Origin of the sequence: Pseudomonas salomonii, from assembly GCF_900107155.1 — a bacterium.
GTDB lineage: Bacteria > Pseudomonadota > Gammaproteobacteria > Pseudomonadales > Pseudomonadaceae > Aquipseudomonas > Aquipseudomonas salomonii.
In genome coordinates this window covers 111,599-165,305 of the sequence record NZ_FNOX01000003.1, presented here as the reverse complement: position 1 = coordinate 165,305, position 53,707 = coordinate 111,599, and the positions used below count along the sequence as shown (strand labels likewise).

The 53,707-nt window shown below is 60.7% G+C and carries 60 protein-coding genes (2 of these 60 cut by a window edge); 34 read left to right on the top strand and 26 right to left on the bottom strand.

The features are described 5' to 3' along the window. From BLV67_RS08045 to cysB, 4 genes are all read left to right on the top strand, one after another. Positions 1 to 456 carry the 3' end of a putative 2-dehydropantoate 2-reductase gene (locus tag BLV67_RS08045; protein WP_069788693.1) on the top strand. Its footprint begins 498 nt before the window's first position, so only the last 456 of its 954 coding nucleotides appear in the window; its start codon lies off the left edge, out of view; its stop codon occupies positions 454 to 456. 16 nt (positions 457 to 472) lie between these two features. After that, a complete protein-coding gene (locus BLV67_RS08040) occupies positions 473 to 1,390 on the top strand; it encodes a 5'-nucleotidase (protein WP_065929724.1) in 918 nt (305 codons plus the stop codon). Between the two features lie 48 nt (positions 1,391 to 1,438). Then, complete coding sequence (locus BLV67_RS08035; protein WP_065929725.1) at positions 1,439 to 1,939, top strand: universal stress protein; 501 nt, start codon at positions 1,439 to 1,441, stop codon at positions 1,937 to 1,939. Between the two features lie 103 nt (positions 1,940 to 2,042). Then, entirely contained in the window at positions 2,043 to 3,017 is a 975-nt protein-coding gene (gene cysB / locus BLV67_RS08030) for an HTH-type transcriptional regulator CysB (protein WP_003189876.1), read from the top strand. Between the two features lie 22 nt (positions 3,018 to 3,039). Here the strand turns inward: cysB and BLV67_RS08025 are convergent, their stop codons facing one another. Then, positions 3,040 to 3,522, bottom strand: a complete 483-nt coding sequence (locus tag BLV67_RS08025) for a GreA/GreB family elongation factor (RefSeq protein ID WP_069788694.1) — start codon at positions 3,520 to 3,522, stop codon at positions 3,040 to 3,042. Positions 3,523 to 3,534: 12 nt separating this feature from the next. After that, the gene (locus BLV67_RS08020) at positions 3,535 to 3,915 is read right to left on the bottom strand and encodes a hypothetical protein (protein WP_069788695.1); all 381 of its coding nucleotides are present in this window, start codon (positions 3,913 to 3,915) and stop codon (positions 3,535 to 3,537) included. A 132-nt stretch (positions 3,916 to 4,047) separates the two neighbouring features. Here BLV67_RS08020 and earP point away from each other — a divergent pair, with 132 nt between their 5' ends. Then, on the top strand, positions 4,048 to 5,181 hold the full coding sequence (gene earP, locus BLV67_RS08015; protein WP_069788696.1) for an elongation factor P maturation arginine rhamnosyltransferase EarP: 1,134 nt from the start codon (positions 4,048 to 4,050) through the stop codon (positions 5,179 to 5,181). Between the two features lie 49 nt (positions 5,182 to 5,230). Continuing rightward, the gene (locus tag BLV67_RS08010) at positions 5,231 to 5,803 is read left to right on the top strand and encodes an elongation factor P (protein ID WP_003218698.1); all 573 of its coding nucleotides are present in this window, start codon (positions 5,231 to 5,233) and stop codon (positions 5,801 to 5,803) included. A gap of 67 nt (positions 5,804 to 5,870) precedes the next feature. On the opposite strand, the gene BLV67_RS08005 is transcribed toward BLV67_RS08010, so the two are convergent. The 3 genes from BLV67_RS08005 to BLV67_RS07995 all read right to left on the bottom strand — a co-directional run bounded on the left by BLV67_RS08005 (position 5,871) and on the right by BLV67_RS07995 (position 8,010). Next, positions 5,871 to 6,290 (bottom strand): organic hydroperoxide resistance protein, encoded by a 420-nt coding sequence (locus BLV67_RS08005; protein WP_056857183.1) that lies wholly within the window; start codon positions 6,288 to 6,290, stop codon positions 5,871 to 5,873. Positions 6,291 to 6,527: 237 nt separating this feature from the next. Then, positions 6,528 to 6,980, bottom strand: coding sequence for a MarR family winged helix-turn-helix transcriptional regulator (locus BLV67_RS08000; protein ID WP_065929728.1), 453 nt, complete (start codon positions 6,978 to 6,980; stop codon positions 6,528 to 6,530). Positions 6,981 to 7,059: 79 nt separating this feature from the next. After that, entirely contained in the window at positions 7,060 to 8,010 is a 951-nt protein-coding gene (locus BLV67_RS07995; protein WP_069788697.1) for a LysR family transcriptional regulator, read from the bottom strand. 108 nt (positions 8,011 to 8,118) lie between these two features. Between BLV67_RS07995 and BLV67_RS07990 the strand changes: the two genes are divergently transcribed. Continuing rightward, positions 8,119 to 8,868 carry a sulfite exporter TauE/SafE family protein gene (locus BLV67_RS07990; RefSeq protein ID WP_065929730.1) on the top strand — a complete coding sequence of 250 codons (750 nt, stop codon included), beginning with the start codon at positions 8,119 to 8,121 and terminating at the stop codon, positions 8,866 to 8,868. Here the strand turns inward: BLV67_RS07990 and BLV67_RS07985 are convergent. Then, positions 8,858 to 9,739 (bottom strand): LysR family transcriptional regulator, encoded by an 882-nt coding sequence (locus BLV67_RS07985; protein WP_065929736.1) that lies wholly within the window; start codon positions 9,737 to 9,739, stop codon positions 8,858 to 8,860. The genes BLV67_RS07990 and BLV67_RS07985 overlap by 11 nt on opposite strands. Positions 9,740 to 9,809: 70 nt before the next feature. Between BLV67_RS07985 and BLV67_RS07980 the strand changes: the two genes are divergently transcribed. Continuing rightward, positions 9,810 to 10,016 carry a DUF1127 domain-containing protein gene (locus BLV67_RS07980; RefSeq protein ID WP_069788698.1) on the top strand — a complete coding sequence of 69 codons (207 nt, stop codon included), beginning with the start codon at positions 9,810 to 9,812 and terminating at the stop codon, positions 10,014 to 10,016. Between the two features lie 45 nt (positions 10,017 to 10,061). After that, positions 10,062 to 11,279 carry a winged helix-turn-helix domain-containing protein gene (locus BLV67_RS07975; RefSeq protein WP_069788699.1) on the top strand — a complete coding sequence of 406 codons (1,218 nt, stop codon included), beginning with the start codon at positions 10,062 to 10,064 and terminating at the stop codon, positions 11,277 to 11,279. Between the two features lie 162 nt (positions 11,280 to 11,441). On the opposite strand, the gene BLV67_RS07970 is transcribed toward BLV67_RS07975, so the two are convergent. After that, positions 11,442 to 12,788 (bottom strand): class II 3-deoxy-7-phosphoheptulonate synthase, encoded by a 1,347-nt coding sequence (locus tag BLV67_RS07970; RefSeq protein ID WP_058422845.1) that lies wholly within the window; start codon positions 12,786 to 12,788, stop codon positions 11,442 to 11,444. A 124-nt stretch (positions 12,789 to 12,912) separates the two neighbouring features. Between BLV67_RS07970 and BLV67_RS07965 the strand changes: the two genes are divergently transcribed. Then, positions 12,913 to 13,668 (top strand): spermidine synthase, encoded by a 756-nt coding sequence (locus tag BLV67_RS07965; RefSeq protein WP_069788700.1) that lies wholly within the window; start codon positions 12,913 to 12,915, stop codon positions 13,666 to 13,668. 133 nt (positions 13,669 to 13,801) lie between these two features. On the opposite strand, the gene BLV67_RS07960 is transcribed toward BLV67_RS07965, so the two are convergent. Continuing rightward, positions 13,802 to 14,593 (bottom strand): crotonase/enoyl-CoA hydratase family protein, encoded by a 792-nt coding sequence (locus tag BLV67_RS07960; protein WP_069788701.1) that lies wholly within the window; start codon positions 14,591 to 14,593, stop codon positions 13,802 to 13,804. Positions 14,594 to 15,017: 424 nt separating this feature from the next. On the opposite strand from BLV67_RS07960, the gene BLV67_RS07955 reads away from it, so the two are divergent. Next, positions 15,018 to 16,691 (top strand): DEAD/DEAH box helicase, encoded by a 1,674-nt coding sequence (locus BLV67_RS07955; protein WP_017136163.1) that lies wholly within the window; start codon positions 15,018 to 15,020, stop codon positions 16,689 to 16,691. A 119-nt stretch (positions 16,692 to 16,810) separates the two neighbouring features. Here BLV67_RS07955 and BLV67_RS07950 read toward each other — a convergent pair whose 3' ends face one another. After that, positions 16,811 to 17,578, bottom strand: coding sequence for a DODA-type extradiol aromatic ring-opening family dioxygenase (locus tag BLV67_RS07950; protein ID WP_069788702.1), 768 nt, complete (start codon positions 17,576 to 17,578; stop codon positions 16,811 to 16,813). Positions 17,579 to 17,681: 103 nt separating this feature from the next. Between BLV67_RS07950 and BLV67_RS07945 the strand changes: the two genes are divergently transcribed. Continuing rightward, positions 17,682 to 18,338: a thiopurine S-methyltransferase gene (locus BLV67_RS07945; protein ID WP_069788703.1), complete on the top strand. Its 657-nt coding sequence runs from the start codon at positions 17,682 to 17,684 to the stop codon at positions 18,336 to 18,338. 171 nt (positions 18,339 to 18,509) lie between these two features. Here BLV67_RS07945 and htpX read toward each other — a convergent pair whose 3' ends face one another. Both htpX and BLV67_RS07935 read right to left on the bottom strand, forming a co-directional pair. Then, a complete protein-coding gene (htpX, locus tag BLV67_RS07940) occupies positions 18,510 to 19,397 on the bottom strand; it encodes a protease HtpX (RefSeq protein ID WP_056857171.1) in 888 nt (295 codons plus the stop codon). Between the two features lie 305 nt (positions 19,398 to 19,702). Then, positions 19,703 to 20,914, bottom strand: a complete 1,212-nt coding sequence (locus BLV67_RS07935) for a pyridoxal phosphate-dependent aminotransferase (protein ID WP_012723006.1) — start codon at positions 20,912 to 20,914, stop codon at positions 19,703 to 19,705. Between the two features lie 202 nt (positions 20,915 to 21,116). Here BLV67_RS07935 and msrB point away from each other — a divergent pair, with 202 nt between their 5' ends. The 3 genes from msrB (at position 21,117) to BLV67_RS07920 (ending at position 22,689) form a co-directional block, all read left to right on the top strand. Then, on the top strand, positions 21,117 to 21,509 hold the full coding sequence (msrB, locus tag BLV67_RS07930; RefSeq protein ID WP_069788704.1) for a peptide-methionine (R)-S-oxide reductase MsrB: 393 nt from the start codon (positions 21,117 to 21,119) through the stop codon (positions 21,507 to 21,509). Between the two features lie 206 nt (positions 21,510 to 21,715). Continuing rightward, complete coding sequence (locus BLV67_RS07925; RefSeq protein WP_065912391.1) at positions 21,716 to 22,201, top strand: glutathione peroxidase; 486 nt, start codon at positions 21,716 to 21,718, stop codon at positions 22,199 to 22,201. Further along, entirely contained in the window at positions 22,198 to 22,689 is a 492-nt protein-coding gene (locus BLV67_RS07920; RefSeq protein ID WP_065912393.1) for a MarR family winged helix-turn-helix transcriptional regulator, read from the top strand. Before BLV67_RS07925 ends, BLV67_RS07920 begins: the two co-directional genes overlap by 4 nt. Here the strand turns inward: BLV67_RS07920 and BLV67_RS07915 are convergent. Then, entirely contained in the window at positions 22,643 to 24,952 is a 2,310-nt protein-coding gene (locus tag BLV67_RS07915) for a hybrid sensor histidine kinase/response regulator (RefSeq protein ID WP_069788705.1), read from the bottom strand. The genes BLV67_RS07920 and BLV67_RS07915 overlap by 47 nt on opposite strands. Positions 24,953 to 25,115: 163 nt before the next feature. On the opposite strand from BLV67_RS07915, the gene BLV67_RS07910 reads away from it, so the two are divergent. Next, on the top strand, positions 25,116 to 26,006 hold the full coding sequence (locus tag BLV67_RS07910) for an ATP-binding protein (RefSeq protein WP_069788706.1): 891 nt from the start codon (positions 25,116 to 25,118) through the stop codon (positions 26,004 to 26,006). Next, the gene (locus BLV67_RS07905; protein WP_065912401.1) at positions 26,003 to 26,485 is read left to right on the top strand and encodes a GAF domain-containing protein; all 483 of its coding nucleotides are present in this window, start codon (positions 26,003 to 26,005) and stop codon (positions 26,483 to 26,485) included. The genes BLV67_RS07910 and BLV67_RS07905 overlap by 4 nt, the downstream gene beginning before the upstream one ends. Before the next feature lie 25 nt (positions 26,486 to 26,510). On the opposite strand, the gene BLV67_RS07900 is transcribed toward BLV67_RS07905, so the two are convergent. From BLV67_RS07900 to BLV67_RS07865, 8 genes are all read right to left on the bottom strand, one after another. Continuing rightward, positions 26,511 to 30,146 carry a transporter substrate-binding domain-containing protein gene (locus tag BLV67_RS07900; RefSeq protein ID WP_069788707.1) on the bottom strand — a complete coding sequence of 1,212 codons (3,636 nt, stop codon included), beginning with the start codon at positions 30,144 to 30,146 and terminating at the stop codon, positions 26,511 to 26,513. A gap of 8 nt (positions 30,147 to 30,154) precedes the next feature. Continuing rightward, positions 30,155 to 30,781: a response regulator transcription factor gene (locus BLV67_RS07895; RefSeq protein WP_069788708.1), complete on the bottom strand. Its 627-nt coding sequence runs from the start codon at positions 30,779 to 30,781 to the stop codon at positions 30,155 to 30,157. Positions 30,782 to 31,037: 256 nt separating this feature from the next. Beyond that, on the bottom strand, positions 31,038 to 31,433 hold the full coding sequence (locus BLV67_RS07890) for a response regulator (RefSeq protein ID WP_065912404.1): 396 nt from the start codon (positions 31,431 to 31,433) through the stop codon (positions 31,038 to 31,040). A gap of 165 nt (positions 31,434 to 31,598) precedes the next feature. Next, a complete protein-coding gene (locus tag BLV67_RS07885; RefSeq protein ID WP_065912406.1) occupies positions 31,599 to 32,930 on the bottom strand; it encodes a deoxyguanosinetriphosphate triphosphohydrolase in 1,332 nt (443 codons plus the stop codon). A 71-nt stretch (positions 32,931 to 33,001) separates the two neighbouring features. Next, positions 33,002 to 34,165: an EAL domain-containing protein gene (locus tag BLV67_RS07880; RefSeq protein ID WP_065912410.1), complete on the bottom strand. Its 1,164-nt coding sequence runs from the start codon at positions 34,163 to 34,165 to the stop codon at positions 33,002 to 33,004. A 91-nt stretch (positions 34,166 to 34,256) separates the two neighbouring features. After that, positions 34,257 to 34,589, bottom strand: a complete 333-nt coding sequence (locus BLV67_RS07875; protein WP_017136180.1) for a hypothetical protein — start codon at positions 34,587 to 34,589, stop codon at positions 34,257 to 34,259. Then, positions 34,586 to 34,975, bottom strand: a complete 390-nt coding sequence (locus BLV67_RS07870) for a phage holin family protein (protein ID WP_017136181.1) — start codon at positions 34,973 to 34,975, stop codon at positions 34,586 to 34,588. Before BLV67_RS07870 ends, BLV67_RS07875 begins: the two co-directional genes overlap by 4 nt. Positions 34,976 to 34,980: 5 nt before the next feature. Beyond that, entirely contained in the window at positions 34,981 to 35,295 is a 315-nt protein-coding gene (locus BLV67_RS07865; RefSeq protein ID WP_017136182.1) for an ElaB/YgaM/YqjD family protein, read from the bottom strand. Between the two features lie 373 nt (positions 35,296 to 35,668). Between BLV67_RS07865 and BLV67_RS07860 the strand changes: the two genes are divergently transcribed. After that, positions 35,669 to 36,877 (top strand): ammonium transporter, encoded by a 1,209-nt coding sequence (locus BLV67_RS07860; RefSeq protein ID WP_069788756.1) that lies wholly within the window; start codon positions 35,669 to 35,671, stop codon positions 36,875 to 36,877. 89 nt (positions 36,878 to 36,966) lie between these two features. Further along, positions 36,967 to 37,203 carry a glutaredoxin family protein gene (locus BLV67_RS07855; protein WP_069788709.1) on the top strand — a complete coding sequence of 79 codons (237 nt, stop codon included), beginning with the start codon at positions 36,967 to 36,969 and terminating at the stop codon, positions 37,201 to 37,203. A gap of 49 nt (positions 37,204 to 37,252) precedes the next feature. On the opposite strand, the gene lysA is transcribed toward BLV67_RS07855, so the two are convergent. Beyond that, a complete protein-coding gene (gene lysA / locus BLV67_RS07850; RefSeq protein WP_069788710.1) occupies positions 37,253 to 38,575 on the bottom strand; it encodes a diaminopimelate decarboxylase in 1,323 nt (440 codons plus the stop codon). A gap of 166 nt (positions 38,576 to 38,741) precedes the next feature. Here lysA and BLV67_RS07845 point away from each other — a divergent pair, with 166 nt between their 5' ends. The 3 genes from BLV67_RS07845 to BLV67_RS07835 all read left to right on the top strand — a co-directional run bounded on the left by BLV67_RS07845 (position 38,742) and on the right by BLV67_RS07835 (position 41,068). Then, positions 38,742 to 39,653 (top strand): LysR family transcriptional regulator, encoded by a 912-nt coding sequence (locus tag BLV67_RS07845; protein ID WP_069788711.1) that lies wholly within the window; start codon positions 38,742 to 38,744, stop codon positions 39,651 to 39,653. Between the two features lie 117 nt (positions 39,654 to 39,770). Beyond that, on the top strand, positions 39,771 to 40,106 hold the full coding sequence (locus tag BLV67_RS07840; RefSeq protein ID WP_003189932.1) for a hypothetical protein: 336 nt from the start codon (positions 39,771 to 39,773) through the stop codon (positions 40,104 to 40,106). 71 nt (positions 40,107 to 40,177) lie between these two features. After that, positions 40,178 to 41,068, top strand: coding sequence for a pseudouridine synthase (locus BLV67_RS07835; protein WP_069788712.1), 891 nt, complete (start codon positions 40,178 to 40,180; stop codon positions 41,066 to 41,068). Between the two features lie 56 nt (positions 41,069 to 41,124). Here the strand turns inward: BLV67_RS07835 and BLV67_RS07830 are convergent, their stop codons facing one another. Together BLV67_RS07830 and mobA are read right to left on the bottom strand one after the other, a co-directional pair. After that, complete coding sequence (locus BLV67_RS07830) at positions 41,125 to 41,346, bottom strand: YgdI/YgdR family lipoprotein (RefSeq protein ID WP_017136187.1); 222 nt, start codon at positions 41,344 to 41,346, stop codon at positions 41,125 to 41,127. Positions 41,347 to 41,425: 79 nt separating this feature from the next. Next, positions 41,426 to 42,028 carry a molybdenum cofactor guanylyltransferase MobA gene (gene mobA, locus BLV67_RS07825; RefSeq protein ID WP_069788713.1) on the bottom strand — a complete coding sequence of 201 codons (603 nt, stop codon included), beginning with the start codon at positions 42,026 to 42,028 and terminating at the stop codon, positions 41,426 to 41,428. Between the two features lie 76 nt (positions 42,029 to 42,104). Between mobA and moaB the strand changes: the two genes are divergently transcribed. Together moaB and BLV67_RS07815 are read left to right on the top strand one after the other, a co-directional pair. Continuing rightward, a complete protein-coding gene (gene moaB / locus BLV67_RS07820) occupies positions 42,105 to 42,644 on the top strand; it encodes a molybdenum cofactor biosynthesis protein B (RefSeq protein ID WP_065912422.1) in 540 nt (179 codons plus the stop codon). Between the two features lie 22 nt (positions 42,645 to 42,666). Then, positions 42,667 to 43,854 (top strand): molybdopterin molybdotransferase MoeA, encoded by a 1,188-nt coding sequence (locus BLV67_RS07815; RefSeq protein ID WP_069788757.1) that lies wholly within the window; start codon positions 42,667 to 42,669, stop codon positions 43,852 to 43,854. A 127-nt stretch (positions 43,855 to 43,981) separates the two neighbouring features. On the opposite strand, the gene BLV67_RS07810 is transcribed toward BLV67_RS07815, so the two are convergent. Further along, positions 43,982 to 44,311 carry an EscU/YscU/HrcU family type III secretion system export apparatus switch protein gene (locus tag BLV67_RS07810; RefSeq protein ID WP_069788714.1) on the bottom strand — a complete coding sequence of 110 codons (330 nt, stop codon included), beginning with the start codon at positions 44,309 to 44,311 and terminating at the stop codon, positions 43,982 to 43,984. Further along, a complete protein-coding gene (gene fliK, locus BLV67_RS07805) occupies positions 44,308 to 45,876 on the bottom strand; it encodes a flagellar hook-length control protein FliK (RefSeq protein WP_069788715.1) in 1,569 nt (522 codons plus the stop codon). The genes BLV67_RS07810 and fliK overlap by 4 nt, the downstream gene beginning before the upstream one ends. Positions 45,877 to 46,076: 200 nt before the next feature. Between fliK and ccmA the strand changes: the two genes are divergently transcribed. The 10 genes from ccmA (at position 46,077) to BLV67_RS07755 (ending at position 53,443) form a co-directional block, all read left to right on the top strand. Further along, a complete protein-coding gene (ccmA, locus tag BLV67_RS07800) occupies positions 46,077 to 46,712 on the top strand; it encodes a cytochrome c biogenesis heme-transporting ATPase CcmA (protein WP_056857150.1) in 636 nt (211 codons plus the stop codon). Then, the gene (gene ccmB, locus BLV67_RS07795; RefSeq protein WP_065912482.1) at positions 46,709 to 47,377 is read left to right on the top strand and encodes a heme exporter protein CcmB; all 669 of its coding nucleotides are present in this window, start codon (positions 46,709 to 46,711) and stop codon (positions 47,375 to 47,377) included. The genes ccmA and ccmB overlap by 4 nt, the downstream gene beginning before the upstream one ends. 93 nt (positions 47,378 to 47,470) lie before the next feature. After that, positions 47,471 to 48,226 (top strand): heme ABC transporter permease, encoded by a 756-nt coding sequence (locus BLV67_RS07790; protein ID WP_069788716.1) that lies wholly within the window; start codon positions 47,471 to 47,473, stop codon positions 48,224 to 48,226. Beyond that, entirely contained in the window at positions 48,223 to 48,399 is a 177-nt protein-coding gene (ccmD, locus tag BLV67_RS07785) for a heme exporter protein CcmD (protein WP_065912427.1), read from the top strand. Before BLV67_RS07790 ends, ccmD begins: the two co-directional genes overlap by 4 nt. After that, positions 48,396 to 48,863: a cytochrome c maturation protein CcmE gene (gene ccmE / locus BLV67_RS07780; protein ID WP_069788717.1), complete on the top strand. Its 468-nt coding sequence runs from the start codon at positions 48,396 to 48,398 to the stop codon at positions 48,861 to 48,863. Before ccmD ends, ccmE begins: the two co-directional genes overlap by 4 nt. 3 nt (positions 48,864 to 48,866) lie before the next feature. Continuing rightward, the gene (locus BLV67_RS07775) at positions 48,867 to 50,855 is read left to right on the top strand and encodes a heme lyase CcmF/NrfE family subunit (RefSeq protein WP_065912430.1); all 1,989 of its coding nucleotides are present in this window, start codon (positions 48,867 to 48,869) and stop codon (positions 50,853 to 50,855) included. Next, complete coding sequence (locus BLV67_RS07770; RefSeq protein WP_056857147.1) at positions 50,852 to 51,388, top strand: DsbE family thiol:disulfide interchange protein; 537 nt, start codon at positions 50,852 to 50,854, stop codon at positions 51,386 to 51,388. The genes BLV67_RS07775 and BLV67_RS07770 overlap by 4 nt, the downstream gene beginning before the upstream one ends. After that, complete coding sequence (locus BLV67_RS07765) at positions 51,385 to 51,858, top strand: cytochrome c-type biogenesis protein (RefSeq protein WP_017136200.1); 474 nt, start codon at positions 51,385 to 51,387, stop codon at positions 51,856 to 51,858. Before BLV67_RS07770 ends, BLV67_RS07765 begins: the two co-directional genes overlap by 4 nt. Continuing rightward, a complete protein-coding gene (gene ccmI, locus BLV67_RS07760) occupies positions 51,851 to 53,035 on the top strand; it encodes a c-type cytochrome biogenesis protein CcmI (protein WP_065912432.1) in 1,185 nt (394 codons plus the stop codon). The genes BLV67_RS07765 and ccmI overlap by 8 nt, the downstream gene beginning before the upstream one ends. A 15-nt stretch (positions 53,036 to 53,050) precedes the next feature. Beyond that, positions 53,051 to 53,443 (top strand): hypothetical protein, encoded by a 393-nt coding sequence (locus BLV67_RS07755; RefSeq protein WP_056857144.1) that lies wholly within the window; start codon positions 53,051 to 53,053, stop codon positions 53,441 to 53,443. 178 nt (positions 53,444 to 53,621) lie between these two features. On the opposite strand, the gene BLV67_RS07750 is transcribed toward BLV67_RS07755, so the two are convergent. Continuing rightward, positions 53,622 to 53,707, bottom strand: the 3' portion of a protein-coding gene (locus BLV67_RS07750) for a DUF6124 family protein (RefSeq protein ID WP_065912433.1). 190 nt of this gene lie beyond the right edge of the window; the window shows 86 of its 276 coding nt (coding positions 191-276); the start codon falls outside the window, past its right edge — the gene reads right to left on this strand; its stop codon occupies positions 53,622 to 53,624.

The following is a 53,707-nucleotide window of genomic DNA, read 5'->3' as shown; positions in this document are numbered from 1 at the left end:
CAGAAAGCCATTGTCGAGGAGGGCGCCGCGCTGTTTCATCAGGCCGGCATCGAGTCCCAGGCCATGGCCAATGTGCACCAGGCGCGGTGGCATAAGTTGGTCTGGAATGTGCCGTTCAATGGCCTCTCGGTGTTGCTGGGCACCGGCACCAGCGCGATGATGGCCGATGAGTCCAGCCGCGAACTGATCCAGGCCCTGATGACTGAAGTGGTGAAGGGCGCCCATGCCTGCGGCCATGAAATTCCCGACAGTTACGTCGAGCAAATGCTCACCATGACCGACACTATGGCTGACTACCTGCCCAGCATGTACCACGACCACGTGCACAAACGCCCACTGGAACTGGCAGCGATCTACGCTCGGCCATTGGCCGCTGCCAAAGCGGCGGGCTGCGAATTGCCACGCATGCAGGCGCTCTACCAGGCCTTGAGTTTTATTGATCGGCGCAACCGCTGATTCGGGGAGAAATACCATGGCGAAAGGATTGGGCGACAAACTGGTGCTGGCGATTTCGTCGCGGGCACTGTTCGACCTGAGCGACAGCCACAAGGTCTACCTGACCGAAGGGGTGGAGGCGTATCGCAAATACCAGATCGAACACGAGGAAGAAACCCTCGAACCCGGCGACGCCTTCCCGTTGGTCAAGAAGCTCCTGAGCCTCAACGCCAGCCTCGGGCGTGCCCGCGTCGAAGTGGTGTTGGTGTCACGCAACAGCGCCGACACCGGTTTGCGCGTGTTCAATTCGATCCAGCATTACGAGCTGGATATTTCCCGCGCCGCTTTCGTCGGTGGGCGTAGTCCCTATCCTTATTTGGCCGCGTTTGGTTGCCATCTGTTTCTATCCACCCATGCTGAAGATGTGCGCAGCGCCCTGGACGCAGGTTTCGCTGCGGCGACGATTTTGTCGGGCGGCGCACGCCGGGCATCGAGTGAAGAACTGCGCATTGCATTTGACGGCGATGCGGTACTGTTTTCCGATGAATCCGAGCGGGTGTATCAAACCGGTGGGATAGCGGCGTTTCATGCCAGTGAGCGCGAGTCGGCACGCGAGCCTTTGCACGGCGGCCCGTTCAAGGGCTTCCTGGCAGCGCTCAACCTGTTGCAGCGCGAGTTTGCGGACGACGCCTGCCCGATCCGCACCGCCCTGGTCACTGCGCGTTCGGCGCCGTCCCATGAGCGGGTGATTCGCACCTTGCGCGAATGGGACATCCGCCTGGATGAGTCGCTGTTCCTTGGCGGCCTGGAGAAATCCGCGTTTTTGGAAGCGTTCGCCGCCGATGTGTTTTTTGATGACCAGGCCGGTCATTGTGAGAAAGCCAGGGAGGTGGTGACCACCGGCCATGTGCCCCATGGCATCAGCAATGAGTTGAAAATCCAGAGCGAGCACTAGCTGCTAAGCTCAATCAATCCCCGCCATCCTGGCAGTCCAGGAGGTTCTATGATTCGTTCGATGCTGTATGCCACGGACCTCGGTCTGTATGCGCCGTATGTCATGCAACATGCGCTGGCGCTGGCCCGAACGTTCAAGGCGGATTTGTATGTGATCCATGTGGTTGAGCCGATCGGGTTGTTCGCCGAATCGGTGTTGCAAAGCTACCTTGATGAGAAGGCCCTGAGTGAATGGCAGAGCCAGGGCCTGAACACGGTGATGGCGACCATCGAGCAACGGGTGCTCGACAGTTTCCGCGAGGAGTTGGGGGAGGGCGAGCAAGACCTGCAGTTGATTCGCTCGGTGCGCGTGATCCAGGGGGACCCGTGCGAGGTGATTCTCGACCAGCTGCGTAAACTTTCCGTGGACCTGTTGATCGTAGGTAGTCATAGCCACGCAACTGCGGCCGCCACACCCCTTGGGCGCACGGCGGCGCGGGTGCTGCAACTGGCCACAGTGCCGGTTTACATGGTGCCGTCGCTGCAGCGTCGACGCAGTGATGACGCGTGATTGGTAAAAACGATAAAAAGTTCTAGATTTATCTGTCTGACCTTTAATATAGTTATATACCGTCGCTGATACCCGTGGCGTCTATCCGCTTTGAGGGACATATATGAAGCTTCAACAACTGCGCTACATCTGGGAAGTGGCGCACCACGACCTCAACGTTTCCGCTACCGCTCAAAGCCTTTACACCTCGCAACCGGGTATCAGCAAGCAGATCCGCCTGCTCGAAGACGAGCTGGGCGTCGAAGTGTTCGCGCGCAGCGGCAAGCACCTGACCCGAGTCACCCCGGCCGGTGAGCGCATCATCACCACCGCCGGCGAGATCCTGCGCAAAGTCGAAAGCATCAAGCAGATCGCCCAGGAATTCTCCAACGAGAAGAAAGGCACCCTGTCTATCGCCACCACCCACACCCAGGCGCGTTATGCCTTGCCGCCGGTGATCCGTGATTTCATCAAACAATATCCCGATGTGGCCCTGCACATGCACCAGGGTTCGCCGATGCAGATCGCCGAGATGGCCGCTGACGGCACAGTCGATTTTGCCATCGCCACCGAAGCCCTTGAGCTGTTCGGCGACCTGGTGATGATGCCGTGCTACCGCTGGAACCGTTGCGTGGTCGTGCCCCAGGGCCACCCGTTGGCCAAGCTGCCGAAACTGACCCTCGAAGCCCTGGCTGAATACCCGATCGTCACTTACGTATTCGGTTTTACCGGCCGTTCCAAGCTCGACGAAGCCTTCAGCCATCGCGGCCTCACGCCGAAAGTGGTGTTCACCGCCGCCGACGCCGACGTGATCAAGACCTACGTACGCCTGGGCCTGGGCGTGGGCATCGTCGCCAAGATGGCGGTCGACACCAACCTCGATAAAGACCTGGTGGTACTCGACGCCAGCGAGCTGTTCGAGTCCAGCGTGACCAAGATCGGCTTCCGCCGTGGCACCTTCCTGCGGGGTTTCATGTGCGACTTCATCGAGAAGTTTGCGCCGCACCTGACCCGTGAAGTCATGGCCAAGGCCATCCAGTGCCATAACAAGCAGGAACTGGAAGAGCTGTTTGACGGGGTTGAATTGCCCGTACACTGATATTGGTTATTGCAGGAGTGGTTTATTTGGCCTCGGTAACCGTAAAGTGTTGCCGGGCGCCCGCCACCAGAATCTCCACCTCATCACCCTCGAACTTGCCCAGCAGGCTTTTGCCCAGAGGCGAGCGCGGGGTGATGACGGTCACCGGCTGGCCCACCACATCGACTTTCAAGCCTGCCGCATCCGGCGCCAGGAACAGCCACTGCTGGCGGCTGTTCTCGTCCTCCAGGCCCAGTAGCGTGCCGACCTCTATCCCGCGTTGATCATCGTAGGCGCGTAGTTGCAGGTTCTGGCACAACGCCAGCGCTTGCTTGATCTCTTCGACGCGTTTGGCTTGCCCGGCCGCGAGGTAGGAAGCTTCCAGCCCCAAGGTGTCGTACTTGTTCTCCGCGATGTTTTCTTCGTGGGTCGCGGTTTCGTAGGCGGTCTGTGCGGCACGCTGAGCGATGTCGAGGTCGACGCTGAGTTTTTCCAGAATCAACTGGTGAACGGCATGTTTATTCATGGGTGTGCTGGGTCATTCGCAAAATTGCAGGACATTCGCCTTGCTCTTTTCATTGGGCGCGTTCTGGTCTTGTTGCAGCCAGAACTGGCATTTGGGGTTGGACAGGTTGCGCGCATTGTTGCGCGCCTGGTCCAGGGTTTGTTGCTGTTCCTGCTTGCGCAGGTTCTCGGTGTACTGCTCAAACATTCGGTTGGGCGGCTCCGGCGCCACAGCGGCCGGTTTGCCCATTTGTTGAACGGCTTGTTGAACCGCTTGAGCCACGGGTGCGAGGCTTTGCGGGAACAGATAGCGCGAGGCCAGCCAGGCGGTCAGCACAATGGCGATAAACCCCAGCCACAGGCCAAAAGCCACGGCAGCACTGAGCTTGAACAGCGACAACGGACGTTCAGACATGATGGCCTCCTGGCAAGCATTGACGACAGAGCGGCGATTGTCGCACAGCCACTGTGCAGAATAATCGCGAACAAGCCTTCTGCATCGGTGCATTTATGCGGACAATCGAGCCTTTGAAGGTTGGAGCCCGGAATGAAAGCCCGCTGGGATATTTTTTGCAGCGTCGTCGACAACTACGGCGACATCGGCGTGACCTGGCGCCTGGCCCGGCAGTTGGTGGTGGAGCACGGGTGCGAAGTGCGCTTGTGGGTCGACGACCTGCGCGCCTTCGAGCGCATGTGCCCCGAAATCGATGTGCAGCTCGATCAGCAATGGCAGGAGGGCGTTGAAGTGCGCCACTGGCCGGCCGACTGGCCGCAGACGCAACCTGCCGACGTGGTGATCGCCGCCTTCGCTTGCCAGTTGCCGCCCGATTATATGGAAGCCATGGCCGCGTGCGAACGCACGCCGTTGTGGATGAACCTGGATTACCTCAGCGCCGAAGATTGGGTGGTGGGTTGCCACCGCCTGCCGTCGGTGAAGTTCAAGGGCGTGCAGAAGTACTTCTTCTTTCCGGGGTTTCGTCCGGGCACGGGCGGGCTTTTGCGTGAAGGCGGGTTGTTGGAGCAGCGTCAGGCATTTCAGCAAGACGGCGCAGCACAACAACAATTCCTACAGTCCATAGGCGTCGTTCCGGCAGCCGGTGCGCGGCTGATGTCGTTGTTTGCCTATGAAAATGCCGGGCTCGCCAGCTGGCTGGACGTGTTGGCGACGGATGGGCATGCCACTCATCTGTTGGTGCCGGAAGGCCGCATCCTCGGCGACGTGCAGCGCTGGCTCGGTGTCGAGGCGCTGGCGGTGGGCGATGTGCATCAACGCGAGGCGCTGACCGTGCAGGTGCTGCCGTTCGTGCGCCAGGAACAATATGACCGCCTGCTGTGGTGCTGCGACTTCAACGCCGTGCGCGGCGAAGACTCGTTCGTGCGTGCCCAATGGGCGGGGCGGCCGTTGCTGTGGCACATCTACCGCCAGGACGAAGACATCCACCTGGACAAGCTCGACGCCTTTCTGGCGCTGTACACCGCCGCGTTGTCGCCCGCCGCCAAGGTCGCTGTGGTGACCCTGTGGCAAGCGTGGAACGCTGATGGCGATATGGCACAAGCGTGGAAAATGCTCATGGAACACTGGCCGCAGGTACACCTGCACGCGCAAACCTGGTGTCTGGAACAAGGCTTGCAGGCCGATCTTGCGACGGCGCTGGTACAGTTTTATGAAAGTTGGATATGATACGCCACCTTGAATTTTGTAAATCCCATCCAAATTTCGGATATATGCAATGAAAACTGGTAAAGAACTGAAACCCGGTACAGTGATCCGTCTCGAAAACGACCCTTGGCTGGTTCAGAAAGCTGAGTTCACCAAGTCTGGTCGTAACAGCGCAATCATGAAGACCAAGCTGAAGAACCTGCTGACCGGTTACAAGACCGAGATCGTTTACAGCGCCGATGACAAACTGGACGACGTGATCCTCGACCGCAAAGAAGCGACCCTGTCCTTCATCAGCGGCGACACCTACACGTTCATGGACACCACCGACTACACCATGTACGAGCTGAACGCTGAAGATATCGAAGCTGTTCTGCCGTTCGTGGAAGAAGGCATGGAAGACGTCTGCGAAGCGATCTTCTTCGAAGACCGTCTGGTTTCCGTAGAGCTGCCGACCACCATCGTGCGTAAAGTTGCCTACACCGAAGGTTCCGCTCGCGGCGACACTTCGGGCAAGGTGATGAAGCCTGCCAAACTGGCTAACGGTACCGAGCTGCAGGTTGCTGATTTCATCGAAATCGACGACCTGATCGAGATCGACACCCGTGAAGGTGGTTCGTACAAAGGTCGCGCCAAGAAGTAATTCTGGCCAAACCGTACGACACAAAAAGCCCGACCTGGCGTCGGGCTTTTTTGTGCGCGTCTGTTAATCAGACCGTCACGTGCAGGCGCACATCGACGTTGCCACGGGTAGCGTTGGAGTACGGGCAGACCTGGTGCGCGGCGTCGACCAGGCTTTGCGCCTCGTCTTGTGCCAGGCCCGGCAGGCTGATGTGCAGGTCGATATCCAGGCCGAAACCGCCGGGGATTTGACCGATGCCGACGTGGGCAGTGATCGAAGCGTCATCCGGGATTTTGCGTTTTGTCTGGCTGGCGACGAATTTCAGCGCGCCGATAAAGCAGGCCGAGTAGCCGGCGGCAAACAGTTGTTCCGGGTTGGTGGCCTGGCCGCCGGCGCCGCCCAGCTCTTTGGGCGTGGAGAGCTTGACGTCGAGGATGTTGTCGCTGGAAACAGCGCGACCATCACGGCCGCCGGTGGCGGTGGCTACTGCGGTATAGAGCGTTTGCATGGTGTCGTCCTCTTGGGTTTTTAGCACTAAATGTTTGTGCGCTAAGTAGTTGGTGAGGTGAATATATAGCGCTAATATTTAGTGCGCAAGATAAATTTACAAAATGTTTTGGCTTCACAAAAAACCAGTGTGGGAGCGGGCTTGCTCGCGAATGCGGTGTGTCAGTCAGCACATCTGGCGACTGATACACCGCATTCGCGAGCAAGCCCGCTCCCACATTTTTATGCGATGTTGCCTTTAGACAGCGCCCTGCAAATGACTACGCAACGCAATCAGATCCGCCTGCAGCTTGCGCAACTGCTCAAGCTGCATACCGCTCGCCCCCAGAATGCACTGCGGAATCCCCATCGCCTTTTCCTGCAAGGCACGTCCCGCTTCGGTCAATTCCACCACCACCACCCGTTCATCTTCGCGCTTGCGGGTGCGACTGAGCAGGCCTTCGGCTTCCAGGCGCTTGAGCAATGGTGTGAGGGAGCCTGGGTCGGTGAGCAGGCGGTGGCTGATTTCGCCGACGGTCAAGCCGTCCTCTTCCCACAGCACCATCATGGCCAGGTACTGCGGGTACGTCAGGCCGAGGGCCTGCAGCAGCGGCTTGTAGACTTTGGTCATCAGCAACGACGTGGAGTGCAGGGCGAAACACAGCTGGTTATCCAGCATCAGGTTTTCGCACGGGTTGGGATTTTTACTCATGGTGATGCCTTAAAAAGCGTGCCTGTCCAGGAATCTAGCGGGCAAACCTTTAATGCGCCAGATAATTCTGGCGCATCGGTCAGACCAGGCCGCTTTGCAGCGCCAGATCCCATGGCGGCACGGGGCTGAAACGTGATTTGAGGTATTCCAGCAGCAAGCGGCTGCGCGCATTGGGTTGCTGTTCCAGGCGCAACGCATAGATACCGGCGGTTTCCGGGCTGGGCAGTCCGTTTTCGCAAAACAGCGGCAGCAGCTCGCCGCGCACCAGGTATTCGCTGGCCAGCCACGTGGGCAGGTGGGCAATGCCCAGCCCGGCCAGGGCACCAGACAGCAGGGCTTCGGCATTGTTGGCGCTCATGCGGATACGCCGCGGCCGGCAGAGGGTGCGGCGCCCATCCAGTTCGAAGCGCCACGCGAACATCGGCGCCAGGCCGTCCCAGTCAAGGCCATCGTGCTCGCTCAGCTCGCGTGGGTGGCTGGGCGTGCCATGGCTTTTGAGGTACGCCGGGCTGGCGCAGGCGATACGCACAATGCTCGCCAGGGGCGTGGCCACCAGGCGCGTGTCAACGATATGCCCGGCGCGCAGCACCAAATCGACTTTGCCCAGGTGCGCACCCTGCATATCGACAAAGCTGTCGATCAAGTGCAGGTGCACATCGAGACCAGGGTACACATTCAAAAAGTCGGCAATCACCGGCGCCAAGTGCCGTCGACCAAAGGCGGCGGGGGCGTCCACCCGGATCAAGCCTTCCGGCGCATGGCTCAGGGACACGGCTTCGGCGCGGGCCAGTTGCAATTCGCTGACGATCCGACGCGCCCGCTCGGCGAAGGCCAGGCCCGCCGGCGTGGGCACTACCGCATGGGTGCTGCGCTGGAACAGGCGGCTGCCCACCGAGCTTTCCAGGCTGTCGATGCGCCGCGCCACCGCCGAAGGTGTCAGTGGATGGAGGCGCGCGGCGGCGGAAAAGCTGCCGGCCTCCAATACATCCAGAAACAGACTCAGTTGCTCGGTCAGAGTGTTGGGGTTCATGGGTGTGTGCTTATGCGAGATTGGCACAGCCATTGTGCGTTGCTGTGCGTTTCCGCGCTAGAGCCGACTGCGTAGCATGCAAGGCCTGGGCATCTGGAGTGGTGAGCGGTGATGGATTTGGCGATGTATCTGGTATTGGGCGCGGCGCTCGGCACGGTCGGCGGCTTGTTTGGCATTGGTGGCGGGCTTATTGCAATTCCGGTGCTCGGCGTGTTGTTTGGCCTGGATCAACAGATTGCCCAAGGCACAGCCTTGGTGATGGTTGTGCCCAACGTGATGCTGGCCTTGTGGCGTTACCACCAGCGTAACCGGATTGAATTGCGCCACGCGTTGCCGCTGGGGGTGATGGGCTTCAGCTTTGCCTGGCTGGGTTCGATCTGGGCGGTGGGCCTGGACGCCGGGGCCATGCGCATCGGCTTCATCGCGTTCTTGCTGACGCTGGCGGCGTACAACCTGCTGCGCCTGTTCACCCGCAACGCGCCGCCGACCGCGCAAATGCGTTATTCCTGGCCATGGCTTGGCGTGCTGGGTGCCGCGTCCGGTTCAATGGGCGGCTTGTTCGGCGTGGGCGGCGCGGTGGTTGCCACGCCGGTGCTGACCAGTCTGTTCGGCACCACCCAAGTGGTTGCGCAAGGCCTGTCACTGGCCCTGGCATTGCCCAGCACCAGCGTGACGCTGGTCACCTACGCCTGGCACCATGAGGTGGACTGGATGATCGGCGTGCCGTTGGCGGTGGGCGGCCTGCTCAGCATCAGTTGGGGCGTGAAAGTCGCCCATGCACTGCCCGAGCGTGTGTTGCGCGGGCTGTTCTGCGCCTTCCTGGCCGTGTGTGCGGTGATGTTGACCTTTAAAGTCTGAAGCCTTCGACGATGTAGTCCGCCAGGCATTCGGTGATCGGCGATGTCATTGCCGGGTTGCGTAACAAGTGCAGGTTCATCGAGGGCAGTGGCGGGAAGCCTTCGTCGCTGCTCAGGATTCGCAAGTCGTCGGTCACCAGGCTTTCCATGCACACCATCACGGCCAGGCCCGCGTTAACCACCGCCTGGATCGCCGCCACATTAGAGCTGTGGTAGGCCATGCGATAATCACGCCCGGCCGCATCCAGCGCTGCACGGGTCCACTGGTAGTAAAGGCAGTCAGTACCGGAACCGGCCAGGGGCAGTGCCTCGTGCTCGTCCACGCAGAAGCACGGCGCGGCCGCCCACACCATGCGCTCGGTGCGCAACAACTCGCCGATTTCCTTGCCGGGTTCACGGCTGATGACCGTCAGCGCCAAGTCTCTGCGCTGCATCAACACCGATGACGACTCACAGTGCATCTCGATCTGGATCAGCGGGTAAGCCTTGGAAAACTGTTTGAGAATGCCTGGCAGAAAGCGCATCACGTAGTCATCCGGCGTGCCGATGCGCACCAATCCCACCATATGCGGCTCGCGCAGGGTGTTGAACACTTCACTGTGCAGTTTCAGGATGCGCCGTGCATAACCCAGTAATACCTCGCCTTCCGGCGTGAGCCTGACTTGTCGGCCATCGCGCTCGAACAGCTTGCGTTGCAGCACGTCTTCTTCCAGCCGCTTCATCTGCATGCTCACTGCCGATTGTGTGCGGTTGACCGACTCGCCGGCGCGGGTAAAGCCGCCCTGGTCGGCAATGGCGACGAAGGTGCGCAGCACGTCGGTGTCGATGCTTGGGTAGCCGGACAATTGATCAATCTCCGAGATGTATTGCATAAGAAACATTCGTTGGATTGATCATAAGGCCAGGCACACACTTGCGCCATCCCCACTGGAGGGCGAGAAGATGAAAGGTCAGAAAGGTTTTGTGTTGCTGGGCAAACGCCCGTTTTCCGGGCTGTTGCGCACGGTCGCCCGCTGGCAGGCGCTGCATGAAGAGCGCCATGCCCTGGCAAGCTTGAGCGATGAAGCGCTCAAGGACATCGGGCTCAATCGCGGCGATGTCGAGCAGGAGCGTCACCTGCATTTCTGGCAAGACCCGCTGCGAAAATGACCCGGGATGCAGTAGGGTGGTCGGCGAGCTCATACGGAGAGAACCATGCCCGTCGACCTGTCCTTTTCCCTCAAGCAAGCACGCCGCATGGCGCTGGCGGCCCAGGGTTTTTCCGGGCGCCAGGCGCCGGCCTTGATCAAGGCTGCGCACCTCAACCGTTTGATTGAGCGGTTGGGTGTATTGCAGATCGATTCGGTCAACGCCGTGGTGCGTTCCCATTACCTGCCGCTGTTTTCGCGCCTGGGCCATTACTCCCCGTTGATCCTTGAACACGCTGCCTGGAGCCAGGGCCGGCGCCGCTCGTTGTTTGAGTACTGGGGCCATGAGGCCTCTTTGCTGCCCATGGCGCTGTACCCGTTGATGCGCTGGCGCATGGAGCGGGCGAAGTTGGGGCAGGGCATCTATTCGCAGATGGCGCGTTTTGGGCGTGAGCAGCAGGCCACCATCGAGCGCGTGCTGCACACCGTCGAGCAGCAGGGCGCATTGGGCGCGGGCAGCTTGTCGACCCGCGAGGAGCGTGCCGGCCCTTGGTGGGATTGGAGTGAGGAAAAACACGCGCTGGAATGGCTGTTCGCTGCCGGTCTGGTCACCGTCGCGGGGCGGCGCGGTTTTGAGCGGCTTTATGATTTACCGGAACGGGTCATTCCTGCCGACATTCTTCAAGCGTCTGTGAGCGAGGCCGACGCTCAGCGTGGCTTGCTGCTGCACAGCGCGACCGCATTGGGTGTCGCCGCCGAAAAAGACCTGCGCGACTATTTCCGCCTCGACCCCGCCGACAGCCGTGGCCGCCTGGCCGAGTTGGTCGAGGATGGGCAGTTGCAGGTGTGCCAGGTGCAGGGCTGGAAACAGCCGGCGTACTGCCTGCCTGAACCCAAAGTGCCGCGCAAACTGCCAGCAAGCGCCTTGCTCTCGCCGTTCGATTCATTGATCTGGGAGCGCAGCCGCACCGAGCGCCTGTTCGACTTCCGTTACCGGCTGGAGATCTACACCCCGCAACACAAACGGGTGTATGGCTACTACGTGTTGCCGTTTTTGCACAACGAACGGATCGCCGCACGGGTTGACCTGCGCGCTGAGCGCGCCAATGGGCGCCTGGCGGTGCACGCGGTGCATGAGGAGGAGCCGGGGCTGGATGAGGAAGGGATGCAGGCGTTAGCCCTGAATCTGCGGCAGATGGCGGCCTGGCTGGGGTTGGAGCAGGTGCAGCTCAACTGCCAGCGGCCGAGTGCGGCGCGGCTTCGGGTGGCGATGTTGCAAATATGAGTTGTCGAGGGCTTTTGTGGCGAGCGGGCTTGCCCCGCGTTGGGCTGCGAAGCAGCCCCATCACAAACACCTCGGTATATCTGGAAGAACGGGGTGGCTGGTTTCAGGGTGGCTTCGCCACCCAACGCGGGGCAAGCCCGCTCGCCACAACAAGCCTATGAGTCAGCGTTTGACTTGCTTCAACGTCTCGGCAATCAGAAACGCCAATTCCAGCGACTGGTCGGCATTCATCCGTGGGTCACAGTGGGTGTGATAACGGTCCGACAAACCATCTTCGGTAATCGGCCGTGCGCCGCCGATGCATTCGGTGACGTTCTGCCCGGTCATCTCGATATGGATCCCGCCGGCATAGCTGCCCTCGGCCTGGTGCACCTGGAAGAACTCCTTCACCTCGCCAAGAATCTGCGCAAAGTCGCGGGTCTTGTAGCCGCTGCTGGCCTTGATGGTGTTGCCGTGCATCGGGTCCGAACTCCACAGCACCTGTTTGCCCTCGCGCTGTACCGCACGAATCAGGTTGGGCAGGTGGTCGCCGACCTTGCCGGCGCCCATGCGCGCGATCAGGTTGAGGCGGCCTGGATCGTTGTCCGGGTTGAGGATGTCGATCAGGCGGATCAGGTCCTCAGGCTTCATGCTTGGGCCGACCTTGACCCCGATCGGGTTGTTGACCCCGCGCAGGAACTCGACATGGGCGCCGTCCAGCTGACGGGTGCGGTCACCGATCCAGAGCATATGGGCCGAGCAGTCGTAATAGTCATTGGTCAGGCTGTCGCGGCGCACGAAGGCTTGTTCATAGTTCAGCAGCAGCGCTTCGTGGGCGGTGAAGAAGCTGGTTTCGCGCAGTTGCGGCGAGCTGTCCATGCCGCAGGCACGCATGAACGCCAGGGTTTCGTCGATGCGGTCGGCCAGTTGGCTGTATTTTTCGGCCAGCGCGGAGTTGGCGATAAAGTCCAGGTTCCACTTATGCACCTGGTGCAGGTCGGCAAACCCGCCCTGGGCAAACGCACGCAGCAAATTCAGGGTGGCAGTGGACTGGTGGTAGGACTGCAGCAGGCGGTCCGGGTCCGGCACGCGGCTTTTTTCATCGAAGCCGATGCCGTTGACGATGTCGCCACGGTAGGCGGGCAGGGTGACGCCGTCGATGGTTTCATCGTTGGCCGAGCGCGGCTTGGCGAACTGGCCGGCCATGCGTCCGACCTTGACCACCGGGCAACCGGCGGCGAAGGTCATCACGATCGCCATCTGCAGCAGCACCTTGAAGGTGTCGCGGATTTTTGCCGCAGAAAACTCGGCAAAGCTCTCGGCGCAGTCGCCACCCTGCAACAGGAAGGCGCGGCCCTGGGTCACTTCGGCAAACTGGCGGCGCAATTCGCGGGCTTCCCCGGCAAACACCAGTGGCGGGTAGCTGGCCAGGCTTTGCTCCACGTGCAGCAAGTGCGCAGCGTCCGGGTACTGGGGTTGTTGCTGGATCGGCAGGGCGCGCCAGCTGTCGGGGCTCCAGGGTTGGCTCATCATGAACTCGATAGGTTGATTGACGGTCGGGCGCCAATGTTAGCAGCAATTAGTGCGTGACCTGTTGCCGCCGCTTGGCCGACAATCGCGCCTTTGCCGTGCGGTAAACCCTTTAGGAGTAGTGATGAGCGAGGAGCGTGTCGAGCGCCTGCTGGCCGAAGTCCATGATGATTTCGGCATGATCCGTGTGCTCGAAGTGGCCGATTACCGTTTTCTCGAGTTTGGCGATGCCATCGAGCAAAGCTGCGTGTTTACCGCCGACCCGAGCTGGCTGGAGTATGACTACACCCGTGCGATGTTGATTGGCGCGTTGTGCCATGAGCAACCGGAGAGCGCGCTGTTCCTCGGCCTGGGCGCCGGCACGCTGACCCAGGCGTGCCTCAAGTTTCTGCCGCTGGAAGACGTCGAGGCCATTGAACTGCGCCCGGATGTGCCGCGCCTGGCCATCGAGTACCTGGGGCTGGATGACGACCCGCGCTTGTACATCCGCATTGGTGACGCGCTGCAATTGCTCGATACCGCCGAGTCGGCCGACCTGATCTTTGTCGACCTGTACACCGATGTCGGCCCGGGCGTCGGGCACCTGGCCTGGACCTTCCTGGAAAACTGCCAGAAAAAGCTCAACCCCGGCGGCTGGCTGGTGATCAACCAGTGGGCGACCGATGACGGTAAACCATTGGGCGCGGCGTTGTTGCGCGGGTTGTATCACCGGCATTACTGGGAACTGCCGGTGAAGGAGGGCAATGTGATTTTGCTGGTGCCTTCGGAGCTGGATCAAGAGCTTGATCTGGGTGCCCTCACGGCGCGCGCCGAGGCGTTGGCGCCGCGGCTGGGGTACTCGTTGCAGGCGTTGATCAAGGCGATTCGGCCGGCGACTTAGTTGCCTGTACCGGCCTCTTCGCGAGCAAGCCCGCTCCCACATTCGACTGCATTCCAAAGGATGTACGCGTAAAAATGTGGGAGCGGGCTTGCTCGCGAAGAGGCCACTCCTGTAGACAGCGATTCCAGGGTATTCAAATCCCCTTGAACACCCCCGGCCGCTTCTCGATCATGGCCCGCACACCTTCCTTGGCATCCTCGCTGTTGAGCAGCTTCTCCACCACCCCCTGCAACCCTGCCGCCGCAACGGTTTCGCCTTCCATGCGCGCCTGACGTGCCGACATCAATGTCGCCTGCACCCCTAACGGCGCCTGGCGGGCAATGCGGCTGGCCAGCTCGATGGCGCGCGGCAGCAGGTCTTCACTGGCCATCACTTCCTGCACCAGCCCCAGCCGCAGCGCCTCATGGGCGTCGAATTCATCGCCGGTCAGCAGCCAGCGCATGGCGTTGCCCCAGCCGGCAATCTGATGAAAACGCAGGGTCGCGCCGCCGAACGGGAAGATCCCGCGCTGCACTTCCATCTGTGCAAAGCGCGTGTTGCTGGCACAGAGGTTGATATCCGCCGCCAGCATCAACTCGATACCGATGGTCAGGCAGTAACCCTGGGCCGCGACGATCACCGGTTTATTGACGCGGGGGCCGGCAAACACGCCCCACGGATCGCAGCCGCCCAACGGTGGTTGCCAGCCTCCCGACATCACGCCACTGACATTGGCCAGGTCCAGCCCGGCGGTAAAATGCTCGCCGTGGGCAAATACCACCGCGACCCGAGCGTCGTCGTTTCGATCAAATTCGCCATAGGCCAGGCTCAGCTCATTGAGCAGGTCCAGGTCAAAGGCATTGCGCTTGGCCACTCGATCCAGCCCCAACAGCAGGACATGACCCTTTAATTCACGGCTGACGCGACTGCTGCTGGCTTGATTCATCGGGGGTGGCCTCGGGGGCTTGGGTAGGGTTTTAGACCAATGGGTCTTGATGCACAGGTGAACCGTTTAAATGTTGTGACCAACAGGGCCGGGCCTTTGAAAAATAGACCTTGGCGCGGGTATGCGCAAAGACTGTGACGCAGCGCGGTATATCGGCACTTTCGGATAAAAAAAGCTCCCTTTTTCAGCTATTTCCGGTATAGTGCGCGCCGGCCTTTAACCGGGCCGCGTTTAGGTAGCGCAATTCCCCGAAGTCAGCTTCGGCTGCACGTCCGCACAGCGGACTCTCCCTTGACGAATCTTTTTCATTCATTCGTTTTCGCAAATCCCCGCCGACAAAGCAGCCAGGGCGACTCTTGAGTCTCAACACGGCATGCGCAGCTTTGGAGCATGGGTCTTTGCGGATGCACTTAGAGGCAGACCCATGACCCAGGAAACCGGCGGCTTCGCCGCTTTTAATCTTAACCCGAACATTCTTGCTGCCGTCATTGCGACCGGCTACGAAGAACCTTCGGCTATTCAGCAGCAATCGATCCCGATCATCATGGCCGGCCAAGACATGATTGGCCAGGCGCAAACCGGTACCGGTAAAACCGCCGCGTTCGCCCTGCCTATCCTGCACTGCATCGATCCTGCCAAGCGCGAGCCGCAAGCCCTGATCCTGGCGCCAACCCGTGAGTTGGCGCTGCAAGTAGCAACCGCTTTTGAAACCTACGCCAAGCAAATGCCAGGCGTAACCGTTGTGGCCGTTTACGGCGGCGCGCCTATGGGCCCACAACTCAAAGCAATCCGTAACGGCGCACAGATCGTTGTCGCCACCCCGGGCCGTCTGTGCGACCACCTGCGTCGTGACGAGAAAGTGCTGTCGACCGTGAACCACCTGGTTCTGGACGAAGCTGACGAAATGTTGAAGCTGGGCTTCATGGATGACCTGGAAGTCATCTTTAAAGCGCTGCCACCGACCCGTCAGACCGTACTGTTCTCGGCCACCCTGCCACAGTCGATCCGTGCCATTGCCGAACGCCACCTGCGCGATCCGCAACACGTGAAGATCCAGACCAAGACTCAGACCGTTACCGCGATCGAACAGGCTCACCTGTTGGTTCACGCTGACCAGAAGACCTCGGCTGTATTGAGCCTGCTGGAAGTCGAAGACTTCGACGCCCTGATCATGTTCGTGCGCACCAAGCAAGCGACCCTGGACCTGGCCAGCGCCCTGGAAGCCAAAGGCTACAAAGCCGCTGCGCTGAACGGTGACATTGCCCAGAACCAGCGTGAGCGTGTGATCGACTCCCTCAAGGATGGCCGTCTGGACATCGTTGTGGCGACCGACGTTGCCGCCCGTGGCCTCGACGTTCCACGTATCACCCACGTGTTCAACGTTGACATGCCTTACGATCCAGAGTCCTACGTTCACCGTATCGGCCGTACCGGCCGTGCGGGTCGCGAAGGTCGTGCATTGTTGCTGGTGACTCCACGTGAGCGCCGCATGCTGCAAGTGATCGAGCGTGTCACCGGTCAGAAAGTTGCCGAAGTCCGCCTGCCGGATGCCCAGGCCGTTCTCGATGCGCGCATCAAGAAACTGACCAACAGCCTGTCGCCGCTGGTGGCTGACGCTGAATCGACCCACGGCGACCTGCTGGACCGCCTGACTGCCGATATCGGTTGCACCCCACGTGCCCTGGCTGCAGCTCTGCTGCGCAAAGCCACCAACGGTCAGGCCCTGACCCTGGCAGCGATCGAGAAAGAACGCCCGCTGGTACCGAACAACGCGCCACGCGGTGATCGTCCAGAGCGTACTGGCGACCGTCCGGACCGTGGTGATCGTGAGCGTCGCGCTCCGGTTCCATTGGCCGAAGGCCGTGCTCGTTGCCGTACCGCGCTGGGCGCGCGTGACGGTATCGCCGCCAAGAACCTGCTGGGCGCTATCCTCAATGAGGGTGGCCTGGCACGTGAAGCCATCGGTCGCATCCAGGTGCGTGACAGCTTCTCCCTGGTGGAGCTGCCGGAAGACGGTCTGGAAAAACTGCTGGCCAAGCTCAAAGACACTCGCGTTGCCGGTAAGCAGTTGAAGCTGCGTCGCTACCGCGAAGATTGATCTGCCCTTGGGCTGATTGATCGCACATAAAAAATCCCCGACTGGTTCGGGGATTTTTTTTGCCTGATCGTTCCCACGCTCTGCGTGGGAATGCCGCCCCGGACGCTCCGCGTCCTGTCTTACCCGAAACGATAGATGTCCATACCCAGCGCGCCCAAGGTGAACCCCTGATGCGCCACACTGAAATCCCCTCCGGCGCCCCGTGCAAAGTACAACGGCAACAAGTGTTCATCGCTGGGATGGCTGCGCACGGCGTGTGGCGCCTGGCGGCGATAGTCGTGCAGGGCCGCTTCATCGTTGGCGGCAAGTTTATCCACCATCCAATCGCGAAAATCCCGTGCCCAGGGCTCGATGCTCTCGGGTCCGGCGCGCCAGTTCAGCTCACCCAGGTTATGGGTGATGCTGCCGGAGCCGATCAACAGCACACCCTGTTCACCCAGGCTCGCCAGGGCATGCCCGACTCGGGTTTGCAGTGCCGGGCCCATGCGGCTGGGCAAGGACACCTGCACCACCGGAATATCCGCCGCCGGGTACATCAGTGACAGCGGTACCCAGGTGCCGTGGTCGAAGGGGCGACGTGCATCGAGTTGCGCATCCAGGCCATCGGCTTGCAACAGCTCGACGATCTGCGCGGCCAGCTGCGGGTTGCCCGGTGCCGGGTACTGCACGGCAAACAGTTCGGCAGGGAAGCCGCCGAAGTCGTGCCAGGTTTCCGGGGCGGCGCTGCCCGTGACGAGTAATTCGTGGCTTTCCCAATGCGCCGATACCACCACAATCGCTTTTGGCCGTGGCAGTTCAGCCGCCAGACGGCGCAGCGCAGGGCCACTGGCGCCGGGTTGCAGGGCGAGCATGGGCGAGCCGTGGGAGATAAACAGGCTGGGGAGCATAAGTCGGGTCCTGAGGGTTAACATAGGCCCATCTTCAATCAGATCATTGATCTAAATCTAATATAAGTTTTAGCGCCTTTTGATCGAATTTTCAGGGTGATTTATGCAACCTAAGTTTTGGCAAGAGCGCTGGGCGCGCAATCAGATTGGCTTTCACCAGCCCGACGTCAACCCTTACCTGCAACGGCATTGGCCGAAACTGGCACTGCCGGACGGCGCAAAAGTGCTGGTGCCGTTGTGTGGCAAGAGCCTGGATTTGATCTGGCTCGAAAGCCTTGGGTATCGCGTAATGGGCGTGGAACTGTCGGAGCAGGCGGTTGAAGCCTTCTTCAATGAGCAAGCGTTGACGCCGCATATCCGCCAGCAAGGCGCGTTCAAGGTGTATGTATCCGGCTTGATCGAGGTGTGGTGCGGCGACTTCCTCGCCATTGACGCCGAGGCAGTGACCGATTGCACTGCACTCTATGACCGCGCGGCGTTGATCGCTTTGCCGCCGCTGATGCGGGCGCAATACGCTGAGCATTTGAATACGCTTGTGCGCCCTGGCTGCAAGGGGCTGCTGATTACCCTGGATTATGATCAGACGCAGAAGGCTGGGCCGCCGTTTGCGGTGACTGACGAAGAAGTCAGGGTGTTGCTGGGTTTGCGTTGGAGCTTGGAGATATTGGAGGAGCGAGACATCCTGAGTGAGAGCTGGAAGGCTATGCAGGATGGCGTCACGCGGCTTGATGAGCGTGTGTATCAGCTGACTATGCGTTGACCCAGCCATCGCCATCGCGGACAAGCCCGGCTCCCACATTGGAATGCGTTCACTGTGGGAGCCGGGCTTGCCCGCGATGGCGTTATCAGCACCCACAAAAAAGGGGCGACCAAGTCGCCCCTTTTTGTGTCACTGCAAAGCCGTCACTGCAAAGCCATCATCGCTGAGCTATCAGCCCCGGCGACGCAGCGCATCGATACGCTCCTCCAGCGGCGGGTGGCTCATGAAGAAGCGGGCAAAGCCTTGCTTGATGCCACCGTTGATGCCAAATGCGGTCAGGCTGTCGGGCATGTGCACCGGCAGGCCTTGTTCCGAGCGCAAGTGTTGCAGCGCTGCGATCATCGCCCCGGTGCCGGCCAGGCGGGCACCGGCTTCGTCTGCGCGGAATTCGCGTCTGCGCGAGAACCACATGGTGATCGCGCTGGCCAGGAAGCCCAGTACCACTTCGGCAAAGATAGTCGCCACGAAGTAGGCGATGCCACGGCCTTCTTCGTTCTTGAAGATCACCTTGTCGACAAAGTTGCCGATGATCCGTGCGAAGAACATCACAAAGGTGTTCACCACGCCTTGTACCAGCGCCAGGGTGACCATGTCGCCATTGGCCACATGGCCGATCTCGTGGGCCAGCACGGCCTTCACTTCGTCGTAGGAGAAGCGTTCGAGCATGCCCTGGCTCACCGCAACGAGCGCGTCGTTCTTGTTCCAGCCGGTGGCGAAGGCGTTGGCTTCATAGGCGGGGAAGATCCCGACCTCAGGCATCTTGATGCCGGCCTCGCGGGACAGTTGCTCAACGGTTTGCAGCAACCATTGCTCATGCCGGGTGCGTGGCTGGGTGATGACCTGGGTGCTGGTGCTCATCTTCGCCATCCATTTGGAGATGAACAGCGAAAACAGCGAGCCGGCAAAACCAAAGACCGCACAGAAAACCAGCAGCTGATTGAGGTTCAGATCAACCCCGTTGGCCGCCATGAACCCGTTGAAGCCGAAAAGGCTCAGGGTGATGCTGGCAATCAGCACGACCGCCAGGTTAGTGGCCAAGAACAGCAGGATGCGCATCATGGTTGTAGAGTTCTCCTCATGCTTAATATGTCGCGTACTGCGGGGTATATAAGGTGCGGCCTGGGGTGATTCAACCGAGCGACTATTTCAAACTGTGTCCTACAGCATCAATGTAGAGCCTTGAAGGGAAATTCTGACCTGAAAAGTGACCGCTGATCACCACGCTCATGCCTTGGCGCCCTGTAATTACAAGGGGCTGACCGGTGCGTGGGGTGCAGTGGCAAGCGAGGAGGGGAGGCAGGCTAGAGAAGTGTTGCCAGATACTCGCTGTACGACCGAATGGCGGTCGTACAGCGACTTTTACATTACTGGCGATAGGACTTGAGGAAGTTGCCGATGCGACCAATGGCCATGTCCAGGTCATCCACGCGCGGCAAAGTCACCACGCGGAAGTGATCCGGCCACGGCCAGTTGAACGCCGTTCCCTGCACCACCAGCAGCTTTTCCGACAGCAGCAGGTCGAGCACGAATTTCTCGTCGTTGAGAATCGGGCAGACTTTCGGGTCGATGCGCGGGAAGGCATACAGCGCGCCCATGGGTTTCACGCAGCTGACGCCCGGGATCGCGTTGAGCAGTTCCCAGGTGCGGTTGCGTTGTTCCAATAGACGGCCCTGGGGCAAGATCAGGTCGTTGATGCTCTGGTAGCCGCCGAGGGCGGTCTGGATCGCATGCTGGCTCGGCACGTTGGCGCACAGGCGCATATTGGCCAGCATGTCGATGCCTTCGATGTAGCTCTGGGCATTGTGCTTGGGGCCCGAGATGGCGATCCAGCCGGAACGGAAACCCGCCACCCGATAGGACTTGGACAGGCCGTTGAAGGTCAGGCACAGCAGGTCCGGCGCGAGGGAGCCGGTGCAGATGTGCACGGCGTCGTCGTAGAGGATCTTGTCGTAGATCTCGTCGGAGAACACCACCAGATTGTGCTGGCGCGCCAGTTCGAGCATGCCCAGCAACACTTCTTTGGAATAGACCGCGCCGGTGGGGTTGTTCGGGTTGATGATCACCAGGGCCTTGGTATTCGGGGTGATCTTGGCCTTGATGTCGGCCAGGTCCGGGAACCAGTCCGCGCCTTCATCGCACAGGTAGTGCACCGGGTGGCCGCCGGCCAGGGTCACGGCGGCGGTCCACAGCGGGTAGTCGGGCGCCGGCACCAGCACTTCATCGCCATTGTTGAGCAAGGCCTGCATGGACATCACGATCAGCTCGGACACGCCGTTGCCCAGGTAGATGTCTTCGATGCCGACACCTTCCACCTGCTTTTGCTGGTAGTACTGCATCACGGCTTTACGGGCGCTGAACAGGCCTTTGGAGTCGCTGTAGCCCTGGGCGGTCGGCAGGTTGCGGATCACGTCCTGGAGGATTTCGTCCGGCGCTTCGAAACCAAAGGGCGCCGGGTTGCCAATGTTCAGCTTGAGGATGCGATGGCCTTCCTCTTCCAGGCGTTTGGCGTGCTTGAGCACTGGGCCGCGAATGTCGTAGCAGACGTTGGCGAGCTTGTTCGATTTGCTGACCTGCATGGCGATGTGATCCTGAAAATGAACGATCCAGACGGCGTGGACACTACCGTACTGCGAAACCTGCGGGGCCCGCACCCATAAATACGTTTGAATGCCGGTAGCGCGGGTGCCAGACTGGCGTTTTGAAGAGGCGCAATCATACGTGCCGCCTGATCCATGGAAAAGACACAGATCAGGGTTTTTCAGTTGCCGAGGTGTACCGATGGATAAGTTGCAGAAAACCGTTGATGAATGGAAGGCGATGCTTGATCCGGAGCAGTACAACGTGTGCCGTCTCAAAGGCACCGAGCGACCTTTCAGCGGCAAATACAATGCCACCAAGACCGATGGCGTGTACCACTGCATTTGCTGCAATGAGCCGCTGTTCGATTCCACCACCAAGTTCGATTCCGGCTGCGGCTGGCCGAGCTTCTACGCACCGATTGCCGACAGCGCGATGATCGAGATCCGTGACGTCAGCCACGGCATGATCCGCACCGAAGTCACCTGCGCCAAGTGCGACGCGCACCTGGGGCATGTGTTCCCGGACGGCCCGCCGCCCACCGGCCTGCGTTACTGCATCAACTCGGTGTGCCTGGACCTCGTTCCAAGCTGACTGATCGTTCCCGCGCTCCGCGTGGCAATGCCTCCTGTGACGCTCCGCATCACGACTTTAGAAGCGAACGCAGAGCGTTCGGGGCTGCATTCCCACGCAGAGCGTGGGAACGATCTATGTAAAAGCATCACTGCGGTCAATTAAATTGCACACAATTGAATTGCCTACTATCTTTGCAGTTCTTTCCCCGTATTCGAGGCGCTGCCATGAGCGACAACCTGCTGAGCATCCCGTGCACCACCATCAAGGGTGAGCAAAAGACCTTGGCCGATTTTGCCGGCAAGGCCATTTTGGTGGTCAACACCGCCAGCAAATGTGGCTTCACCCCGCAGTACAAGGGCCTGGAGCAGGTTTGGCAGCAGTACAAGGATCAAGGCCTGGTGGTGCTGGGCTTTCCCTGCAATCAGTTCGGCAAACAGGAACCTGGCAACGAAGGGGCGATTTCCGAGTTCTGCGAGCTGAACTTCGGCGTCAGCTTCCCGCTGTTCAAGAAGATCGACGTGAATGGCAGCGACGCCCACCCCCTGTTCGTGCAACTGAAAAAACAAGCGCCGGGGCTGCTGGGCTCCCAACGCATCAAGTGGAACTTCACCAAGTTCCTGATCGGCCGTGATGGCAAGTTGGTTAAGCGTTTTGCCCCGACCACCAAGCCCGAAGCCCTGACCCAAGAGATCGAAGCCCTGCTCAAATGACCGACGTGCCCCGTGTGTCCCTGGCCCTGGACGACCAGCTGTGCTTCAAGCTCTATGCCGCGTCCCGCGCGGTAACGCGGGCGTACAAGCCGATGCTCGACCCGTTGGGCCTGACCTACCCGCAATATGTGGCAATGCTGGTGTTGTGGGAGTGGCACGCCGCCGCCCCGGCGCAACCCACAGTCAAAGCCCTGGGCGAGCGCCTGATGCTCGACTCGGGCACGCTGACGCCGTTGCTCAAGCGCCTGGAACAGTTGGCGTTGGTGCAGCGTCGGCGCAGCGCGCTGGATGAGCGCGAGGTGCATCTGAGCCTGAGCCCCGCGGGCGTGCAGTTGCGCGACCAGGCCCATGCCTTGAAAACCCGGCTGCTGTGCGACAGCGGCGTCGACCTGAACCAGGCCGACGTGTTGCGCAAGGGGCTGGACGAGTTGCTGGCGCAGATCAAAGGCTTGTCGAGTTCCGCACCCACAGGTCCAGCAGGGCCTTGAGCTCTTCGCGGCGAAACGGTTTGGCCAGGTAGTCATCCATTCCCGCCGCCCGGCAGCGCTCGCGCTCCTCCGCCAGGGCGTTGGCGGTCAAGGCGACGATAGGCAGTTCCGGCCAGCGCCCGCTGCGACGAATCTGCCGACTGGCCTCGTAGCCGTCCATCACCGGCATATTGCAGTCCATCAACACCATGTCGAAGCGCTGTTCTTCCAGCAATTTGAGCGCTTCGCCGCCATGGGCCGCCACGATCACTTCGCAGCCGAGCTTGCTGAGCATGCCCTTGGCCACCAGTTGATTGACCGGGTTGTCCTCCACCAGCAGGATGCGCGCGCGATGCGCCTGGGGCGCGGCCTCCATCTGGACAGGGTCGAGGATCAGTTGCGCCTCGCTGCGCAGGTTGCGTTGCAGAATCTGGTACAGCGCATTGCGACTCAGCGGGCGTGCCTGTTGCTGCAGCGGCATCAGGGCCGCGACTTCTTCGCTGGGCATGAAGTTGCCGTAGGCGGTCACCAGCAGAATCGGTGCGCTGATACCTGGGCGCAGGCGGAACAGGCACTCCGGGCAATCGGTGATCAGCAGGTCGGGGAGCAGCCCGGTCAAGTCATCGTCCTGGGAATAGCAGCGCAGCGCCAACCCCCAAGCCGGCAGCAAGGTGCCGAGCAATTCCGCCAGGCCGCTGCCGGCGTTGGTGATGGCGATGACTTCGCCCGCGAGTGGCGCTTGGCGTGCGGCCGGTAAATGTGTGGGCAGCGGCAGGTCGGCGCAGAACTGGCTGCCGAAGCCGACTTCCGAGCTGATGCTCAAGCGGCCCTTCATCGCTTCACACAGGTTATGCGTCAACGCCAGCCCCAGCCCGGTGCCGCCGAACTGGCGCGTGATACCCGCACCTGCCTGGGTAAACGGCTGGAATATCTTCACCTGCGCTTCCTGGACAATGCCGATGCCGGTGTCACAGACTTCGATTTTTACCCGGCCATTCTCGGCACTGAGGCGCACGTCGACGCGGCCGAAGCGGGTGAACTTCAAGGCATTGGACAGCAGGTTGCTGACGATTTGCCGTACCCGTGTCGGGTCGCCAATCACCTGCGCCGCAAACAGCGGGTCGATCAGGCAGGTCAACTCGACACTCGGCGCCGCGTTCTGCGACAGCAGGTTGGCGGTGTCCTCCACCAATGAGCCGAGGTCGAACGGGATGCGTTCGAGCTCCAACTGGCCGGCGTCGAATTTCGACAGGTCGAGGATGTCGTTGAGCAGTTCCACCAGCACCTTGCCCGAATCGTGGGCGATGGACAGTTGCTGGCGTTGTTCGGCGTTCAGCGGGCTGTCCAGCGACAGCGCGATCATGCCCAGCAAACCATTGAGCGGCGTGCGGATCTCATGGCTCATATTGGCCAGGAACGCGGCGCGCGCCTGGGCCATGGCCAGGGCGGTCAGTTTGGCGGCTTCGAGCTCATCGTTGGATTGGCTCAAGCGCTGGTTGCTGGCCTTGAGCTCAAGGGTGCGTGCCGAGACGATATCTTCCAGTTGGCCCAGGTATTCGGTAAGGCGGTCCTCGGCATGGCGCCGTTGCTGGATTTCGGTCTGCATGTTTTCGAATTGCTGGTTGGCGACGTTCACCAGCACGCCGATTTCATCGTTTTCGTGACCCGGCGGGCAATCCAGGCGGGCCTGCTTGCTGGTGCTCAGCGCACGGATAATGCGCACCAGCGGCTGGGTCAGCATCACGTAGAACAGGCCCAGCAGAATGCCTGTGAGCAGCAGGCTGCGGGCGAACCCGTTGAGCAGGGTAATCTCGGCACGGTGCAGGAAACGGCTGCCAAAGGCATAGGTGTCGACGTCCAGGCGCAGCACGCCGAGGGAGTCATTGGGCATGTGGCTCAGGAACAGTCGGTCTTCAAACAGGCGGTTGGCGCCAAACAGGAAGTCACTGATGGGCCGGTACGCGCTCTCTTTGCGCGGCCGGTTCACGTCGGCCAGCACCACGCCATTGTTATCGACCAGTTGCGCGTGGGTGACGGCCGGCGAGTGCAACAGGCCCAGGGCCAGTTCCTGGGCGAGTTCGGCGTCAATGTTGTAGGCGATACGTGAAGCAGGGTTATGACTGATTTCGATCAGTGAGCGTATTTCACGGTTGATCGAGGCGTCTTCGCTGACATAATCAATGCCGATTTGGATCAGGCTGAGCAACGTTCCCAAGACAAATCCGACTAGCACAGTCAATCGAGCTTGTTTATAAGACAAGCGGTGGGCGAACTTGATATCCATCGGGTGTTGAACCACTTCACGTTTCCCTTCGCCCGGCAAGCATAGCTGAACATCCACAGGCTATCGCTTGGTCGGTATGAATCGTTTTATACGCAGCCTCGTGGGGTCTGCCACAGGGTTGCCAATACGCCATCTTTTGCGACAACTTGCCAGAGGAATAATCGTGGACTCTCGATTGAATGCCTTTCTTGAGCGGGCCGATGCGGTTCTGGCTCGCCTGGAACCGCTGTTACCAGCACCGCGTCAAGCCATCGACTGGAATAATTGCCTCGCCGCCCGTTGGCAGCGCGAAGGCCGCAGCGGCTTTTTGCTGCCGTTGGAAGTGAGCCTGGACATGCGCCTGTCCGACCTTATCGGCGTGGACAAGCAACGTGAGCAACTGGCTCGCAACACTCAGCAATTTCTTGATGGCCTGCCCGCCAACCATGCGTTGCTGTGGGGCTCGCGCGGCACCGGCAAATCCTCCATGGTGCGCGCCTTGCTGTCCCAGCATGCCAAGGCCGGTTTGCGCCTGATTGAAATCGAGCGCGACCACCTGGCTGACCTGCCGCGCGTGGTCGAGCAACTGCTCAAGCTGCCGCAGCGGTTCATCCTGTTCTGTGACGACCTGTCTTTTGAAGCGGGTGAGGGTGATTATCGCGTACTCAAGAGCGTGCTGGACGGCTCCCTTGAGCAAGCGCCGGAAAACGTCTTGCTGTATGCCACTTCCAACCGTCGTCACCTGGTGCCGGAAAACCAGAGCGACAATGACAATTGGAAGCGCGTGGACGGTGAGTTGCACCCCAGTGAGGCAGTGGAAGACAAGATTGCCTTGTCCGACCGTTTTGGTTTGTGGCTGTCGTTCTACCCGTTCAGCCAGGAACACTTCCTGGACGTGGTCGAACACTGGATCGGCGAACTGGCCAACAAGGCCGGCTTGCAGTGGCAGCGTGATGAAGCCCTCGACATCCTGGCCGTGCGCTGGGCCACCGGGCGTGGCAACCGCAACGGCCGGTGCGCGTATCAATTCGCCCGTTACTGGGTAGGTCTCAAGTTGTTGGAGCGTCAACCATGATCGATTTACAACAGGCCGGCACCGGCCTGGACGGTTATGCCATGCTCTGCGCGCAGCTGGAATCGCTGCTCGCCGATGAGCGTGACTTTATCGCCAACAGTGCGCAGTTCTCGGCGTTCCTGTTCAACCAGTTGGACGACTTGAACTGGGCGGGCTTCTACCTCAATCGCAATGAAGAACTGGTGCTTGGTCCGTTCCAGGGCCAGATCGCTTGCGTGCGTATCCCCTTCGGGCGTGGCGTCTGCGGCGCGGCAGCGGCATCGCGCCAAACCCAGCGGGTGGAAGATGTGCATGCATTCGCGGGCCATATTGCCTGTGACAGCGCTTCCAACAGCGAACTGGTGGTGCCATTGGTCAAGGATGGCCGGCTGGTGGGTGTGCTGGATCTGGACAGCCCGTCGCTGGCCCGTTTCAGCGAGCAGGACCAGGCAGGCATCGAGCAGTTGGCGGCGATTTTCCTGCGGTTGACCGACTGCTGATCCAGCAGGAGAGGGCGAGTCGCCGTTATTGACTGCCCAGCTTATGGAGCTGCACCTGCAGCGTCCTCTCCAGCTCCAGCATGAGTTTTTCCAGGGCCTTGACCCCCGCGTCCAGCGTGGGGCGCGCTTCGTTGCGGGCACAAGCCTGTTCCAGTGCTTCGCATTGCGCGGCCAATGCAGTTGCCTGGACGATGCGCGCGGCGCCCTTGATCTTGTGGGCTTGCTCAATGATGGCCTGGGGCGCCGCTTGGCGGGCCATCAAGGCCACCAGGTCCTCGCGGTCCTGACGGCTGCTGCTCAACAGTTCCGCCAGCAAACGTCGGCTCAATTGCGGGTCGCCGCCGGTCAGTGCGTCCAGGCACTCAAGTTCCAGCCGCTGGCCGCCGGATTGCGGTTTGATCTGCGCCAGATGCTGCTCCAGTGCCGTAAGGCTGATGGGCTTGAACAGGCAGTCATTCATGCCCGCTTGCGCACAACGAAGTTTTTCCTCGGGTTGGGCATTGGCGGTGAAACCGAGGATCACGCAGGGCACCTGTTGCTCTCGCTGCTCGTATTCACGGATCGAACGGCTCAACTCATAGCCATTCATCACGGGCATGTTGCAGTCGGCAATCACCAGATCGAAGTGCTCCTGGCGCCAGGCCTGAAACCCGGCGGCGCCATGTTGGGCCGCCGTGAACTGGTGCCCCAGGTAACCCAATTGCTGGCACATCAGCAAACGGTTCGCCGGGTGGTCGTCCACCACCAGCACATTGAGCACCGCCGCGGCTGTCGGCGCCTGGGACTTGAGCTCGTCCAGCGCTTCAATGGGCTTGAGGCAGGTCATCCTCAGACTGACCTGTACTTGAGTGCCCACCATGGGCACGCTGCTCAGGCTCAGTTGCCCGCCCATCATCTCGCACAGGCTGCGACAGATCACCAGCCCCAGGCCCGCTCCACTCCTGGCCAGGTGCCCGGAGTTGTCCGCCTGGGCAAAGGGTTCGAACAGGCGCAATTGATCCTCTCGGCTGATGCCGATGCCCGTGTCCTCGACCACCAGCTTCATTTGCACCTCGTGGGGCTGTTCGGTGGCTTGCACCTGCACCTTGATCTTCACCTGCCCACGCTCGGTGAACTTGATCGCGTTGCTGACCAGATTGGACAGCACCTGCTTGAAGCGCAACGGGTCTATCAGCACGGCGGTGTTGTCGAGGTGGGTGTCGAATTCGAGCAGCAGGCTGAGGGTTTTCTGGCGGGCCAGGCCGTCGAAGACGCGTACCACCGACTCGATCACTTCGCGCAGGTTCACGCGTTCGGGTGCCAGGCTCAGGCGGCCGGATTCGATGCGTGCAATGTCGAGGATATCGCCGATCAGCTCCAGCAGGTCCTTGGCCGAGTTGTAGGCCACTTCGATCGCCGGGCGGTCGAGATGGCCCTGATCGGCGCGCTTGAGGGTCAGCTCGAGCATCCCGATCACGGCATTCATCGGCGTGCGGATTTCATGGCTCATGGTGGCGAGGAAGGTGCTTTTGGCGCGGTTGGCCTCGTCGGCGCGTTCCTTGGCGGTGCGCAACTCATCGAACAGTTGGCGCCGGTCACTGATATCGATCCAGCCGCCGATGATGCCCTGCACTTCGCCGTCCGAGTCGCGATAGGGCAGGATCCAGTGGTAGATCGTGAGTTTTTTGCCGTGAATGTGCAGGGTGCGATCGAGGATCAGCGGAGTGCCTTCCACCACCACCCGCTGATAGTCGGCATGGTACTGCGCGGCCTCAGGGGCCAGTGCCATGTCCATTTGCACCACACTCTTGCCGATCACCTCTTCGCGTTTGACCCCGAACACTTGCAGGTAGCTGTCATTGCAGGTCTGCAACAGGCCCTTGCGGTCGCGTACGTAGATCGGGTGCGGTGTTTCATTGACCAATGCGCGCATGAACTCGAACTGGTCATTGAGGGCGCGCTCGGCCATTTTGCGATGCTTGATCTGGCGGCGCATGTAGGCGTTCCAGGTCAGGGAAATCAGCAGCAGCAACCCGGTGCCAACGATGATTTGCGCAATCAGTTGATGGTAATTGCGCCAGTAACTGTCGGAGGCCGGCGTGTAACCGCGCCAGCGGCTGTTGATCACGCCCATTTCGTCCGGGGCAATGCTCAGCAGCGCTTTGTCCAGGATTGAGCTCAGTTCAACGGCACCGCGTGGCGTGGCCAGCGCGAAGGTCGCGGGCAGTGTGCCGATGCTGGCGCTGATCTGCAGTTTGTCCTGGAACACCTGGGACGCCAGGAAATAGTTGGCGATGACCAACGAGTTCACCGCGCCGTCCACACTGCCTTGGGCCAGCATTTCCGAAGCCTTGAAGGTATCACTGACTTCCACCAGGCGAATCTGTGGGAAGTTATCCTCCAAGGTTTTCTCCAGCGGGTTGCCCAGGGTGATTGCCAGGCGCTTGCCTGCCATCTGCTCCAGGTTTGCGGCCGCGTCGGGCTCCTTGCGGGTCAGCAGGACGTAGGAGTTTTCCAGGTAAGGGCGGCTGAAGCTGAGCTGAGTCTCGCGTTCTGCGCTGGGGACGATGGCCCCGATGACATCGGCTTTACCCGTGGTGAGCTGCTCGATCATGGTGCTGAGTTCGCGGCTGCGCTGGACTTCAAAACGCAGGCCGGTGCGCAGGCGGATCAGTTCCAGCAGGTCGGCGGTGATACCGCGAAAGTTGCCGTCGGCATCGAAGAACGTCAACGGCGCGAACGTCTCATTGACCACGACTTTGACCACCGGGTGTTCTTTGAGCCAACGCTCTTCACGCTGGGTCAATTGCAGTTTCTTGTCGGTCAGCAGGATGTCGCTGCCGGCGCTCCAACGCTTGGCGATGCTGTCGCGCTCGTTAATGGGGACGGCCGCCAGCACCGCATCGACGATGCTCAGTAGAACGTCCTGGTCGTGGCGCAAGGCGAAGCTGAACCCATAAGCTTCATGCTTGCCGAAGTTGGCCATGTGGACGTTTTTCAGGTAGCCCTTGTTGATCATGTAATGGGTGGAAATAGTGTCCCCCAGGAACACGTCCGCCTGATCGAAAGCCACGGCATTGAGCGCGTTCTGATAAGAGGGAAACGCGCGGATATCCGCCTGCGGGTACAACTTTTCCACTTCGCTTAACGGCAGGTAGTGATAGACAAGGCTCAAGCGCAGGCCGGCCAGGCCATCGCTCAAACTGCGGGTTTCACCTTCGCGGGTCACCAGTACGGGCTGGTCCACCGCATACGGCTGCGACAGCATGAGCTTGGGGTTGGCAGCCTCAAAGCCGTTGGAAGAGCCCAGCAGGTCGATCTCCCCGGTTTCAAGCGCATGGATCGCAGCGTCTCGTGTCGGATAGCGCAACACCTTGACGGGCAAGGCCATGGCTTTGGCCAGCAGCCCTGCGTAATCGGCGGTCAGGCCCTCATAGTCGCGACCGCTGGAGGTGAGGTCGAAGGGTGGATAGTCGGGGGCCGAGGTGCCCAGTACCAGCTCGCGTTTGTACAGTAGCCACTGGCGCTGGGCCTTATCCAGTTGAGTATCGAGTTGAACGGTACCCGCGCGGCTCAATAAGGTGAAGTGTTCCGGTCCGATTTGAAGGGCTGCGGGCACGGTCGTGCTCAAGCACAGGCCGGCCAATAATATAATCAGATAGTCCTTTATACGCCTGGGCATCCGCTTTCTCACACTAGCGCGTTTCGTTTTGCCATCTCGATAAGTTCTACCAAGGACTTGGCTTTAAGTTTTTGCATCAGCCTTTTTTTGTAAGTGCTTACTGTCTTGTTACTTAGAAACATTCCTTTGGCGATTTCTTTGTTCGTGCGACCTTGTGCGAAAAGTTGCAACACCATCAGTTCGCGGTCATTCACGGCCTTGAACAGTTCAAGTTCCAGTGCGTCCTTGCTGTCGACGCCATTGGAACTGAGTGCCTGGCTGGGGAAGTAGTTGTAACCCGACAGCACCGCACGAATGGCGCTCAGCAATTCGCTCAGGTCGCCTTCCTTGCACACATAGCCGTCTGCACCCGAGCGCATGCAGCGCGTGGCAAACAACGTCGGGCTCTGGGCCGTCAGGATCAGGGTTTTCATCGAGGTGTTCATTGCGTTGAATCGGCAGAGCACTTCGAGGCCGTCGAGTTTGGGAATACTGATGTCCAGAATGATCAGGTCGGGCAGGCATTCGCGAACCATCTGTATCGCATCACACCCGTTGTCCGTTTCGCCAACGATTTTATAACCCTCGTGTTCCAGCAACATGCGAATGGCCAGCCGGATAACCGGATGGTCATCAATGATAAAAACCGTGTTCATAATCATATTCCATGCAAGTGCAAATAAAGCGGGCACATTAGCTCAGAAGATGAGGCAGGAGGATGAGCGTTGGGGGGAGTAGATATAAAACAGGAGAATTCCTACATAATAAAAGGTAACGACCTACCGTTCGATAAGGCTTTGCGTCGTCGGATGTAAGCAATAGTTGAATCAGTCAGCCCTGGAACGGTGTCAGGGGTTCAACGAGGGTATTGCAGCGATTATTGACCCGTGAACAGTGTTTACAGTCCTGCATTTATATCGAGGACAGTGGCGCAATCAATTCGGCCAGCGCCTCTTTATTCAGCGGCTTCAATAAGTAACCCAGCAGTGGCAAGCCGCGCTGCAGGGCCTGGAGTGTCAGGTTGGACAACTCTGTTGCCGGCAGGCTGCTCAATAAGATGGCGCCGGTGATGAAGTGTCCGCGATGGGCAATGTCTACCAGTTCCAGCCCAGGCAGGTCAGGCAGGCATTGATCGCACAGCATCAAGTCAAAGGGGCGGGCGGCGCAGGACATCGAGCGGATCGCCTGTTCGGCATTTTCCGCAAGGGTCAGTTGCTCGAACCCGAAACTCTTGAGCAGGCACTGAGTGGCCAGGAGCTGAAAGGGATGATCCTCCACCAATAGGATTCGAAGACAGGGTATGGGCATAGAAGGCACATGGCTCAGTCAGAGGGGCGTGACGTAGGAATTGTGTGTCAGGTTCGCAAGAAGCCTGCGCGATTATTCCTCGAGCCGATGTGCGAATTCGATCAGGCCGCTCTGTTCCCGTCGTAGGTAAAGTCTGTACGAGACGCAGGCGGCGAGATCAACGTTTTATTGTGGGCTGGAGCGCCCGGTCATCTCCCGTGCCATTTCGGTGGCGTAGCTGTCGGTCATGCCGGCGATAAAGTCGATCATGCGCAGAAACGAAGCGTGCAGCGACCACGCCGGGTTCGGCGCACTGTTACCCAGCAAGTCAAGGATGCGCCGGTTCTTGAACGACGGCGTGCGCCCGCCATGCTGCTCCAGGGCGGCACCGCAAAAGGCGTTCAGCAGGATTTCCAGGGTGGTGTAGGCGCCGATTTCGTGCAGGGTCTTGCGCTTGTCCTGGAAGATTTTCTTGCGTGCCATGTCCTTGGCGTCCAGTACACAGCGCTTGGCCGGGCCGTGCATGTGTTCCACCAGGTCGCCTGGCAGCGTGCCGGCGAGCAAGGCGTCCTGCTGCTCGACAAAGGCGCGTGCCGCCGCATTGGTCAGGTGCTCGATGGCCTTGCCGCGCAAAATCGCCAGCTTGCGCCGACGTGAATCCAGCGGGCCCAGTTGCCGGTAGGTCTGGGGCAAATCGTCACCCACCAGGTCGAGCAGCAGCGACTCGACTTCGGCATAGTCGAGCAGCTCCATTTCCAGGCCGTCTTCGAGGTCGATCAAGGCGTAGCAGATATCGTCGGCCGCCTCCATCAGGTAGACCAGCGGATGCCGCGCCCAGCGTTGCTCTTCCAATTGCGGCAAGCCGAGCTTGTGGGCGATCTGCTCAAGGATCGGCAACTCGCTCTGGTAACAGCCGAACTTGTGCTTCTTGTAGCCCAACGAATCCGCGTGGCGGGCGGTCCAGGGGTACTTCAGGTAAGTGCCGAGGGTGGCGTAGGTCAGGCGTGTGCCGCCGTCGAACTGATGGTATTCCAGCTGAGTGAGCACCCGGAAACCTTGGGCGTTACCTTCGAAATTGAGGAAGTCATTGCGCTCGGCCGTGCTCATGTCATCCAGCCAGCCGCGTCCGGCCGCCTGTTGGAACCAGTGGCGAATGGCATCTTCACCCGAGTGACCGAACGGCGGGTTGCCGATGTCATGGGCCAGGCAAGCCGATTGCACCACCATGCCCAGGTCGCTTGGCTCACACCAGTCGGGCAGGGCGCTGCGCAGGGTTTCGCCGACGCGCATACCAAGGGAGCGGCCGACGCAGCTGACTTCCAGGGAGTGGGTCAGGCGTGTATGGATATGGTCGTTACTGGACACCGGGTGCACCTGGGTCTTGCGGCCCAGGCGGCGGAACGCGCCGGAGAAAATAATCCGATCGTGGTCTTTGTGAAACGGGCTACGGCCGAGTTCTTCCGGGCTGTGCAGGGGTTTTCCAAGACGTTCGCGGGTAAGCAGGGTGGGCCAATCCAAGGCGGTTACTCTCCGTGCGGTGAATGACCCTCCCAGCTTCCCGGTTCAGCGCGGCATCGGCAAGCAGAAATCTACAGGCCGGCCGCATCGATATCGATTAACAGCAAGCGCTGACCGTTATCAAAGAACTGTCCGGCAGTGAGGCAATACTGGTTGGTGGTGGCGTCGCGGTAGGTCGACGACAGGGTCAGGCGCCGCTCCTCCCAGCCTTCGGCGAGCAGGTAATAGAAATACGGCCGCCATGACCAGTTGTGGCCCAGGTAGCGGCTGTCGGCCTGCCAGGCATCCTGGCGCCACTCGAAGTTGGGCGTCAGCTGGGTGCCATGGCGGTCGCACTGGTAAAAGCGCAGCAGCCATGGAAAGTCCGGTAATTGGGGCAACTGATCGAGCGGCGCGCGGGCCTGTGCCCAGCGTTGCAGGATGCTCATCAGCTCGGCCAATTGCACGCGCAACTGCATCACACGGCCACGCTCGGCGAGTTTGTGCTGTACGTAAACCCTGCGCAGTTGGGCAAAGCGCGCTACGAATGCATCAGTGGCAAACCAGTCCAGTTGGGCCTGGGCGAACAGAAAACCCTGCACATAACGCGCGCCGCACTCCAGGGCAAAATTCAGTTGCGCCTCGGTTTCCACGCCCTCGGCGATGATCCAGCAGCCGGTTTTTTCGGCCATTTGCGCCAGTGCCCGCACCACGTCACTGCTCGGCCCGCCTTTAGCGGCTTCCTGGAACAGGCGCATGTCGAGCTTGAGAATATCCGGCTGCAGCGCCAGTACGCGGTCGAGTTGCGAATAGCCGGCGCCGAAGTCATCGATGGCGATGCGTGCGCCGGCCTCTCGATAGCGTGCGACCACCTCGGCCAGGCGCTGGATGTCGCCGCCCAGTTCGGTGATTTCAAACACAATGCGCCGCGGATCGACGTTGTGGGCCTGCACTTGTTTCAGGCTGGGCAAGGCTTGGCCAGGGCGCAGGCGGTTGATCCAGCGGGGTGAGATATTCAGGCTCAGAAACCAGTCGACGGGTGCTTCATGCAGGCGGCTCAAGGCGTTTTCGCGGATCTGCCGGTCCAGGCGGCGCAGGGCCACGCCCGGTGTGCGCGGGTCGGCAAACAGCGGGCCCACCGACTGCAAGTGACCATCGGCCTGACGCAGGCGGCCCAGGGCTTCGACGCCGGCAATGCGTCCGGTGGCGGTGTCGATGAAGGGTTGGAAGCAGGCGAGCGGTTGCCCGTCGATCACGGGGCCTCCTTAACAGAGCTGGCGAAAAAGGCCCGGACCTCAATCACGAGGGCCGGGCCAATTCTGTTTGCAAGAATGCAGCCAGCCAGCTTCAGCCTTTACGCTGCATGGCCAATTTGATCAGCGGGATCAAACCGGCACCCAGCCGCACCAGGCGCGTCAGGCTGCTGATGCCGCCGCCCTTGGCGCCCTTGCCGGTAAAAAAGCCCATCAGGGTCACCGCCGCCACGCCCCACAGCGGCGCGTGCTTGATGCCCAGGCTGTCTTGCCAGTTGTGGCGCATGTCGCGCATTTTGTTCAGCGGCGCCATCAGTTGCTGGGACTCGTGACGGATCTCCTGGCGATGCATTTCCATGCGCAGGCGAATCAACGCCTTGCGCATTTCCCGGCGCGAGGTGTTTTGCGGGATTTCAGTCATGCTCATGGCAGCAGGCGCTCCCGATCATTGGCCAGCTCTTCGAGGGTGGCATGGAAGGGCGTGGACTCATCGAACACCGCCGCTTTCAAACGCACCCCACAGAAGGCCGCAGCCAGGCTGTAGAACACGCAGAGGCAAATGATCCCGGTCAGGCGGTAACCGGTGTCCCACACCAGGATCATCACCAGCGTCGACAGCCCCACCAGCAATAACAGGGCAAACACCAGCGCCAACCCTGCAAACAACAGCAGGCTCACGGTGCGGGCCTTCTGTTCCTGCAACTCGATGCCAAATAATTCGACGTGGCTGTGCAGCAAGCCCAGAACGGCTGCGCCCAGGCGTCGTGAAGTGGAACTTGTGCCCGTGGACGAGCCGGTTTCGCCGATAGACATGATAGTTAGCGCCTTGTAGCCAGCAGACCAATCAGGAAGCCCACGCCGGCGGCAATGCCCACCGACTGCCAAGGGTTGGCCTGCACGTAATCTTCGGTGGCCGTGACCGCCGCCTGGCCGCGTTCACGCAGGGAATCTTCGGTCAGTTGCAGGGTTTCACGGGCTTTGAGCAGGCTTTCGTGAATCTTGCTGCGCAGCTCATCGGCCTGGTCACCAGCGAGTACGGCGGTGTCGTCGAGCAACTTTTCGGTGTCACTGACCAGGGTTTGGAAATCCGCCATCAGTATTTCTTGAGCAGTCTTAGCAGTTCTTCTGGCCATGGGTATCTCCGTGATTGGCTGATTCTGTATGTCTGAGTGTGCGTGGTTTGTGTAGATGAGTTTTCGAGTCACCGGCTTCGGTGAAGGTTCACTTCAATTGTCTGGTACAGCTTTTGCTTTGCCTTGGTGCGCAGGCCCTTGGGCTTGCGCCGAGTCAGGGCGGATCGAGGCCAATGCCTGGAAAAACCTTACCCTAAATCACACAAACTCGCGGAAAAACCCTGTCGGCAACGGCCCGTTGTGTTGATCGCTGCGCTAAAGCGGTTCACGCCTCCTCAAGAGGGGTGGGGCCGCGGGTGCCAATTTAGTGCGCGTAACCCCGGCTTGAACCGCTTTGGTGCTTTTTGCCTTGAATGCAGGCCTGCCAACCTCCATGGAAAATTTGCAAAGCGCAGTGGACACCCTCGTCCACAGCTCCAACACCCTGTTTATCCTGATTGGTGCGGTCATGGTCCTGGCCATGCACGCCGGCTTCGCGTTCCTGGAAGTCGGCACCGTGCGCCAGAAAAACCAGGTCAACGCCCTGTCGAAAATCCTCAGTGACTTCGCCATCTCGACCCTGGCTTATTTCTTTATAGGCTATTGGATCTCCTACGGTGTGAGCTTTATGCAGCCGGCCGCGGTGATCAGCGCCGATCACGGCTATGGCCTGGTGAAGTTCTTCTTTCTGTTGACCTTCGCAGCAGCGATCCCGGCGATCATTTCCGGCGGCATTGCCGAGCGCGCCAAGTTCGCCCCGCAATTGTGTGCCACCGCGCTGATCGTGGCGTTTATCTACCCGTTTTTCGAAGGCATGGTGTGGAACGGCAATTTTGGCCTGCAAGCCTGGTTGCTCGCGCGCTTTGGCGCCAGCTTCCATGACTTTGCCGGCTCGGTGGTGGTGCACGCCATGGGCGGCTGGCTGGCGCTGGCGGCGGTGCTGCTGTTGGGCCCGCGTAATGGGCGCTACAGAGAAGGGCGGCTGGTCGCGTTTGCGCCTTCGAGCATTCCGTTCCTGGCGTTGGGTTCGTGGATTCTAATCGTCGGCTGGTTCGGCTTTAACGTGATGAGTGCGCAAACCCTCAATGGTGTCAGCGGCCTCGTCGCCGTCAACTCACTGATGGCGATGGTCGGCGGCACGGTCGCAGCCTTGGTGATCGGCCGCAACGACCCAGGCTTCTTGCACAACGGCCCGCTGGCCGGGCTGGTGGCGATTTGCGCCGGCTCCGACCTGATGCACCCGGTGGGCGCGCTGCTCACCGGTGTGATCGCCGGTGGTTTGTTCGTGTGGTGCTTTATCGCCGCCCAGGATCGCTGGAAGATCGACGACGTGCTGGGCGTATGGCCGCTGCATGGCCTGTGCGGCGTGTGGGGCGGCATTGCCTGCGGCATCTTTGGCCAGACCGCACTCGGTGGCCTGGGCGGCGTCAGCCTGATCAGCCAGTTGATCGGCACTGCACTGGGTGTGGCCGTTGCGCTGGGCGGTGGTTTGCTGGTGTACGGCGTGATCAAGCGTGTGCATGGGCTACGCCTGAGTCAGGAGCAAGAGTATTACGGCGCGGATTTGTCGATCCACAAGATTGGCGCGGTCAGCCAGGATTGATCAGCCGCCTGGCAACCGGCTGGCTCGCTCGCCACCGTCAGGTGGGTGGGCTTAGAATGGAGGCCTGTTTTTGATCGGGTCCATTTGCCATGCTGCCTGAATGCCAGTTGTTCGGCACCCTGGGTTGCCATCTTTGTGAGCTTGCTGAAGCCGAAATCATGCCGCTCGTCGAACACGGGTTGATGGTGGAGTTGGTGGATATCACCGACCCTGCCGACCTCACCGACGTCTACGGGCTGCGCATCCCGGTGCTTCGGCGCCTGGATACCGGGGCGGAGCTGGATTGGCCGTTCGAGACCGAGCAGGTGGTCAACTTCCTTAAATAGCGTGAGCCCGGTGGCTTGCTGACCACCAGGTTTTGGTTGTTCAAGCGCCTTAAGTGTTCTCCAGACCGCAGCGCTCATGCGCGACCAAGTCATCGTGTGATTCGCGCCGCCGTATCAGTGTGGCGTGTGCTCCCTCCACCAGCACTTCTGGCGGGCGCCCTCGGGAGTTGTATTGGCTGGCCATGCTCATCCCATAAGCGCCACATGAGAAAATCGCCAATAAGCTTGCGTCTTCCAGGACGGGCAAAGGCCGACCTAATGCGAAGTGATCGCCGGTTTCACAAATGGGGCCAACAATGTCGATTTCTTCCAGGGGCGCGCCTCCCGCGATACGGACGCTCTCGCTCAATGCCGTCCAATGGCCGGAAAAATTGCCAAATCGGGTTGGCCAGATGACGTGATTCGCGCCGTATAAAGTGGGGCGCAGCAGAACATTCATACCCGCATCAACAATCGCAATCTTGCGGTCCCAGCCTTGTTTGATGTACTCGACCGTGGTGAGTAAAACGCCCGCGTTCGCGCTGATCGAACGGCCCGGCTCAATGATGAAGCGCAGACCACGACGTTTCAGTTCTTGCAGACGCTCGCAAATAAGCGCGCCCGTTTCAGTCAATGAGCAGACGGGATTACTTTCGTTGCCGTATTGCGCTGGAAAACCTCCGCCGATATTGATGAACTCAATCGAGCAGTCAGCGGCCTGAAGCCGGTTGACCATGTCTTCAATCTTGTCGATGGCAGACACGTAGGTGTGGGCCGACGGGATCGGGGACCCGAGATGAATATGAATGCCAACGACATCGACGCTCGCGTAACGCTTTGGGGCAAACAGTTCATAGGCGCGTTCAATCGGTATGCCAAATTTTGTCTGGCGGCCGCCGGTGGCTGTTTTCTCATGGGTGCCGGCATCCGCCACATCGGGATTGACCCGAATGGCCACCTTTACCCGCTTGCCGGCCGCCGACGCGATCGCATCCAGGCGCAGCAGCTCTGCCTCGGACTCCACATTAAAAAGGAACACGCCCACGTCAACGGCATAGCTGATTTCTTCACGGGACTTGCCGACACCCGCGAACACTATCTTGTCTGCGGTCACGCCTGCCATCAGTGCCCGGTACAGTTCACCGCCACTGACCACGTCAAGGCCGGAACCTTGATCGACCAGCAGCTTGAGGACGCTGAGATTGCTGCAGCTTTTTACCGAGAAGCAAATCAAAGGCGACAGTGCAGAAAATGCTTTTTGGACTACGGCATAGTGATTTTTCAGCGACTGTGCTGAATAGAGATAAACAGGGCTACCGTGCTGTTCGACAATGGCACGTACATCCACTTGTTCTGCATGTAAATGGCCGTTGATAAAATTAAAATGATCCATCTTCCTACCTCGATTGGATGAGGCCAACTAAACGCACTGACAACTTTCTCAGCGCAGACGATGCAAGTGTGCATGGCGAAAAAATAAAGAAAAAATATCAAAATGATGGCCATCTATTCATTTCTGATATGGTTCCACCCATTCAATTCAGTGCGTGGGTTTGCTCATGAATTTCAGTTTTCGCCATGTGGAAGTGTTCTGGGCGGTGATGACCACCGGCAGTGCAACCGCTGCCGCTGCTCTCCTGCATACCTCGCAGCCCACTATCAGCCGCGAGCTGAGTCGGTTTGAAACCTTGACTCAGTTGACCTTGTTCAAACGCGCGGGCGCAAAACTGATACCCACCGAGCATGGCCTGATGCTCTTCGATGAAGTTCAGCGCAGCTATGTAGGCCTGGCGCGCGTCAAGAACGCTGCTGAGGCGATCCGGTACTTTCGCCATGGGCAAATTTCGCTGACCTGCCAGCCGGCGTTTTCGAATGCCTTGCTGCCGCAGGTGTGCCAGGATTTTTGTAGTAAATTCCCGGGTGTCAGCATCAATGTCACGCCGCAGGAATCTCCCGCTCTGGAAGAGTCACTGACGGCTCAGCGTTACCATTTGGGGCTGACTGAAACCCTTGAGACGCCACCTGGAACCCACAGCGAAACCTTGTTAAACCTTGATGTGGTGTGTGTCTTGCCGTCTCACCATGCGCTCAATGCAAAAGCAGTTCTCACACCAGAGGACTTCAATGGGCAGAATTTTGTTTACCTGGCGGCGGATGACCCCTACAGGATCAAAACCGACGCGATCTTTCACCAGGCCGGTATTGAGAGACGGCTGGTGGTGGAAACGCATAACGCCAGCGCTGTGTGTGCGACCGTCAACCTGGGTGTCGGCGTTGCAATCGTCAATCCACTCACTGCGCTGGACTATGTGGGCAGAGGTTTGCAGATCCGGCGTTTTTCCCATTCGATCTCTTACTGTGTGAGTGTCGTACGGCCGTTGCACCGCCCCGAATCGTCCAGCGTCCTCCACTTTGTGGAGGTGCTGCGCAGCAATTGCCAGCGCATCAGTGCTCAGTTGCAGAACCTCTGAGCAGACCCACTGTCCTGTACGGGGGGGCTTGATCGCACGGGCGCGTTTTCGCGATGGCGAGTTTCCAAATATTGCGTTACTGTATGTTTGTACAGCGATTGAATAGAGGGAACGCCCGTGGTGAATGTTGAACAACTGAAAAGCAGCGTCAATCGCATGTCCGCCGACGTCGTGCGCGACGCGGTGAACGAGCTGCGCCTCGACGGCCTGGTCACGGAAGGCAAGACGCCGTTTAACAAAGTGCATTTCAATACCTGCTTTGCTGAAATCGAGGCTTTGTTCCAGCGCGCCGGTTATCACAAGCAGCTGGATGTGGTGGGTTATCAGGGCTTGTTGTACGCGCTCTACGATCCCGGCCGCTGGGAAGCGGTGGACGTGTTGCGCTGGCTCAAGGAATTTACCGAGGCGGCCAGCGCCTCGCCGGTGTTGCGAGCGCAATTGGCCAAGGCCTGAGATCCGCCCTAGGCTCAATCGTGCTCCATGCGGGATAATGCCAGCCGGTTTATCCAGGTTTCGAGCATTGCATGTCCACATCCGCTTTCTCTGCGTCCCAGCATCAAGCCAGCACCTTGTACCTGCCGCCCGGCCCCTGGGCGACGGTGCTCGATTGCCTGTGCGAGCACTTCCCGGCGATTGGCCGTGAGCAGTGGCTGGACCGCGTCGCCCGTGGCCGTGTCTTGGACATCAATGGCCAGCCAATCAGCCTGGACCTCGCCTACAAGGAAGGCCTGTGCATTTATTATTTCCGCGAAGTGCCGAATGAGAAGGTGATCCCGGTTCAGGAAACCATTCTGTACGCCGATGAGCACTTGGTGGTGGCCGACAAACCGCACTTTCTGCCGGTGACCCCGGCCGGCGAATACGTTGAGCAAACCCTGTTGCGCCGCCTGATTCGTCGCCTGGACAACCCCGCGCTGGTGCCCTTGCATCGTATTGATCGCCACACGGCGGGGCTGGTGCTGTTCTCGGCCAACCCGCAAACCCGGTCGGCGTATCAGCAGCTGTTTCCCACACGGCGCATCGATAAATTCTACGAAGCCATTGCTCCGGCTTTACCCGACCGGACCTTCCCACTGGTGCATAAAAGCCGCCTGGTCGATGGCCAGCCGTTCTTTCGCATGCAGGAAGGGCCGGGCGCCAGCAACACCGAAACGGCGGTGCAAGTGCGCGAGAAAAATGGCGATCTGTGGCGCTATGGCCTGTTCCCCGTGACCGGCAAGAAGCACCAGTTGCGTGTACACATGACGGCGCTGGGGGCGAGTATCTGCAACGACCCGTTCTACCCCGACGTGCTCAAGGATGCCGAGGACGACTACGCCAACCCGCTCAAACTGCTGGCCCAGGGCGTGCGCTTTATCGACCCGGTGACCGGTGAACAACGTGAGTTTCGCAGCCGCATCACCCTCGACTGGTAACCGCCGGAAACGACAAGGCCCGCACATGGCGGGCCTTGTGGGCAAACGCTTAAGACTTACAGGTCTTTAACGGTGCGAACCTGATCCTTGTTGATGCGGGTCTGCTTGCCGTCAAGTTGTTCGAACTCGTAGAAGCCAGAAGCCTTGTCGTATTTAGGGGTGTCGACGGCCTGGATTTCGCGACCGTCATTCAGGGTGATCACTGTAGGCGAAGCGCAACCGGCGAGAGTGGCGAGGCCCAGTGCAAGCATGAGAGCGGCGATGGTCCGTTGAGTCATGAGTTTGTCTCCAAGAGAATTCTTTTAAATTGCTGACCTTGTGACGCGCAGGGCGTCGACAAAGTTCCTTGTGCGAGGTTCATTCTGACACGCCGGACCCAGGGTGCAACAGCTCGGGTGTATTCAGGTTGGCCAGGCGTGGGTCATCGGCGGGGCATTCCAGGCCCACTGCACCCAGCTGCAGGAAGAGCTTGCGCGGGCTGCGCTCACCGGCATCCCATGCCTGTTCTACCTGGGTTTTGAGGTGGGTGGGGATGATGCAGATCAAGGGTTCCCAGAATTCACCATGACGCACCATTACCGGCAGCTGCGGGTTGCGGCGTGCCGCCTCACACAAATCGCCCAACAGCCCTACGTCGATGTTGGGGACGTCACACGGCAGTATCAGCACATGCGCATGCCGCGCGGCGGCCAGCCCCGCGCGGATGCCCGCCAGCGGGCCGGGGAAGTCCGGGCTGTCGTCGCTCACCAACTGGTCGGCATACGGCGCGTACTGCTCATGGTTGCGGTTGCACGAGATGATCAGGTCATCGGTGAGCGGGCGGGTCAGGCGCTGCAAATGGGCAACCAACGGCTGGCCGTGCCAGGGCAGCAGGCCTTTGTCCTGGCCGCCCATGCGTTGGCCACGGCCGCCGGCCAGCAGCAGGATCGAACAGGGCAGGGGCAAAGAATCAAGCGACATGGTGGTTCCGCTGCGGCAGGCAAATGGGGGCCTGTGATATAACATCGGGCTGTTCATTCGACAACCGGACCGAGCCATGAAAGCCAAGGCTGATGCGCCTTTCGTACCCCTCAATATCGCAGTGCTGACCGTCAGCGACACCCGCACCCTGGACACCGACACCTCCGGCCAGGTCTTCGTCGATCGCCTGACCGCCGCCGGCCACAACCTGGCCGAGCGTGTGCTGCTCAAGGATGACCTGTACAAAATCCGCGCCCAGGTCGCCCACTGGATCGCCGAAGACGTGGTGCAAGTGGTGCTGATCACCGGCGGCACCGGCTTCACCGGCCGCGACAGCACGCCCGAAGCCGTCAGCTGCCTGCTGGACAAGCAGGTCGACGGTTTTGGCGAGCTGTTCCGCCAGATCTCCGTGGCCGACATCGGCACCTCCACCGTGCAATCACGCGCCCTGGCCGGCCTGGCCAATGGCACGCTGGTCTGCTGCCTGCCAGGCTCGACCAATGCCGTGCGCACCGGTTGGGACGGCATCCTCGCCGAGCAGCTGGATAACCGTCACCGCCCATGCAATTTCGTTCCCCACCTGAAGCAGGCTGAACCCTGCGTATCCCGTGGATAAGCCAGGCAAGACCGGTGCCCTGATGCCGGTGGAACAAGCGCTGCAGCAATTGCTGGACATGGCCGAAGCGGCGCCGATTCGAGAGCAGCAGGTGCTGCCCCTGGCCGACTGTGATGGTCGCGTATTGGCGCAGGACTTGATCTCCACGCTCGACCTGCCGCCCTGGCCGAATAGCGCCATGGACGGTTACGCCCTGCGCCTGGCCGACTGGACCGGCGAGCCGCTGCCCGTGAGCCAGCGCATCTTCGCCGGCCAGGCGCCGCAGCCACTCGCCGTCGGCACCTGCGCGCGCATCTTTACCGGCGCGCCGGCGCCCGCAGGCGCCGATTGCGTGGAGATGCAGGAAAACGCCGTGGTCCACGCCGACGACCGCGTGAGCTTCACCGAGCGTTTGCGGGCCGGCCAGAACATCCGCCCCCAAGGCCAGGAAACCACGGTCGGTGAGTTGGTGTTAAACGCCGGCACTCGCCTGGGCCCGATTGAACTGGGCCTGGCCGCCTCCCTCGGGCATGACTGTTTAAGTGTGGTGCGCCGGGTGCGCGTGGCCGTGCTGTCCACCGGCGACGAATTGATCGAACCCGGCCTGCCGCTGGGGCCGGGGCAGATCTACAACAGTAACCGGCGTGTGTTGTGCAGCTGGCTTGTGCGCATGGGCTGTGAAGTGATTGATGCCGGGATTCTTCCGGATGACCTGGAAAAGACCCGCACACGCCTGGCCAGCCTGGGCAGTGTCGACCTGATCCTGTCCACCGGCGGTGTCTCGGTCGGCGAGGCGGACTTTCTCGGCATCGCCCTGCGTGAAGAGGGCGAACTGGCCCTGTGGAAACTTGCGATCAAACCGGGCAAACCGCTGACCTTCGGGCACTTTCGCGGTGTGCCGGTGATCGGCCTGCCCGGCAACCCGGCCTCGACCCTGGTGACCTTTGCACTGCTGGCCCGGCCTTATCTGCTGCGCCGCCAAGGCGTGCGGGACGTGGCGCCGCTGCGTTTCGAAGTGCCGGTGGGGTTCGTATGGCCTCAGCCGGGCAACCGTCGCGAGTACCTGCGCGGGCGTATCGAACAGGGCCGGGCGATTATCTACCGCAACCAGAGCTCCGGCGTGCTGCGCAGCGCGGCGTGGGCCGAAGGGTTTGTGGAGGTGTTGGAGGGGACGACACTCGATATTGGCGACCGCGTTAATTTCATTCCCTTGAGTGAAGTCCTGAACTAGACACCGTTCAAAAATGTGGGAGCGGGCTTGCTCGCGAAGGCGGTACATCAGTCACACCTGAGTTGACTGACACACCGCCTTCGCGAGCAAGCCCGCTCCCACAGTTGATTTGTGTACATCTGATAACTCAGTAATCATCCTCACGCTCAGTCACATCCCGCTCCAACGGCTCGGCATTCGGGTCATAGCCCACCGGGAATTTACCCTTGAGCGTCCACGCGAACGCAATGATCTCGGCCACCGTGCGGTACAGCTCCTCCGGGATGCTGTCGCCCAATTCCATGCGCGCCAGCAGTTTCACCAGCTCGGCATTCTCATAGATCGGCACTTCATGTTCCCGCGCCAACTTCAAAATGGCTTCGGCCAAGGCATCGTCGCCTTTGGCCGTCAGGGTTGGCGCTTGCTGGCCGTCGTACTTGAGGGCAATCGCCTGGCGCGGCGGGGTAGGGTTTTTCATGCGGTTTCATCCACCCAGCGTTGCTCCAATCCGGTTCGAGGCCCGCGTGGCGGCGTGCCGAGGTGGCAGTCCAGGTCGCCGACATTGATACCCGAGGTCACCAGGCGCTCGCGCAAGCTGCCCAAATGGCTTTCGATCAGGCTGGCGGTGAACGGGCGTGAGGCCCACAGCTGACTGGACAATTTGCCCTGGGTCAGTTGCGCCTGCACCTGCAACGGGCCCAGTGGTTCCATGTCGAAGGCCAGCTCGACGCGCCAGAGCATTTGCTTGGGGTCTTTCTTGTCCTTGCGCTCCGGTTGGTCCTTGTCCGGCGGCGGCTCTTCACGCTGGAACTTGACCTGCAACGGCACAATGTCCTGCAAGGTGCGCATGGGGATTTCCAGCTGCCAGGTGGTTTGCAGCCGGCCATCGGCGGTGGTGCCGGTTTGCTCCAGGCTCGACAGCTGGTGGCTTTGCAGCCGGGAAATCGCCCCGGCGGCCAGGCGCAGCAGGTTTTCCAGGTCGCCTTCGCCTGAAAGCTTGGCCATCAGCCGGTCCGGCAGCGGAAAGCCGGCCGGGGCTTGCCGTGCGCCGATCTGGCCGAGGGTGCTGAGCGGGTTACGCACGAAATTGGGCAGTACCTGGGCCAGCGTATTGGCGGCGAGGATGGCGTTCAGATTCGTCGCGGCGGGCAGCAGTTCGGCGACCAGCCGCAACAGGCTGCCTTTCATATCCAGTGGTGGCACCTGCGGGTTTTGCCCGGCGAGCAATTTGGCTTCAAGAAACACACCGCTGTTTTGTACCAACTGCGCCAGCACCTTGGGATTGCTGACTTGCGCCAGGTCGGGCAGGGCGTTGAGCAAGCGCGCGGCGGCGGCGCGCAGGTCGCTGGAGGTGGTGTCGTCGGCAGGCAGGCTTTGCAGCGCGGTGAACAGCACATCCAGCGAGCCTTGGCGGCTTTGCTGGGTCGACAGCTGTTGCGCCACGGCCAACTGATCCTTGAGCCCGCTCAACGGCACGAAATTCAGGGTTTGCGCATTCTGCACCACGGCGCTGAGCAAGCTGCCGACCCGCAACGGCTGCGGGCTTTCCAGGCTCAACGTGGTGCCGGCCAGGGCGTTATTGAGCACGCTGACCAGTGAGCGATAAATCGCCGGTTGTGCGCTGCCTTGCGGCAGCATCTGGGTGGTCAGCACCTTGGCCTGCAACAGCGTGCCCACCGGCAGTTGCGTGGTGTCGATGCGCGTCAGCGCAGCCACATTGGCGCTCAAGGCTTGCTGCAAAGTGATGCTCAGGTTGCCGGTCGGCGTCTGGCTCACCGCCACGTTGCTGCCCAACGGCAACGGCTGGGCGCTGCTGGCCTGCACCAAGGTCTGGCGGCCGCCTTCGAGGGTCAACTTGAGCAACAGCTGAAACGCGTCACCGCCTTGTTTAAGCGCAATCACCTCGGCGTTGGCGGTTTTTCCGGGGTCGATCAGGCCGGTCTGCGGCTCCAGCAGTTTCAACAACTCGCCGGTCGGCGGCAGCGGGGCAGGCCCGGGCGTCGGTGCTGGCGGCAGCGTAGGAAGGTTGATCTCACCGGTCATCGTGCGCGTCGTCTCTGGGGAAATTGCCCTCTTTAGAGTAGGGCATCACATGTATAATGCCGCCCGTCTGCAAAGAGAGCGGTAAAAACCTCACAACTATTTGATCCAGCTCTCTAAAATCGGTCGCCAAAGCCGTTATTGTGCATTTCTCTATAACGGCCGCTGCACCGCCGACTTGAACCGTAAAGGCCCGCGATCTTTTGACCAGCCCTCTTCTAGAAGCCGTAGCGCTTGCCTGTGAACGCGACCTGCGCCTGCTGTTCGAGCACCTCGAACTGCGGCTGGCGGGCGGCGACATGGTGCAGATCAGCGGCCCCAACGGCAGCGGCAAGACCAGTTTGCTGCGCCTGCTGGCCGGTTTGATGCAGCCGACGGCCGGTGAGGTTCGACTCAACGGCAAGCCCCTTAACGAGCAACGCACCGAGCTTGCGCGCAACCTGATCTGGATCGGCCACGCCGCCGGCATCAAGGACGTGCTCACGCCGGAAGAAAACCTCAGCTGGCTCAGCGCCCTGCATCATCGGGCGTCCCGCGATGCCATCTGGCAGGCACTGGCCGCGGTCGGCCTCAAGGGCTTCGAAGACGTGCCTTGCCACACCTTGTCCGCCGGCCAGCAGCGCCGCGTGGCGCTGGCGCGTTTGTATCTGCCTGGCCCGCCGCTATGGATTCTCGATGAGCCTTTCACCGCCCTCGACAAGCAAGGCGTCGCCCAACTCGAAGAACACTTGGCCCAGCACTGCGAGCAGGGCGGCCTGGTGCTGCTCACCACCCACCACACGCTGGTGCGCAGGCCTGCCGGTTACCGCGACCTGGATTTAGGGCGGTGGTCGGCATGAGTGTGTTCGCGCTGTTAGTCACCCGTGAAGCCCGCCTGCTGTGCCGCCGCCCGGCCGAATTAGCCAACCCCTTGGTATTTTTCGCCATCGTCATCGCACTGTTCCCGCTGGCGGTCGGCCCCGAGACTAAACTGTTGCAAACCTTGTCCCCGGGACTGGTGTGGGTGGCCGCGCTTTTATCGGTGCTGCTCTCGCTGGACGGGCTGTTTCGCAGCGATTTTGAAGACGGTTCCCTCGAACAGTGGGTCCTTTCGTCGCACCCCTTGCCACTTCTGGTACTGGCCAAGGTGCTGGCACACTGGGTTTTTTCCGGCTTGGCGCTAGTATTGCTCTCGCCGCTGCTGGCGATGATGCTCGGCTTGCCCGTTGAGTGCCTGCCGGTGTTGCTCCTGTCCTTGTTACTCGGTACGCCGGTGCTCAGCCTGTTGGGGGCGGTGGGCGCAGCGTTGACCGTCGGTTTGAAGCGGGGTGGCTTGTTGCTGGCCCTGCTGATTCTGCCTTTGTATATCCCGGTGTTGATCCTGGGCAGCGGCGCCTTGCAGGCCGCGCTCATGGGCATGCCGGCGACCGGTTACCTGCTGTGGCTTGGCAGCCTGACCGCCCTGGCGGTAACCCTGACACCCTTTGCTATAGCGGCTGGCCTGAAGATCAGCGTCGGCGAATAATGAGGCCTGGTTAAGCGACATAATCAGCTCTTCAACATAAGAAAGACCCTGAGCTTTGCGCAATGACGCACAGCCACCGTGATGGAAACAGCAATGAACTGGACCTGGTTTCACAAGCTCGGCTCGCCCAAATGGTTTTACGGCATCAGCGGCAAATCGCTGCCGTGGTTGAGCGTCGCCGCCATTTTGCTGATCGGCACCGGCCTGGTCTGGGGCCTGGCCTTCGCACCACCGGACTACCAGCAAGGCGACAGCTTTCGCATCATCTATATCCACGTGCCCGCCGCCATGCTGGCGCAGTCCTGTTATGTGATGCTGGCCGTGTGCGGCATCGTCGGCCTGGTGTGGAAGATGAAACTGGCCGACGTGGCCCTGCAATGCGCCGCGCCCATCGGCGCGTGGATGACCGCCGTGGCGCTGGTCACCGGCGCGATCTGGGGCAAACCCACCTGGGGTTCGTGGTGGGTGTGGGATGCGCGGCTCACCTCCATGCTGATCCTGCTGTTCCTGTACTTCGGCCTTATTGCCCTGGGCAATGCCATCAGCAACCGCGACAGCGCCGCCAAGGCCTGCGCGGTGCTGGCGATTGTCGGCGTGATCAACATCCCGATCATCAAATACTCGGTGGAGTGGTGGAACACCCTGCACCAGGGCGCCACCTTCACCCTCACCGAAAAACCGGCGATGCCCGTGGAAATGTGGGCGCCGCTGCTGCTGATGGTGCTGGGGTTCTACTGTTTCTTCGGCGCCGTGCTGCTGATGCGCATGCGCCTTGAAGTGCTCAAGCGTGAAGCCCGCACCAGTTGGGTCAAGGCCGAAGTGCAAAACAGCCTGGGAGCGCGCGGATGAACTTCAACTCATTCGGTGAATTTCTCGCCATGGGCCATCACGGCCTGTATGTCTGGACGGCCTATGGCATCTGCCTGGCGGTGCTGGCCCTCAACGTCGCCGCGCCGATCCTGGCCCGCAAGCGTTACCTGCAACAAGAGGCGCGTCGTTTGCGCCGGGAGACCGATAAGTGAATCCGCTGCGTAGAAAGCGTCTGTTGATCATCCTCGCCATCATGGCCGGCGTCGGCATTGCCGTGACCCTCGCCCTGAGCGCCTTGCAGCAGAACATCAACCTGTTCTACACCCCGACCCAGATCGCCAATGGCGAAGCGCCTGTCGACACGCGCATTCGTGCTGGTGGCATGGTCGAGAAGGGCTCCTTGAAGCGTTCCGGCGATTCCCTTGACGTGACCTTTGTGGTCACCGACTTCAACAAAGCCGTGACCATCACCTATCGCGGCATCCTCCCGGACTTGTTTCGTGAAGGCCAAGGCATCGTCGCCCTGGGTAAACTCAATGCCGACGGCGTGGTGGTGGCCGATGAAGTGCTGGCCAAGCACGACGAGAAATACATGCCGCCGGAAGTGACCAAGGCGTTGAAAGACAGCGGCCAATCGGCCCCTGGCTCAAATACACAGCCTGCCAAGGAGGGCTAAGCCATGACGTCCGCACTGTTTATTCCGGAGCTGGGCCAGTTGGCGATGATCCTCGCCTTGTGCTTCGCCATCGTCCAGGCCGTGGTGCCATTACTCGGCGCCTGGCGCGGCGACCGCCTGTGGATGAGCCTGGCGCAGCCGGCTGCCTGGGGCCAGTTCGCGTTCCTGGTGTTCGCATTCGGCTGCCTGACCTACGCCTTTATGACCGACGACTTTTCCGTCGCCTATGTCGCCAATAACTCCAACAGCGCCTTGCCGTGGTACTACAAGTTCAGCGCCGTGTGGGGCGCCCACGAAGGTTCGTTGCTGCTGTGGGCCTTGATCCTCGGCGGCTGGACCTTTGCCGTATCGGTGTTCTCGCGCCAACTGCCGCAGGTCATGCTGGCCCGCGTGCTGGCGGTGATGGGCATGATCAGCATCGGCTTCCTGCTGTTTTTGATCATGACCTCCAACCCGTTCACGCGCATCCTGCCGCAGATCCCGATGGATGGGCATGACCTCAACCCCTTGTTGCAAGACATCGGCCTGATCGTGCACCCGCCGATGCTTTATATGGGCTACGTCGGTTTCTCCGTGGCCTTTGCGTTTGCCATCGCCGCCTTGCTCGGCGGGCGCCTCGATGCAGCCTGGGCGCGCTGGTCGCGGCCGTGGACCATCGTCGCCTGGGCGTTTCTCGGTATCGGTATCACCCTCGGTTCGTGGTGGGCCTATTACGAACTCGGCTGGGGCGGCTGGTGGTTCTGGGACCCGGTGGAAAATGCTTCCTTCATGCCCTGGCTGGTCGGCACCGCGCTGATTCACTCGCTGGCCGTCACCGAAAAACGCGGCGTGTTCAAAAGCTGGACGGTGTTGCTGGCCATCGCCGCGTTTTCCCTCAGCCTGCTGGGTACTTTCCTGGTGCGTTCGGGCGTGCTGACCTCGGTGCATGCGTTTGCGTCCGACCCGGAGCGCGGCGTATTCATCCTGATCTTCCTGCTGTTTGTGGTTGGCGGCTCGCTGACCCTGTTTGCGTTGCGTGCGCCGGTGGTCAAGAGCCAGGTCGGCTTTAACCTGTGGTCGCGAGAAACACTGCTGCTGGGCAATAACCTGGTATTGGTGGTGGCCGCGTCGATGATCCTGCTCGGCACCCTTTACCCCTTGGTGCTGGACGCTTTGAGCGGCGCCAAGCTGTCCGTCGGCCCGCCGTACTTCAACGCGTTGTTTATACCGTTGATGGGCCTGTTGATGGTGGTGATGGCGGTCGGCGTGCTGGTGCGCTGGAAAGACACGCCGGTCAAATGGCTGGCCGGCATGTTGATGCCGGTGCTGCTCGGCAGTGTGGCTTTGGCGGTGATCGCTGGTTTCGCCTATGGCGACTTCAACTGGGCGGTGCTCGCCACCTTCCTGCTCGCCGCCTGGGTATTGCTGGCCGGCGTGCGCGACATCTTCGACAAGACCCGCCACAAAGGCCTGATCAAAGGTCTGCCAACATTGACCCGCAGCTACTGGGGCATGCAGGTCGCCCACATCGGCATCGCCGTGTGTGCCCTTGGCGTGGTGCTGTCCAGCCAGAACAGCGCCGAGCGCGACCTGCGCCTGGCGCCGGGTGAGTCCATGGACCTGGCCGGTTACCACTTTATCTTTGAAGGCGCCAAGCATTTCGAAGGCCCGAACTTCACGTCCGACAAAGGCACTGTGCGTGTGGTGCGCAACGGCAAGGAAGTGGCGGTGCTGCACCCGGAGAAACGCCTGTACACCGTGCAAAGCTCGATGATGACTGAAGCGGGTATCGACGCCGGTTTCACCCGTGACCTGTATGTGGCACTGGGTGAACCCTTGGGCGACGGCGCCTGGGCGGTGCGCGTGCATGTGAAACCGTTTGTACGCTGGATCTGGTTCGGCGGTTTGCTCACCGGTTTCGGCGGGTTGCTGGCCGCGCTGGACCGGCGTTATCGGGTCAAGGTCAAAGCCCGGGTGCGTGAAGCCCTCGGCCTGCAAGGAGCGGCGGCATGAAGCGTTGGTTGATGGTGTTGCCGCTGGCGGCCTTTCTGGTGATGGCCGTGTTTTTGTATCGCGGCCTGTACCTGGACCCGGCCGAGTTGCCTTCGGCGATGATCGGCAAACAATTTCCGGCGTTCAGCCTGCCGACGGTGCAGGGCGATAAAACCCTGACCCAGGCCGACCTGCTGGGCAAGCCGGCGCTGGTCAATGTGTGGGGCACCTGGTGCATCTCCTGCCGCGTCGAGCACCCGGTGCTGAACAAACTGGCCGAGCAGGGCGTGGTGATCTACGGCATCAACTACAAGGACGACAATGCGGCGGCCTTGAAGTGGCTGGCCGAGTTCCACAACCCGTACCAGCTGGATATCCGCGATGAGGACGGCAACCTCGGCCTTAACCTCGGCGTGTACGGCGCCCCGGAAACCTTCTTTATCGATGCCAAGGGCGTGATCCGCGACAAGTATGTCGGCGTGATCGACGAAGTGGTGTGGCGCGAGCAACTGGCCGCCAAGTACCAGGCACTGGTCGATGAGGCCAAGCCATGAAGCGTCTGTTAGCCGCTGCTGTGTTGGCACTTGGACTGGTCGGCGTTGCCCATGCGGCCATCGACACTTACGAGTTCGCCAAGGACGGTGACCGCGAGCGTTTCCGCGAACTGACCAAGGAACTGCGCTGCCCCAAATGCCAGAACCAGGACATCGCCGACTCCAACGCCCCCATCGCCGCCGACCTGCGCAAAGAGATCTTCCGCATGCTGGGGGAGGGCAAGGACAACCAGCAGATCATCGACTTCATGGTCGACCGCTACGGTGATTTCGTGCGCTACAAACCGGCCCTTACCGGCAAGACCGCGCTGCTCTGGTTCGGCCCTGCCGGGCTGTTGCTGGCCGGTGTGGTGGTGATGGCCGTGATCGTGCGCCGCCGCCGCGCCGCGCCGACTGATGGTTCCGATGCGCTCTCCCCGGATGAGCGCAAACGCCTCGACCAATTGCTGGACACCAAGACTGATGATTGATTTTTGGCTCGCAGCAGGGTTGCTGCTCCTGATTGCCCTGAGTTTCCTGTTGATCCCTGTATTGCGCGGCCGCCGTGCTCAGCGTGAAGAGGATCGCACCGCGCTGAACGTGGCGCTTTATCAAGAACGCGTGGCCGAGCTGCAAGTGCAGCAGGACGAAGGCGTGCTCAATGCCGCGCAACTCGACACCGGCCGCGCCGAAGCTGCGCGTGAGTTGCTGGCTGATACCGAAGGCGTAGAAAAACCTCGTGAGTCGCGCCTGGGCAAACCACTGCCGTTGTTGGCGGCGTTTCTCGTGCCGGTCCTGGGCGTTGCGCTGTACCTGCATTACGGGGCGAGCGACAAGGTCGAACTGACCCGCGAATTCTCCCAGCCGCCGGTGTCGATGCAAGACATGACCCGCCGCCTGGAGCGCGCCGCCGCCGCCCAGCCGGACTCGGCGGAAGGCTTGTACTTCCTCGGCCGCGCCTACATGGCTCAGGACCGTTCGGCCGATGCCGCCAAGATCTTCGAACGCACCGTCGCACTCGCCGGTCGCCAGCCCGAACTGCTCGGCCAATGGGCGCAAGCGCAGTACTTTGCCGACAACAAACAATGGTCGCCCAAGGTGCAGGCGCTGACCGATGAAGCCTTGAAACTCGATCCCAAGGAAGTCACCAGCCTCGGCCTGCTGGGTATCGCCGCCTTTGAAGGCCAGCGTTATCAGGAAGCCATCGACTACTGGAACCGCCTGTTGGCGCAGTTGCCGGCGCAAGACAACTCCCGTGTCGCGCTGCAAGGTGGCATTGACCGCGCGGCCGAGAAGCTCAAGGAAAGCGGCGGTATCGTTGCGGCAAAAACCGTGATGAAAGTGCGCGTGGACCTGGCAGCCGACGTGAAGGCCAAAGCCCTTCCCACCGACAGCGTGTTCATCTTCGCCCGCGCCGTGAATGGCCCTCCGGCACCGTTGGCGGCCAAGCGTGTCACCGTGGCTGAACTGCCGGTCACCGTCGAGCTGGGCGATGCGGACGCAATGATGCCGCAGTTGAAACTGTCGAACTTCCCAGAAGTCCAACTGGTTGCGCGCATATCCCGGGCCGGTCAGCCGACCACTGGCGAGTGGATCGGCCGCAGCCAACCCTTGGCCAGCACCACCACTGCACTGCAGCAGCTGACCATCGACACTCCGGACAAATAATTCGAGGAAACGCCTATGACCGCATTTGCACGCATCACCCTGCTCAGCCTGGTACTCGGCTTGAGCGCTTGTGCGGTCCACCGGCCTCCCGCGCCCACCGGCCCGACCATCCCGCCGTCAGGCCCGGCGACCCAGCCGGGCACCAAACCGTCCGGCCCGGTAACACCGCCGCCGAAACCTGTGCCAAGCAAGTCGCCGACCTTCGCCCCACCACCGGGCGCCGCCAGCCACTGGGACGGCAAGATGCAGGTGTATGTGCTCGACGAACAGCCCGACACCTTCTACCGCCAGCGCACCTACTACCGCTGGAGCAACGGCTGGAGCCGCTCCATCAGCCCGAACGGGCCGTGGGAAGACACCGATGTGCACGGCGTGCCGCCGGGGTTGAGCAAGCAGTACGCGCAATAACAAAAGGCGACCTTCGAAAGGTCGCCTTTTTCTTACTTTTGAAATACATCCCTCCAAACACTGAAGATCAACTGTGGGAGCGGGCTTGCTCGCGAAAGCGGCGTGTCAGTCACTGAATAGGTTGGCTGGTGCACCGCATTCGCGAGCAAGCCCGCTCCCACAGGGGATCACCGCGCTATCAAACGACGGGGCACTCCCGATTCAGCGCTTGATCCACCAACAACTGCGCAATCTCAACCATCTGCACCACCGCCAGCACCTGCT

Bases quoted from the DNA above. Each gene is read 5' to 3' on its own strand.
- BLV67_RS08005 (WP_056857183.1), bottom strand. From the start codon at position 6,290: ATGCAAACGCTCTATACCGCAGTAGCCACCGCCACCGGCGGCCGTGAT.
- BLV67_RS07960 (WP_069788701.1), bottom strand. From the start codon at position 14,593: ATGAATCAAGCCAGCAGCAGTCGCGTCAGCCGTGAATTAAAGGGTCAT.
- BLV67_RS07935 (WP_012723006.1), bottom strand. From the start codon at position 20,914: ATGCAGGTCAGCAAATCGAACAAGCTCGCCAACGTCTGCTACGACATT.
- BLV67_RS07985 (WP_065929736.1), bottom strand. From the start codon at position 9,739: ATGCAATACATCTCGGAGATTGATCAATTGTCCGGCTACCCAAGCATC.
- cysB (WP_003189876.1), top strand. From the start codon at position 2,043: ATGAAGCTTCAACAACTGCGCTACATCTGGGAAGTGGCGCACCACGAC.
- BLV67_RS08000 (WP_065929728.1), bottom strand. From the start codon at position 6,980: ATGAGTAAAAATCCCAACCCGTGCGAAAACCTGATGCTGGATAACCAG.
- BLV67_RS07870 (WP_017136181.1), bottom strand. From the start codon at position 34,975: ATGTCTATCGGCGAAACCGGCTCGTCCACGGGCACAAGTTCCACTTCA.
- fliK (WP_069788715.1), bottom strand. From the start codon at position 45,876: ATGACCGGTGAGATCAACCTTCCTACGCTGCCGCCAGCACCGACGCCC.
- lysA (WP_069788710.1), bottom strand. From the start codon at position 38,575: ATGGATCATTTTAATTTTATCAACGGCCATTTACATGCAGAACAAGTG.
- msrB (WP_069788704.1), top strand. From the start codon at position 21,117: ATGGATAAGTTGCAGAAAACCGTTGATGAATGGAAGGCGATGCTTGAT.
- BLV67_RS07900 (WP_069788707.1), bottom strand. From the start codon at position 30,146: ATGCCCAGGCGTATAAAGGACTATCTGATTATATTATTGGCCGGCCTG.
- ccmD (WP_065912427.1), top strand. From the start codon at position 48,223: ATGAACTTCAACTCATTCGGTGAATTTCTCGCCATGGGCCATCACGGC.
- BLV67_RS07975 (WP_069788699.1), top strand. From the start codon at position 10,062: ATGCCCGTCGACCTGTCCTTTTCCCTCAAGCAAGCACGCCGCATGGCG.
- BLV67_RS07875 (WP_017136180.1), bottom strand. From the start codon at position 34,589: ATGAGCATGACTGAAATCCCGCAAAACACCTCGCGCCGGGAAATGCGC.
- ccmI (WP_065912432.1), top strand. From the start codon at position 51,851: ATGATTGATTTTTGGCTCGCAGCAGGGTTGCTGCTCCTGATTGCCCTG.
- BLV67_RS07895 (WP_069788708.1), bottom strand. From the start codon at position 30,781: ATGAACACGGTTTTTATCATTGATGACCATCCGGTTATCCGGCTGGCC.
- BLV67_RS07770 (WP_056857147.1), top strand. From the start codon at position 50,852: ATGAAGCGTTGGTTGATGGTGTTGCCGCTGGCGGCCTTTCTGGTGATG.
- BLV67_RS07925 (WP_065912391.1), top strand. From the start codon at position 21,716: ATGAGCGACAACCTGCTGAGCATCCCGTGCACCACCATCAAGGGTGAG.
- BLV67_RS08035 (WP_065929725.1), top strand. From the start codon at position 1,439: ATGATTCGTTCGATGCTGTATGCCACGGACCTCGGTCTGTATGCGCCG.
- BLV67_RS07855 (WP_069788709.1), top strand. From the start codon at position 36,967: ATGCTGCCTGAATGCCAGTTGTTCGGCACCCTGGGTTGCCATCTTTGT.
- BLV67_RS07965 (WP_069788700.1), top strand. From the start codon at position 12,913: ATGAGCGAGGAGCGTGTCGAGCGCCTGCTGGCCGAAGTCCATGATGAT.
- BLV67_RS07815 (WP_069788757.1), top strand. From the start codon at position 42,667: ATGCCGGTGGAACAAGCGCTGCAGCAATTGCTGGACATGGCCGAAGCG.
- BLV67_RS07810 (WP_069788714.1), bottom strand. From the start codon at position 44,311: ATGAAAAACCCTACCCCGCCGCGCCAGGCGATTGCCCTCAAGTACGAC.
- BLV67_RS08020 (WP_069788695.1), bottom strand. From the start codon at position 3,915: ATGTCTGAACGTCCGTTGTCGCTGTTCAAGCTCAGTGCTGCCGTGGCT.
- BLV67_RS07955 (WP_017136163.1), top strand. From the start codon at position 15,018: ATGACCCAGGAAACCGGCGGCTTCGCCGCTTTTAATCTTAACCCGAAC.
- BLV67_RS07860 (WP_069788756.1), top strand. From the start codon at position 35,669: ATGGAAAATTTGCAAAGCGCAGTGGACACCCTCGTCCACAGCTCCAAC.
- BLV67_RS07765 (WP_017136200.1), top strand. From the start codon at position 51,385: ATGAAGCGTCTGTTAGCCGCTGCTGTGTTGGCACTTGGACTGGTCGGC.
- BLV67_RS07790 (WP_069788716.1), top strand. From the start codon at position 47,471: ATGAACTGGACCTGGTTTCACAAGCTCGGCTCGCCCAAATGGTTTTAC.
- BLV67_RS07920 (WP_065912393.1), top strand. From the start codon at position 22,198: ATGACCGACGTGCCCCGTGTGTCCCTGGCCCTGGACGACCAGCTGTGC.
- BLV67_RS07755 (WP_056857144.1), top strand. From the start codon at position 53,051: ATGACCGCATTTGCACGCATCACCCTGCTCAGCCTGGTACTCGGCTTG.
- BLV67_RS07970 (WP_058422845.1), bottom strand. From the start codon at position 12,788: ATGAGCCAACCCTGGAGCCCCGACAGCTGGCGCGCCCTGCCGATCCAG.
- BLV67_RS07835 (WP_069788712.1), top strand. From the start codon at position 40,178: ATGTCCACATCCGCTTTCTCTGCGTCCCAGCATCAAGCCAGCACCTTG.
- BLV67_RS07890 (WP_065912404.1), bottom strand. From the start codon at position 31,433: ATGCCCATACCCTGTCTTCGAATCCTATTGGTGGAGGATCATCCCTTT.
- BLV67_RS07845 (WP_069788711.1), top strand. From the start codon at position 38,742: ATGAATTTCAGTTTTCGCCATGTGGAAGTGTTCTGGGCGGTGATGACC.
- BLV67_RS07775 (WP_065912430.1), top strand. From the start codon at position 48,867: ATGACGTCCGCACTGTTTATTCCGGAGCTGGGCCAGTTGGCGATGATC.
- moaB (WP_065912422.1), top strand. From the start codon at position 42,105: ATGAAAGCCAAGGCTGATGCGCCTTTCGTACCCCTCAATATCGCAGTG.
- BLV67_RS07865 (WP_017136182.1), bottom strand. From the start codon at position 35,295: ATGGCCAGAAGAACTGCTAAGACTGCTCAAGAAATACTGATGGCGGAT.
- ccmB (WP_065912482.1), top strand. From the start codon at position 46,709: ATGAGTGTGTTCGCGCTGTTAGTCACCCGTGAAGCCCGCCTGCTGTGC.
- BLV67_RS07915 (WP_069788705.1), bottom strand. From the start codon at position 24,952: ATGGATATCAAGTTCGCCCACCGCTTGTCTTATAAACAAGCTCGATTG.
- BLV67_RS07830 (WP_017136187.1), bottom strand. From the start codon at position 41,346: ATGACTCAACGGACCATCGCCGCTCTCATGCTTGCACTGGGCCTCGCC.
- htpX (WP_056857171.1), bottom strand. From the start codon at position 19,397: ATGATGCGCATCCTGCTGTTCTTGGCCACTAACCTGGCGGTCGTGCTG.
- mobA (WP_069788713.1), bottom strand. From the start codon at position 42,028: ATGTCGCTTGATTCTTTGCCCCTGCCCTGTTCGATCCTGCTGCTGGCC.
- BLV67_RS07905 (WP_065912401.1), top strand. From the start codon at position 26,003: ATGATCGATTTACAACAGGCCGGCACCGGCCTGGACGGTTATGCCATG.
- BLV67_RS07995 (WP_069788697.1), bottom strand. From the start codon at position 8,010: ATGAACCCCAACACTCTGACCGAGCAACTGAGTCTGTTTCTGGATGTA.
- BLV67_RS07980 (WP_069788698.1), top strand. From the start codon at position 9,810: ATGAAAGGTCAGAAAGGTTTTGTGTTGCTGGGCAAACGCCCGTTTTCC.
- BLV67_RS07950 (WP_069788702.1), bottom strand. From the start codon at position 17,578: ATGCTCCCCAGCCTGTTTATCTCCCACGGCTCGCCCATGCTCGCCCTG.
- earP (WP_069788696.1), top strand. From the start codon at position 4,048: ATGAAAGCCCGCTGGGATATTTTTTGCAGCGTCGTCGACAACTACGGC.
- BLV67_RS08040 (WP_065929724.1), top strand. From the start codon at position 473: ATGGCGAAAGGATTGGGCGACAAACTGGTGCTGGCGATTTCGTCGCGG.
- BLV67_RS08025 (WP_069788694.1), bottom strand. From the start codon at position 3,522: ATGAATAAACATGCCGTTCACCAGTTGATTCTGGAAAAACTCAGCGTC.
- BLV67_RS08010 (WP_003218698.1), top strand. From the start codon at position 5,231: ATGAAAACTGGTAAAGAACTGAAACCCGGTACAGTGATCCGTCTCGAA.
- BLV67_RS07945 (WP_069788703.1), top strand. From the start codon at position 17,682: ATGCAACCTAAGTTTTGGCAAGAGCGCTGGGCGCGCAATCAGATTGGC.